The organism is Afipia sp. GW822-FHT03D08 (assembly GCF_058801645.1).
The window spans coordinates 2,079,420-2,136,008 of record NZ_JBXANK010000001.1 but is presented as its reverse complement, the minus strand read 5'-3'; the positions used below and the strand labels follow the sequence as shown (position 1 = coordinate 2,136,008).

Sequence of the window (56,589 nt, the reverse complement as noted above, 5' to 3'; positions counted from 1 at the left end):
TTATCTTTTCATTCCTAAATCATAGCAGCGCAGATAAGACCAATTATTCTTCCGGTCCATATGAAAAACGGACAATAGGAACTCCGCAAGGCTCTTCTATTTCTCTGACGTTATCGAATCTTGCAAACCATCCGCTCGATTGCGAACTTGAGGCGATCAATGGGCAATTCGCTCGTTATGCTGATGATACAGTGGTTGTTTTGTATTCGTACGAAGATGCGACGAGGGCATACGATGTTTTTACATCTCATTGTCGCAATAGCGGGCTGAGAATTAACGGGGGAAAATCTCCCGGTATACGCATTCTTTCAAACGGCGGTGATGAAGAATTCAAATCGATCCCCGATCTGAAATTTTTGGGATACGGTCTTTCCATTAACGGCTTGATGATGCACTCAAGCATTGAGCGTCGACTTCATCGAACGCTTTCGCGCCTAATCAATCTCTATCTATTGCATTACATCGACAAGGTCCCGCCCGCTTCAGTTTCGAAGCGTGTCGGACCGGGTTACGACTGGGATTTGATGGGATTAATTTCAGAAACGCGGAATATTTTATATGGAGGGCTGACGGAAGGCCAGCTGTTCCAATTTGTTAGGAACGGAAAAAAGCTCTCCAGCATGAAGGGCTTCATGGGCTTTTACGCTTTACTAGACGACCCTGATGCCTTGGCGCGGCTAGATGGTTGGTTCGTTTCAACCGTTAAGCAGGCGCTTTACAAGCGTTACAAAATTTTAGGGATAAGCAAAACCTTTAGTTCCAACGAGCTAATCTTGGGTTCTTGGTATAACTCAGCAAAATACTCTACTTCCAAGTTTGACCCAAAGCCTAGAATGCCTAGCTTCGTTCGAGGATGGGCAGCAGCCCGCAAGTATTATTTCGCCTATGGGCTAGATGGTGTCGAGCCACCCAAATATATTTCCTATTATTGAAGGCATTTTCATCTCGCTCACACGTACTTCTTCATCTCGCTCAAGAGGTCGCCGCGCAAATCCTCGCGGTCCATCGCGTAGGCGATGTTCGCCGCGAGGAAGCCCGACTTCGAGCCGCAGTCGTAGCTCTTGCCCTTGAACTTGAAGCCGTAGAACGGCTGTGACTTCGCAAGGCCCAGCATCGCGTCGGTGAGCTGGATTTCGCCGCCCGCGCCGCGCTCCTGCGTCTCCAGCACCTTGAAGATTTCCGGCTGCAAAATGTAACGCCCGGTGATCGAGAGATTTGACGGCGCGACCTCTTTCTTCGGTTTCTCGACCATGCCGTCGAGTTCGAACAGGTCGCCCTTGCTCTTGCCGACGCCGACCACGCCATACATGTGGACCTGGTCCATCGGCACTTCTTCGACCGCGATGATGTTGGCCTTGTCCGCGCCCGCCGCGTTGGCCGCGTCGATCATCTGCTTCAGACCGCTCGGGGTGTTCTTCACCAGCACGTCCGGCAGCAGCACGGCGAACGGCTCGTTGCCGATGATGTCGCGCGCGCACCACACCGCATGGCCGAGCCCGAGCGGCGCCTGCTGGCGGGTGAACGAGGTCGCGCCGGCCTCCGGCTGGTCGCGCTCGAGGATGTCCATTTCCTTCAGTTTGTTGCGTTCGCGCAGCGTGTCCTCAAGCTCATAGGGCCGGTCGAAGTGATCCTCGATCACGCCCTTGTTGCGGCCTGTGACGAATACGAGGTGTTCGATGCCCGCTTCCAGCGCCTCGTCAACCACATGCTGGATCAGCGGGCGGTCCACCACGGTGAGCATTTCCTTCGGCATGGCCTTGGTGGCCGGGAGGAAGCGGGTGCCAAGACCGGCGACGGGAAACACGGCTTTGCGGATTTTCATGAGGCTCTTTGAGGCAGGAGAAGCGTTGGAGGCGGGGCTGGAAAGAACTTGAAGGGTGGTAGCAGGTTTTGAAGGCTTGAAAAACTGCTGGATGGCTAAGGAGTTCCCTAAAGGTGAACGGATGAACGCTGCGTGAGTGAGTTGGGGATTTTTTGTGGCGGGCATTCGCAGGCGCCCCTCACCCGCTCGCTCTCGCTCGCGACCTCTCCCCGTAAAACGGGGAGAGGTAAGGACGCACGAAGCAGCTCCCTCTCCCTGCGAGCGGGGAGAGGGTTGGGGTGAGGGGCGAATTTGCCCGCTGGTTAGATGCCCGCGTCATCTCGCCGCCAAAAAATGCTGCGTTGTTAATCGGGTGGAAACCCTGTCCGGGCCTCCTGTATCCGGGATAGTCTTGAGCGGGTGTGGAATACGATGGCACGGATCGAGCGTGAAGAGAGCGCGTGGCGGATGGCCGCAGGCGCAGTCCTGACCATGTCGGTGATCGGCGCGGCGTCAATGCTGGCGGGTCCGGCCCATGGGCAGAGCGCGTCGGGGCGCGGCGGGTTCACCTTCCCGTGGAGCAGCGATGTCACCGGCTCGATCCAGCAGCAGCAACCATCGCAGGCGCCGCGTCAGACGCAGCCCGCGCCGCGCCGGATGGCGCAGGCCTCGGCTCCGAAGGAATGGAGCGGCGAAGACGGCGCGTCGGGTCATCCGCTGATGACGGCGGACGCCATCCGCAATTCGGCTGCGAACTTCGACCGCTGCATCGCCGGGATGTGGCCCGATGCCGCGCGCCGCGGCGTCTCGCAGGCAAGCTTCGAGCGCTTCACGGCGGACCTGTCGCCGGACCTGCGCATCATGGACCTGATGGACTCGCAGCCCGAGTTCACCAAGTCGGTGTGGGATTATCTCGACATTCTGGTTACCGATGCGCGGATCGCGAAGGGGCGCGAAGTTCTGGCGAAGAACGCGGCGACGTTTGCCGCGGTCGAAAAAGCCTATGGCGTCGACCGCTACATCATCGCGGCGATCTGGGGCATCGAGTCCAACTACGGCACGCAGGGCGGCGACCGCAGCGTCTTGAATTCCACCGCGACGCTGGCCTGCGTCGGCCGCCGTCAGGGTTATTTCAAGGACGAGTTTCTCGCGGCACTTGAGATTTTGCATCACGGTGATCTGACGCCGCAGCAGATGCGCGGCTCATGGGCCGGCGCGTTCGGCGCGACCCAGTTCATGCCGACCGCGTTCAAGAAGTTCGCGGTGGATTTCGACGGCGACGGCAAGCGCAACACCGTGGACGATATTCCGGACATCATCGCCTCGACCGCGGCGAAGTTCAAAAAGGACGGCTGGGTGCCGGGACAGACCTGGGGCTATGAAGTCGAGGTGCCGCAGGGCTTCAACTATCTGCATGCCGACCGCGCGAAGAATTATTCCATCGCGCAGTGGGAGCATCTCGGCGTGAAGCGCGCCGGCGGCAAACCGTTCCCGCGCAACACCGACAAGGCGTTTCTCCTTGCGCCGGCCGGTGCGGACGGTCCGGGATTCCTGATGCTCGGCAATTTCCGTTCGATCATGCGCTACAATCCGTCGGAGGCTTACGCGCTCGCCATCGGCCACTTCGCCGACCGGCTGCGCGGCGGCACCCCGTTCGTGCAGGAATGGCCGCGGCAGGAGCGGGTGCTGTCCCGCGACGAGCGGTTTGAGTTGCAGCAGTTGCTCGCCCAGCGCGGTTTCTATCGCGGCGAGCCGGACGGCAATCTCGGCGGCGAAACCAAAAAGGCGCTGCGCAGCTTCCAGGCCTCGATCGGGGCGCCTGCCGACGGGTTCGCCTCGTCCGGCGTGCTGGAGCGGCTGCGCGGGCGGTAACCTGCTGGTTTTGGACAGGTTTCCCGGCCAATCCAGCCGGGCCGGTCACCTTCAAGTTGACATTTTCCGGGCCCACTTGACGGATGCGGCCTGACCCCGGTTTATGGGCCCATTGCCGGAGTTTTGGGGCGTATTATTTGCCCGGATATGCAACCGCGGCCACTGCGCGAGCGACCAAGATCCATGTCGACACCGAACAGGCCGAAACCGACGTCTTTCCTGCGCGTGTTTACCGAGCGCGGACCTCTGACCGTTCTTGCGGTCGCGGGCGCCATGCTGTTCGGCATTGTTGCGCCGGCCTCGGCGCAGTTTTTCGATTTCGGCTTCGGCCGCCCGCAGCGGCCAGCTCCCCCTCCGCAGCGCGGCGGCGGCGGTTTCTTCTCGCCTTTCGGTGACAGTTTCGGCCCCGCGCCACAGGCGCCGCGCCCGGTGGATTCGTCACGTGCGCCCGCGGCCGCCAAGCGCGATGCTCCCGCAGAGCGTAACGTGCTGGTGCTCGGCGACGCCATGGCGGACTGGCTTGCCTACGGCCTTGAAGATGCGCTGTCGGAAACGCCGGACCTCGGCGTGATCCGCAAGCACAAGACCGTCTCGGGTCTGATCAAGTATCAGCCGAAGGGCGACCCGGTGGACTGGGCCGCGGCGGCGAAGGGAATTCTCGCCACCGAGAAACCCGACGTCATCGTGGTGATGCTCGGCCTGCACGATCGCATCCCCATTCGTGAGCCGGTCGTCGAGAAGAAGACCGACGCCAAGCCGGGCGACAAGGACAAGAAGAACACGAAGAAGGATTCCCGCGCCAAGCCTAACGAGGCCAAGCCTAACGAAGCCAAGCCAAACGAGGCCGAGGCGGCGAAGCCGGCCGACAAGCCCGCCAGTGATAAACCTGCTGCCGACACCGAGAACAAGACCGCGGACAACAAGCCGTCTGATACGGAGGTCGCTCCCGACGACGATGACGCGCCCCAGGTCATGGCGCCGGAGAAGTCACGCTCGGCTGGCGGCATGTACGACTTCCGCGAAGAGCGCTGGGTCGAACTCTACGCCAAGAAGATCGAGGAGATGATCGCGGTCCTGAAGTCCAAGGGCGTGCCGGTGCTGTGGGTCGGTCTGCCCGCCGTTCGCGGCCCCAAGGCCACATCGGACATGCTGTTCCTCGATGCGCTCTATCGCGACGGCGCAGGCAAGGCCGGCATCACCTATGTCGATGTCTGGGATGGCTTCGTCGATGATGCCGGGCGCTTCGCGCAACAGGGCCCGGACTTCGAGGGCCAGATCCGCCGCCTGCGTTCGGCTGACGGCGTTTTCTTCACCAAGGCCGGTGCGCGCAAGCTGGCGCATTATACCGAACGCGAAATCCGCCGTGTGCTTGCCGCCCACACCGATGGTCCGCTGGCCGTGCCGAGCGAAACCTTTGCGCCGGATTCCAATATCCGTCCCGGTGAAGCGGGCCCGCGTCCCTTGATGGGACCGGTGATGCCGCTGGTGGCCTCGCAGGTCGGCACCGACGAACTGCTTGGCGGCGTCGGCACGCGGCCGGCGTCGGTCGATGCGCTTGCCGCGCGCACGCTGGTGAAGGGCGAGCCGCTTGCCGCACCTGCAGGACGTGCGGACGATTTCTCGTGGCCGCGCCGCGAAGTCGGTGCGCTCAGCGCGCCGCCGAGCGATCCGGTGGTGGCCAGCGCGCCGTCCGACGGGACCGCCGCACCGTCGAAGCCGAAGCCCAAGAAGCAGGTCGTCGTCCAGGGACTGTTCAATCCCTCAGCACCGCCGCAGCAGCGTCAACGTTCGGGGCCGCCGCGTGACGGCTTCCGTGATGGTTTCCTTCGGCCTCCGGGCAATATCGGCTCACAGGGCTTCGGCTTCGGCGGCCTGTTCGGACGCTGGTAATCCCAACCATCACCGCATCTGGATCGCATCCGGTCGATGCAGTAGGGTCCGCGCGGCTGCTCCAGAACACTCCGTCAGGTCGAGATCGTGAACAGAAAACAACGCCGGGCTGAAGGAAAATCCGGCAAGGGCGTCACGCGCTCATCCAGCCTGCTCGAAGAAACCCTGTTCCACCAGGCCATGGCGCATCATCAGGCCGGACGGCTGCGCGAGGCCGAGGCGGACTATCGCGATGTGCTTGCTTCCAACCCCCGTCACACCGGTGCGCTCGGCTATCTCGGTCTGCTTGCGCATCAATTGGGTCACAGCGACACCGGCATCGATCTGTTGCGAAGAGCGATCGCATCGGACAAGCGCAGCGCCGAGCCGCATTACAATCTGGCGCGCGTCCTGTCCGATTGCGGACGCGACGATGAAGCGATCGTCCACAATCGCAAGGTGCTGGAGATCAGTCCGGATTTCCCCGGTGCGCACAACAACCTCGCCGCGTTGCTGCTGCTTCACGGACGTTCCAGCGAAGCTTTGACAATCGCCGCCGACGGGTTGCGGACGGACGACACCGCAGGGCTCAGGTCGACATTCGTGATGGCGCTTCGCTCGCTCGATCCTGCGGTGGTCAAACTTGATCCGAACATCATCCAGCTTCTGGTGCGCGCCTTGCGCGAGCCATGGTGCCGCCCGCGCGATCTGTCGGCTGCGGCGGGGGTGATCCTGCTTCGCAGTCCGGCGATGGCGCGCTGTGTCGAGCGGCTATCGCATGCAGGCTCCGCCCGGTTGGCCGAGCTATTTACGCGTGACGATCTCGCACTGTTGCATGGCGACGGCCTGCTGGAAGCGTTGCTCGGCACCTCGCCTGTTACGACAGTTGAAATCGAGCGGGTTCTGACAGCCGTCCGCCGCGCATTGCTGAGCGAGATTGCGTCAGGCGCGTTCGAGGCCTTTGAGGCGTGGCTGCCGCTGGCGTCGGCGCTCGGCCAACAGGGCTTCATCAACGAGTACGTCTTCGACGTCACCGAAGACGAGACGGTTCAGCTCGACCGGCTTCGCGATGAGGTTGCCGGGGCGATCACGCGCAATGAAGCGGTTGCGCCGATCAGGCTCGCGGTTCTTGCAAGCTATCTGCCGCTGCATTCGGTTCCCGGCGCCGAACAGCTTGCGGAGCGATCCTGGCCCGCTTCAGTGACCCCGCTGATTGCCCAGCAGGTTATCGATCCGCGCGACGAACAGGCGGTCCGTTCCGGGATCGAGCGGCTGACCGCGATCGAGGACGATGTCTCGGAAAAGGTTCGCGCGCAGTACGAGGAAAATCCCTATCCGCGATGGAGCAGCATCTCCGCGGAAGTCCAGCCATTGCCGGTCGATCATTATATCGGGATGCGGTTTCCCGGTGTGCCGTACAAGCCGCTCGGACATCGTGCGCTCGATGTCCTGGTCGCGGGTTGCGGCACCGGGCAACATGCGATCCAGCGCGCGCTGCAATTCAAGTCCGCCAACATCCTCGCCATCGATCTCAGTCTCAGTAGCCTCAGCTACGCGATCCGGAAGACCAAAGAATTGGGACTGGCCAATCTGCGTTATGCGCAGGCGGATATTCTGGCGCTGGGAAACGAGAAGACGTTCGACGTCGTCGATTCGAGCGGCGTGCTGCATCATCTGAAAGATCCACTGGCGGGCTGGCGCAGGCTCGCCGGTCTGGTGCGTCCTGGCGGGCTGATGCATATCGGTCTCTATAGTGCGACGGCGCGCGCCGACATCAATGCCGCGCGCGCGTATCTGGCGCAGCAGGGCAGGGACTATTCGGTCGCTGAAGTCCGCCGCCTGCGGGCGGAATTCGCCGGCCGCGCGCCGGGTGATCCGCTCCACAACATTACAGGCTTCAGCGATTTCTTCAGCATGAGCGAGTGCCGCGACCTGCTGTTCCATGTGCAGGAGCACCAGTTTTCCATTCCGCAGATCGCGGATTTTCTGCGCGAGATCGGCTTTACATTTCTTGGCTTCGAGACGCCGGCGCGGACCAGTTATTTGCGGCGCTTTCCGGACGACAGGACGGCAACCGATCTCGCCAACTGGGCGGCATTCGAAGCCGAGAACCCTTCGACCTTCGCGACGATGTATCAGTTCTGGATTCAGAAAAACTGAGCCTCTCGATACACGCCGGGTTCCTGCTTACGTTTTCACCGGTTCCCCGGATCATTTTTCGGAACACCCCGAGCCGTGGGTCGTTGGTCAGCCTCTCAACGTGAAGAGGAGGATGACATGAAGATTCGTATGGCAATGGCTGTCGCGGCAATCGCACTCACGCCGGGCATGGCGCTCGCGCAGACCGCGACGGAGCAGGGCGCGCGCGAGGGCGCGGCGACGGGTCACGCCATTGGCGGCCCGGTCGGCGGCGCCGTTGGCGGAACTGTCGGCGCGGCGGTCGGAACCGCGGTCGATATTCCGGCGGCTGTGATTTCATCGGTCACAGGGTTGCCGGGGCCGTCGGTCGTGGTGAAGGAGCGTGTGGTGGTTGGTGAGCCGCTGCCGGATTATGTCGAACTGCGTCCGGTGCCGAGCCACACCGAGTATAACTATGCGGTGGTGAATGATCGGCGTGTGATCGTCGAGCCGCGCACCCGGCGTGTCATTCGCGTCATCGAGTAACGGCGCGCTGAACAGCAGCGCCGGATGATGCGAAGCGAAAGAGCCCCGTCATCGGACGGGGCTTTTTTGTTTTGGGTGGTTAAACCGAACGCGGTCCGAACAGGATGACGGCAGCGCCGGTCAGGCAGAGCGCTGCGCCCGCGATGTCCCATCGGTCGGGCCGCACGCCTTCCGCGGCCCACAACCACAGGAGCGATGCGGCGATATAGACGCCGCCATACGCTGCATACGCGCGTCCGGCCGCATCGCTCGGCACGAGGGTGAGAAAGTAAGCGAACAGCACCAGCGATATGACGCCGGGGACCAGCCACCAGATGGATTTGTCCAGCCGCAGCCACGCCCAGAACGCAAAACAGCCCCCGATTTCGGCGAGGGCTGCTGCAACGTAGATGAGGGCGGTCATGAGACGTGATCCAGAAACGGGATGTTCGTCATCCTGAGGCTCGCCGCGATGCGGCTCGCACCTCGGGGTGACGGCGCATCCCAATTCAGCGCGGCAGCGTGGTCGATCCCATCAGGAACTGATCGATCGCGGCGGCGCACTGGCGGCCTTCGCGGATCGCCCAGACCACAAGGGACTGACCACGGCGCATGTCGCCCGAGGAGAACACCTTCGCGACCGAGGTCTGGTAGTTATTGGTCGAGGCACGCACGTTGCCGCGCGGGTCCAGTTCGACGCCGAGCTTCTTCAGCAGGCCCTCGTGCACCGGATGGACGAAGCCCATCGCCAGCAGCACCAGTTCGGCCTTGATTTCAAACTCGGTGCCCGGCACCGGCTGGAACTTGTCGTCCACGCGAACGCAATGCAGTTTCGCGACCTTGCCATCGTGGCCGGAGAACTTCTGCGTCAGCACGGCGTATTCGCGGACCGCGCCTTCGGCCTGGCTGGACGAGGTACGCATCTTCAATGGCCAGTTCGGCCAGGTCAGGCCCTTGTTCTCACGCTCCGGCGGGGCCGGCATGATTTCAAGCTGGGTGACGGAGGTCGCGCCCTGGCGGATCGAGGTGCCGATGCAGTCGGAGCCGGTATCGCCGCCGCCGATCACAACCACGTCCTTGCCGCCTGCGAGAATTTCGCGGACATCGCCGAGCGGCTCGTTGCTGACCCGTCGGTTCTGCTGCGGCAGGAAATCCATCGCGAAGTGAATGCCGTCGAGGTCGCGGCCGGGAATCGGCAGATCGCGCGAGGCTTCCGCGCCGCCGGTCAGTGCCACCGCGTCATAGACCTTCAGCAGGTCCTGCGGCTCGACAGCGCCGGCATAATTGCCGCCGACCGGCGTGTTGTAGTGGAAGGTCACGCCCTCGGCTTCCATCTGCGCCACACGGCGGTCGATGATGCCCTTTTCCATCTTGAAGTCGGGAATGCCGTAACGAAGCAGTCCGCCGGCCTTGGCGAACTTCTCGAACACGTGGACTTCATGACCCACGCGCGCCAGCTGCTGCGCGGCGGCGAGGCCTGCGGGGCCGGAGCCGACCACGGCGATCTTCTTGCCGGTCTTGGTCGCTGAGATTTCCGGCTTGACCCAGCCGCTGTCCCACGCGCGGTCAACGATGGCGCATTCGATGGTCTTGATAGTGACCGGGTTGTCGTCGATGTTCAGCGTGCACGAGGCTTCGCACGGCGCCGGGCAGATGCGCCCGGTGAATTCGGGGAAGTTGTTGGTCGAGTGCAGGTTGCGCGAGGCTTCTTCCCAGTTGCCGTTGTAGACGAGATCGTTGAAGTCCGGGATCTGGTTATTGACCGGGCAGCCGGGCGTGCCGGGCTGAACCGAGCCGGTGCCATGGCAATAGGGGATGCCGCAATTCATGCAGCGCGCGGCCTGATCGCGCGTGTCTTTCTCGCTCAGCGGAATGACGAATTCCCTGAAATCCTTCACCCGCTCCGCGACTGGCTCGTACTTGCGGTCGTGACGCTCGATCTCAAGAAAACCTGTAGGCTTACCCATGGTGACTCTGACGCCCCTGAATCTAAGTTCTCACTTCACGTCATCCCGAGGTGCGCTCTCTTGCGCGCCTCGAAGGATGACTGTTCATCCCGCCGCCCTTTGAGGCTCGCCGCGATGCGGCTTGCACCTCAGGGTGACGGGACACCAAACATTACGCCCCGATCGCGATTTTCGGCTCTTCCGGCTCGCGCGATTTCATTTCTTTCAACGCGCGGCGGTATTCGACCGGCATCACCTTGCGGAACATCGGAAGATACTTCTTCCAGTTGGCGAGGATGTGCTGCGCCCGCGCCGAGCCGGTGAGCTTGGCGTGCCGCGTGATCAGGACATGCAGCCGTTCGACGTCCTCGCCGAGCAGATTGGAGAACACGTCGACGCGGCCATGCGCCTCGAGATCGCCGGACGAATGGAAGGCGTTCTGGTTGATCATCTCCTCGGACAGCACCGGCTCGAGATCGACCATCGCCATGTTGCAGCGTTTCTCGAACGTGCCGTCTTCGTCGATGACGTAAGCCACGCCGCCGGACATGCCGGCTGCGAAGTTGCGCCCGGTCTTGCCGAGCACCACGACGATACCGCCGGTCATGTATTCGCAGCAGTGATCGCCTGCGCCTTCGACCACGGCGACCGCGCCGGAGTTGCGCACGGCGAAACGCTCGCCGGCGACGCCCTGGAAGTAGCACTCGCCCTCGATGGCGCCGTACATCACGGTGTTGCCGACGATGATCGACTCTTCCGGCACGATGCCGGAGTTCTTGGGCGGCCGGACGATGATGCGTCCGCCGGACAGACCCTTGCCGACGTAGTCGTTGCCTTCGCCTTCGAGATCGAAGGTGATGCCGCGCGCCAGCCACGCGCCGAACGCCTGTCCTGCCGTGCCCTTGAGGCTGACATGGATGGTGTCGAGCGGCAGGCCGGTGTGGCCATAGGTCTTGGCGACAACGCCGGACAGCATCGCGCCTGCGCTGCGGTCGGTGTTGTGGATTTCAGCCTCGATCTTCACCGGAGCGCCGCGGTCGATCGCCGCCTGCGCTTCCCTGATCAGGGTGCGGTCGAGCACGTTCTCCAGATGATGGTCCTGCGCCTCGGAGTGATAGATCTTCTGGTCGGGCAGGGCAGGCTGCTTGAAGAACAGCTTGGAGAAGTCGAGACCCTTGGCCTTCCAGTGCGCCACCAGGGTTGCCTGGTCGAGCATCTGGCTCTGGCCGACCATCTCCTGGAAGGTGCGGAAGCCCATGGACGCCATGATCTCGCGCACTTCCTCGGCGACGAAGAAGAAGTAGTTGATGACGTGCTCGGGCTGGCCGGTGAAGCGCTTGCGCAGCACCGGGTCCTGTGTCGCGACGCCGACCGGGCAGGTGTTGAGATGGCACTTGCGCATCATGATGCAGCCCGCCGCGATCAGCGGCGCGGTGGCGAAGCCCATTTCATCCGCGCCGAGCAGCGCACCGATCACAACGTCGCGTCCGGTGCGGAAGCCGCCGTCGACCTGAACCACGATGCGGCTGCGCAGGCGTTCGCGCACAAGAGTCTGATGGGTTTCGGCGATGCCGAGTTCCCACGGCGAGCCGGCATGCTTGATCGAGGTCAGCGGAGACGCGCCCGTGCCGCCCTCGAAGCCGGAGATGGTCACATGATCCGCGCGCGCCTTGGCAACGCCGGCGGCAACCGTGCCGACGCCGATTTCGGAGACCAGCTTGACCGAGACCGCGCCGTCAGGATTGACGTTCTTCAGATCGTAGATGAGCTGGGCCAGATCTTCGATCGAATAGATGTCGTGATGCGGCGGCGGCGAGATCAGGCCGACGCCCGGAGTCGAATGGCGCACGCGGGCGATGGTCGCGTCGACCTTGTGGCCGGGCAACTGTCCGCCTTCGCCGGGCTTCGCGCCCTGCGCCATCTTGATCTGCATCATGTCGGAGTTGACGAGATATTCCGTCGTCACGCCGAAACGTCCCGATGCGACCTGCTTGATGGCGGAGCGCATGCTGTCGCCGTTCGCCATCGGCTTGAAGCGATCCGCCTCTTCGCCGCCTTCGCCGGTGTTGGACTTGCCGCCGATGCGGTTCATCGCGATTGCCAGTGTGGTGTGGGCCTCGCGCGAGATCGAGCCGAACGACATCGCGCCGGTGGCGAAGCGCTTGACGATCTCACTGGCGGGCTCGACTTCGTCGAGCGGCACAGGCTTGCGCTTGTCCTCCTCGGCGGTCTTGAGCTTGAACAGGCCGCGCAGGGTCAGCAGCTTCTCGGACTGCTCGTTCAGCACCTTCGCATAGGCGCGATAACGCTCCTGCGAGTTGCCGCGAACCGCATGCTGAAGCAGCGACACCGTCTCGGCGTTCCAGGCATGGTCCTCGCCGCGCGAGCGGTAGGCATATTCGCCGCCGACATCGAGGGCGGTCTTGTAGATCTGCGCGTCGCCGAATGCCTCGGTATGACGGCGTGCGGTTTCCTCGGCGATCTCGGCAAGGCCGACGCCTTCGATACGGGTGTGGGTGCCGGCGAAATACTTCGCAACGAAATCCGCTTTCAGGCCGACGGCGTCGAAAATCTGCGCGCCGCAATAGGACTGATAGGTCGAGATGCCCATCTTCGACATGACCTTGAGCAGGCCCTTGCCGATCGACTTGATGTAGCGCTTGACGATTTCCTTGTCGTCGAGCTTGGCCGGCAACTGATCCTTCATCGCGATGATGGATTCGAATGCCAGATACGGATTGATCGCTTCGGCGCCGTAACCTGCAAGGCACGCGAAGTGATGCACTTCGCGCGGCTCGCCGGATTCGACCACGAGACCGACCGAAGTGCGCAGGCCGGTGCGGATCAGGTGATGATGCACGGCAGCGGTCGCCAGCAGCGACGGGATCGGAATGCGATCCGAGCCCGCAGCGCGGTCCGACAGGATGATGATGTTGACGCCTTCGCGCACCGCGGCTTCAGCACGGCCGCACAGCTCTTCCAGCACCTGCTCCATGCCCGCGGCCCCGAGGCCGGCGTGGAACGTGGTGTCGAGCGCGCGCGACTTGAAGTGATTGTCGGCGACGTCGGAGATCGAACGGATCTTTTCCAGATCCGCGTCGGTCAGGATCGGCTGGCGCACTTCGAGGCGCTTGGTCTTGGACAGGCCTTCGATGTCGAACAGGTTCGGACGCGGGCCGATGATGGAGACGAGGCTCATCACCAGCTCTTCGCGGATCGGATCGATCGGCGGGTTGGTGACCTGTGCGAAGTTCTGCTTGAAGTAGGTGAACAGCGACTTCGGCTTGCTCGACAGCGCCGAGAGCGGCGTGTCGGTGCCCATCGAGCCCGCGGCTTCTTCACCGGTCGACGCCATCGGCGTCATCAGCACGGAGAGGTCTTCCTGCGAGTAACCGAACGCCTGCTGGCGATCGAGCAGCGACAGGTTGGAGCGCGCAGCCTTGGCCGGCGCGTCCGCCATTTCCTCGAGCACGATCTGGGTGCGGTCCAGCCACTCGCGATACGGATGGCTCTTGGCAAGCTCCGCCTTGATCTCATCGTCGGGGATAAGACGGCCCTGCTCAAGGTCGACCAGCAGCATCTTGCCGGGCTGCAGGCGCCACTTGGTGATGATCTGGTCTTCGGGAATCTTCAGCACGCCCATTTCGGACGCCATCACGATGCGGTCGTCCTTGGTGACGAGATAGCGCGCCGGACGCAGGCCGTTGCGGTCGAGGGTCGCGCCGATCTGGCGGCCGTCGGTGAAGGCAATCGCGGCGGGGCCGTCCCACGGCTCCATCAGCGCTGCGTGATATTCGTAGAACGAGCGGCGCTCTTCGCTCATCAGCGGATTGCCGGCCCATGCTTCAGGCACCAGCATCATCATCGCGTGCGACAGCGAGTAGCCGCCCTGCACGAGGAATTCGAGCGCGTTGTCGAAGCAGGCGGTGTCCGACTGGCCTTCGTAGGAGATCGGCCACAGCTTCTCGATGTCCTCGCCGAACTTCTCGGAGGAGACCGAGGCCTGACGTGCGGCCATCCAGTTGACGTTGCCACGCAGCGTGTTGATTTCGCCGTTGTGCGCGACCATGCGGTAGGGATGCGCCAGCGACCATGCCGGGAAGGTGTTGGTCGAGAAACGCTGATGCACCAGCGCCAGCGCGGATTCGAAATCCGGCTCGTGCAGGTCGGGATAGTACTTGCCGAGCTGGTCGGCGAGGAACATGCCCTTGTAGACGACGGTGCGGCACGAGATCGACACCGGATAGTAGCCGGCGAGCGCGCGTTCGCGGCGCTGATAGATCGCGTTCGAGATCGCCTTGCGCAGAATGTAGAGACGGCGCTCGAAGTCCTCTTCGTCCGCGCAGTCGCCGCAGCCGATGAAGACCTGCATGCAGGTCGGTTCGGTCGGCTTCACGGTGACGCCGAGCGAGGAGTTGTCGGTCGGCACTTCGCGCCAGCCGAACAGCTTCAGTCCTTCCGACTTGATCTTGTCCTTGATGATACCCTTGATGACTTCGCGCCAGGACTTCTCGCGCGGCATGAACATCTGGCCGACGGCGTACTGGCCGGGACCGGGCAAGGTGAAGCCGGCTTCCTTTGCCTTGCGTGCGAAGAAGGCGTGCGGAATCTGCACAAGGATGCCCGCGCCGTCACCGGCGCGCGGGTCGGCGCCGACAGCGCCGCGATGTTCGAGATTGCAAAGGATGCTGATCGCGTCGGACACGATCTGATGCGACTTCTTTCCCTTGATGTTGGCAATGAAGCCGACGCCGCAGGAATCCTTTTCGAGCGCTGGATCGTAAAGACCCGCGGCTTCCGGACGCCAGTTATGCTCGCGCGGTTTCAAGGCCGGGTCCGCCATCGGCGCATCCACCTCGATCTGATTCCGCTCGAACTCTGACCCGCTCATTCTCATCCTCACGCCTCTTTGGATTTAGAGGCAGTCTATTTTTACCCATTTTGGCCGCAGCTTCGGCGTTCGCGGAACCCTTCGGGAAGTCCTCGGGGCCACCGCTCGCGCTGTCACGAGCCTCGCTTTAGAAAGTGCAGTTCGCGCGTGCCGTTTCCGGCTGCCATGCGGCCTGCTGATATTACCGGCGCTGCAAACGCCGTGCCGAGATTACCCGGAAATTGGGACAGTAGTCCTGTCCTAATGCCGAGATTGCCAAACTTTTTCCTATCATACAAGCGCGTGAGAGTCCTCCCAGTGTAGTGGTTCGCAATTCCACGGAAACCCTGATGCGCGCTCCGTTCGTGGACCTGCGAACTGAAACCACACTGGAATCAATATCGTCCAGTGTCCTTCGAATCCCCAGCCCGCTACGGCAGCGCGGCGGAAGGCGGCGAGCCGCGGATTCGGGACACTGGGATGCGCTGCGCAGGCCATGCAGCTCCCGCGAAACGCTGCTGGATTAAGGCATTGCCGCCGCCATCCGGTCCTAGCTCCGCCGAAATCGGAAATCACGTTTGCCCCAGGATTTTTGGGAATCCGGGGACGGATTGGGACCCAGAATGGGAGGCCAATGGCGATGACGTCGTTTTCAACACTACAGATGATCGGACGGGCTGCCGCAGCCAGCGCGATCTTGGGAGCCGGACTGGTTTTCGTGCCTCCGGCGTTCGCCGCCGACGATTTTCCGATCGTGGGTGACATCCATATTTCCATGCCGCGAATTCTGGAGGACGAAGACCGTCCGCTGCCGCCGCCCGTTTACGAAAGACCGCCCAGCGAGCGGCCTTCCTATGAGGAGCGGCCTTACGCCCAGCGGCCCTATGCACCACTCCCTTATGCCGCGATCCCCTCGACCCGCTATCAGCGCTCGACATTGGGAGGTCGCCCGATGTTGCCACCCGAGCAGGTCGTGACCGTCCTGCGTTCGAGTGGTTACTCCCCGCTTGGCCGGGTCACCCAGCGCGGCTGGATCTACACCATCGCGGCCATCGACCGGAACGGCGACGACGGCCGCCTGATTATCGATGCCCGCACCGGCCAGATCATGCGGTTTATTCCGGCTCAGGCCGTCGATGAGCGGATGATGGCGGTTTATGGTCCGCCCGGTCCGCCGCCTGCGACCTATGCGGGCTATGAAAACCGGCGCGGAGCCCTGCTCGACCTGCGAAACGTGCCCCGCCCGCCGAACGCCGTCCCGAGGGGTGCGCAGCGCCCCGGATCGAAGGCCGCGAGCCGGACCCCGGCGCCAGCCGGAACGGCGACCACGCCACAAACGGCAGCTCCGGCGCAGCAGGCAACGGCTCCCTCCGCGGAGCCTTCACCGGCCGCGAAGCCCGCCACAGCAGAGAACAAATCTGCGGCAGCAGCGACGGTCGGGGCGGCTGCAGCGGCCGCGCCGCAGGCGTCCACGCCGGCACCATCGACGCTGAAACTATGGCCGACGCAGGCGATGCCAGACGTTCAGTCGCTGGAGTGACCTTCCGCATCGGTGACGTCACGTCTCACCATGACGCGGCAAAGAAACGCCCCGGGGCACCGGGGCGTTTGTAGTTTGGGAGGTTCGATAAAGCCGGACGGTTAGGCCGCGGCCTGCTCGGTCACCTGCGGCGCGGGGGCCGACGTGGTGATCGGAATCTGGCGAGGCTTCTTCGCTTCGGGAATCTCGCGGACGAGATCGACGTGGAGCAGGCCGTTCTCGAGCGTGGCGTTCTTCACCTGCACGAAGTCGGCAAGCTGGAACTGGCGCTCGAAGGCGCGCGACGCGATGCCGCGATAAAGCACTTCGCTGGACTGGCTGTTCTCATTGGCGGCTTTCTCGCCCTTGATCGTCAGGGTGTTTTCCTTGGCGACGATCGAGATTTCATTCTGCGAAAAGCCGGAGACGGCGACCGAAATCCGGAAATTGTTCTCGCCGGTGCGCTCGATGTTGTAGGGCGGATAGCCCGGCGAGCTTTCGCTGGCGGACTGATCGAGGAGCGAGAAGAGGCGGTCAAAGCCGACGGTGGAACGGTAGAAGGGGGTCAGGTCAAACGTACGCATGTTAGTCCTCCAATTGAGCGACCAGCGCGTTTTTCAGGCGGGACGGACCATTGCGTGAGCAACGTCCTCAAGACCGTCTCGCTTGCACAACGCGCCACTCTTTTTCAAAGAGCAGACAACCCGCCATTGGGCCGGGTTTTCGTTCTGCGTGCAGCCTTAACTGGCCTGCACGAAACTGATATGGGAGGGGCCTTGCGGGGTTCAAGAGGGTTCCCGGCCCCTCTTTTTGCCCGCAATATCTTTTTCCGAATTTTATGATTCCTTTCGCCTGATCGGCCCCGCATGACGCTTGTTTCCATCCCCGCCAATCCCGTTCCCGACAATGTCGTCAGCGGCACCATCAAGACGCCCGATGGCGCGGAGTTGCGCTTTGCCCGCTGGCAGCCGCCGGCTGGCCGCAAGGGCACCGTCTGCGTCTTCACCGGGCGGGCCGAGAGCATCGAGAAATACTTCGAGACCGTGCGCGAACTGCGCGAGCGCGGCTTCGCGGTGGCGATGATCGACTGGCGCGGGCAGGGACATTCGTCGCGGCAGTTGCGCGATCCCCGCAAGGGCTACGTCCACAGGTTTTCCGATTTCGAGGTCGATGTCGAAACCTTCGTAAAGCAGGTGATGCTGCCGGACTGTCCGCCGCCCTACTATGCGCTTGCCCATTCGATGGGCGGCGCCGTGCTGCTGCGGGTGGCGCATGCCGGCAAGCGCTGGTTCGACCGCATCGTGCTGTCCGCGCCGATGATCGACCTGCCGGGCTATGCGACAAAATTACCGACGCGGATGTTTGTGCGCACGCTCCGCTGGCTCGGCATGGGCGGCCGCTACGTACCCGGCGGCAACGGCGAACTCACCGGCACCAACAGTTTCGTCAACAATCCGCTGACCTCGGACCCGGTACGCTATGCGCGCAACGCCGCGATCTTCGAGGAAGACCCGACGCTCGGCATCGCGTCGCCGACGGTGGCGTGGGCCGACAGCGCGTTCCGGGCGATCGTCGAATTCCGTGAGGCGAGCTATCCCTCGCAGATCAGGCTGCCGATCCTGATGATGGCCGCGAGCAGCGACACCATCGTCTCGACCGCCGCGATCGAGGAATTCGCCTATCACCTGCGCGCCGGATCGCATCTGGTGATCGCCGGCTCCAAGCATGAAATCCTTCAGGAGCAGGATCGCTACCGGCAGCAGTTCTGGGCCGCGTTCGATGCCTTTGTGCCGGGCACGCCGCTGTTCAAGTAGGCAGTTCTAGTTCGCCTTTGGCGCAACGCCTGTTGCCTGCGGCGGAGCCGCGGCCTGTGCTGCACGGCCGACACTGACACTCAAGAGTCCCTGACCCCAGATACGCTTGGCGACACGCCTGGTGTCCTCCAGCGTGACCGCATCGACGAGCGCATTGCGCTTCTCGATATAGTCGATGCCGAGGTCGTCGAGCTGATACTGCAGCAGCGCGGTGGCGAACTTCGACGAGGTGTCGAGCGCCAGCATCTGCGAGCCCTTGAGGAAGGACTTGGCTTCGTCCAGTTCGGTCTGGGTCGGGCCGTCGTTGCCCATGCGCGCGATTTCGGCGGTGATGGTGTCCAGCGTCTCCTTCGCCTTGTCGGCGCGGGTCGCGGTGGACCCTGCAAACAGCGACGACTTCTTCATCCAGATCAGGGATTCCGACACCGAATAGACCAGCCCGCGCTTCTCGCGGACTTCCTTGTAAAGCCGCGTCGACAGCGTGCCGCCGCCGAGAATGTGGTTGACGATGTAGGCGGCCATGAAATCGGGATCGTTGCGCGCGATGCCGGGTCCGCCGAAATTCACCGAGGTCTGCGGCACGTCCACGATGGCCGATGTATGCAGCGGCGGCTTGGCGGCCTGCACCTCCGGCACCGGAGTCAGGTTGCCCTTGGCGGGCAGGGAGCCGAACGTATCGTCGAGCAGCTTGCCGAGCCCCTCCGGCGTGATGTCACCGACCACGGCGATCTTGAGCGTATCTTTCGCGATCACGCGCTGCGCGTAATCCTTCAGGTCGGCGGACTGGATCGTGGGGAGACTTTCGAGCGTGCCGTTCGGCTGCCGCGCATAGGGATGGTTGCCGTAGGCCTGTTCCCAGAACTTGCGGCCCGCAATCGACACCGGATTGGTGGTTTCGCGCCGTGCACTGGACAGCATCTGCGCGCGGACACGTTCCAGCGGCTCGCTGTCGAAGCGCGCGGCTGTCAGCGCCAGCTTCAGCAGGCCGAAAGCCTCGTCGCTGTTTTCCTTGAGCATCCGCATCGAGCCGCGCAGATAGTCGCGGGTCACCGAAAAGCTCATCTCGATGGCGCGCCGTTCGAGGCGCTCGTGAAATGTCTTCGAATCGAGATCGGCGGCGCCTTCGTCGAGCATGTTGGCGGTGAAAGCGCCGATGCCGGGTTTGTCGGCGGGGTCCTGTGTCGAGCCGCCGGCGAAGGCGTATTCCATCGCGACCAGCGGCACGGTCGCGTCCTGGACGAACCAGGCCTCGATGCCGCCGGGAGACACCACGCGCTGAACCTTCGCGGCGGCGGATGCCGGCGTCATGAGAGCGGCGAACGATGACGTGGCGACGAGAAAGGCTGCGGCGAGACGGGGCAGGTGACGGCGAGTGATGATCACGAACGTTTCTCCTCGCGCTTGGCGGTCGTCGCGCTCGTATCCTTGATGAGATAGCCGGTCACGGACCGCTTTTTCTCGAGCCATGTCCGCGCAGCGTCGCGAACCTGTTCGGCCGTGACGGCGCGAATCCGATCGGGCCATGCCCGGATGTCGTCGACACTGAGGCCGACCGTGACGGCGGCGCCGTACCAGCGCGCCAGGGTGGTCTGGCTGTCCTGTGCGTAGATCGCCTGAGCGATCATCTGGGTCTTGATGCGCTCGAGTTCTTCGGCCGGCACGGGATCGGTCGCAAGCTTGGCGATTACTTCATCGATGGCCTGCTCGACCTGCGGAAATTCCACACCGGGTTTTGGCGAGGCGGAAATGCCGAACTGGGTCGGATCGACGCCCGTGCCCTGGTACCAAGCGCCTGCGCTGACCGCGAGCGGCTTGTCGACCACCAGCGCGCGATAGAGCAGCGAGTTGCTGCCGGTGCCCATCAACTGCGCCAGCACTTCCAGCGCAGCGCCCTGTGCAGGGGTTGCGGTGACGGACGACGGGACGAGATAGTAACGGCGCAGGCTTGGCTGTTCGACACGCGGATCGGCCAGCGTCACGGTGCGCGGCCCGGCGGGCTCCGGCTCCTGCGGCCTGATCCGCTGCGGCGGGATCGCCGGCTGCGGTGGAATCTTGCCATAGGCCGCCTCGATCATGGGGCGGACCTCGTCGGCGCTGACGTCGCCTGCGATGACGAGGGTGGCGTTGTTGGGCGCGTAGAAGCGTTTGTAGAACGCGAGCGCGTCCTCGCGGTTCAGCTTTTCGATCTCCTGATGCCAGCCGATCACCGGGCGGCCATAGGGATGGTTGAGATACAGCGCCGCCATGATCTGTTCGGTCAGCCGCGCATCCGGGCTGTTGCCGACGCGCATGTTGTACTCTTCGAGCACCACGTCGCGCTCGGGCAGCACGTTCTCGTCCTTGAGAACGAGGCCGGTCATGCGGTCGGCCTCGAATTCCATCATGGCCGCAAGCTTGTCGCGCGAGACGCGCTGGTAATAGGCGGTGTAGTCGTAGGAGGTGAAGGCGTTCTCGTTGCCGCCGATACGCGCCACCAACTGGGAGAATTCACCGGCCGGATGCGCGCTGGTGCCCTTGAACATCAGATGCTCGAGGAAATGCGCGAGGCCCGATTTGCCGGGCATCTCGTCGGCTGAGCCGACCTTGTACCAGATCATCTGCGTGACCACCGGCGTGCGGCGATCCGGAATGACGATGACGCTGAGGCCGTTCGAGAGTGTGAAGGTCGACGGCCGTTGCGGCGCGGTCTGCGCCGCCGCGGTGTGAATGGCGGCCGGCGCGAGCAGAAGGCCGAGCGCAGCGAGAGCCCGGACGATATGGTGGCGGGAAATCATCATCATGTTCTACCGGATCGCAGATTTATCGCCCGGAAAACATTCAAATCCGCGAGAGGCGACGCTGCGGGATCTGAAACGATCGCACCTCTGAAAAATCAATGGTGGGCGGATCGCGATCACGGGGCCGCGACCATGACGGCGCGGCCAGGAAGTTCAGCCCAAGCTCAGTCCCAGCGCTTTTCGCATTTGCCGGTAGCTGCGTCGCAGGTTTCCTTCGGAGCCTTCAACTGGCCGACGCCATAGGCGAAGTTGGGCGACGGGGTCTGGTAACCGGTCGGCGGCTGGGTGAGTTCGCTGCGCTCGGGCTCAGTGGTGAACTTCTCGGTTTCCGTCTTCGAGCTGCTGCCGAACACATTGGAGAACAGGCCGCCGCTGTAGCCGAGATCCGAGGGCATCATCATCAGCGGCGCGTTCGCATTGTTGCCGCCGGGCGCATTGTTGTCCGCCGACTTGCTGCTGCGCGGAGCACGCTTGTTGAGTTCGCTCGGCATCAGCGGCAGGCGCGCTTCTTCCGGGCTGATCGCCTTTTGCTTGGCGGCTTCGCGAGCGGCCTTGCGCTCGGCTTCATCGGGATCCTTCGGCCAGTTCGGGGCCAGCTTCCGCTTTCCGCTCTGGGGCGGAGGCAGAGCATCGACCTTGGAAGGAACCACCAGCGGCGAGCGCTCGCGGTACTCGATGGATCCGTCCTCGAGCTTCCTGCCGCCGAGGCCGCTCATCAGGTTGTCCATCAGCTTTTGTTCGAAGGTCTTGCCGTCATCTTCTTCGTCAGCGTCCTGCGCGCGAACCGGGCCGGCGCCGAGCACCAGACCGACGCCAAGCAGGATGGCGGCGAACCGCAGCGCGCGCGTCGCGCGGCGCGATGAGAGATGCAAACCTGAACCGATGCCGCCCGTCATTGCGTTCATCCTGATCCGTTGTCCAAATCCGTTATCAAACGGCGCGGCCATGTCCTCTTGGGCATGTCGCCGCAGGCCAGATTGCCGAGGGCCAGGTGGCGAGCCAACTGGCCTATAACTCACGCGTATCCCCGGTTATCAGGGCCTTTTTGCGGCGCCGGGGGTTATAAAGGAGTCATACAGGAGGGCGGCAACTCCGGCAACGATGGCCACGTCCGCAAGGTTAAACACGTACCAGTTGTAGGTTTTTCCGCCGATCTGGACGTGAAACAGCGCGAAATCGACCACCGCGCCATAGGCCAGCCGGTCGATGGCGTTGCCGATGGCCCCGCCGATGATGAGCCCGAGACCGATGACGGCGAGACGGGTGCCGGATTTCGCCATCCAGACCGCCAGCACGATCACCGCCGTGGCCTTGATCGCCAGCAGGATGGCCTGACCCCCCGGACCCGAATCCTGGAACCAGCCGTAGCTGATGCCGGTATTCCAGGCGAGCACCAGATCGAAGAACGGCGTCACGGCAACCGTGCCCCGCGGGCCGAGTTCGAACACGTTCAGCAGCCAGAGCTTCGATGCCTGATCGAGCACCAGGGCTATGACGGCGGCGATCACACCGGAGCGGAGGAGAGGGCTCACACACCGACTCCCAGCGCCTTCCACTCTCTCAGCGCTTCCGCATCGCGAGGCGAGACATCCGGATATTCGGGATCGCTCCCGACGGTGGGAAGTATCTTCCACGACCGCGCGCACTTGGTGCCAACGGCCTTTTCGACGACGACGGCCACGCCCGGGACATCGCCCAGCGTGAATGCACCCGCCGGAGCATCTTCGTTCGTGACCATGGCGTTCGACGTAATGCAGACTTCCGCGAGATCGACGTCGAACAGCGTTGCGAACACCGCCTTGTCGGACACGTAGACCAATGGCGAGGCTTCCAGCGACGACCCGATGCGCTTGGCCGCGCGCTCGACTTCCAGCGCGCCGGTGACGACGCGGCGCACCTCGCGGATGGTTTCCCACTTCTTTGCAAGGCTGTCGTCGCGGAAGCGGTCAAGGTCGTCGCGGAATGTGGTCAGATGCACCGACGGTTCGGCGTCCGGACGATACATGGTCCAGGCTTCATCGGCGGTGAAGCTGATGGCGGGCGCGAGCCACTTCAGGATCGCGTCGCACAGGATGTCCACGGTCGTCAGCGCGGCCTTGCGCTTCACCGACGACGGCGGATCGCAGTACAGCATGTCCTTGCGGATATCGAAGTAGAACGCCGACAGTTCGGTGTTCATGAAGTTCGCCAGCGTCGCGATCACCGTCTTGTAGTCGAAGTTCGCGTAGGCCGGGCGAATGATGGCATCGACCTCGGACAGGCGATGCAGCATCAGCCGCTCCAGTTCCGGCATCTCGCTGTAGGACACCGTGTCGCTGCGCTTGAAGTGATGCAGCGTGCCGAGCATCCAGCGGATGGTGTTGCGCAGCTTGCGGTAGGTTTCGATGGTGTTCTTGAGAATTTCCGGGCCGATGCGCTGATCGTCGGCATAGTCGGTCGCGCAGACCCACAGCCGCAGGATGTCGGCGCCGGACTGCGAGATCACCTTCTGCGGCTCGGTGGTGTTGCCGAGCGACTTCGACATCTTGCGGCCGTTCTCGTCGAGCGTGAAACCGTGGGTCAGCACCACGTCATAGGGCGCGCGGCCGCGGGTGCCGCAGCTTTCCAGCAGCGACGAATGAAACCAGCCGCGATGCTGGTCGCTGCCTTCGAGATACATCACGGTGTCGTTGCCGCCATCGACCTTGCGCTTGATGCCCGCGAGACCGGGGAAGTGCACCGGGTCTTCCAGCACGAAGGCGTGGGTCGAACCGGAGTCGAACCAGACGTCGCAGATGTCGTTGACCTTCTGCCATTCCTCGTTGGCATGCGAGCCGAGGAAGCGTTCGCGCGCGCCGTCTGCGTACCACGCATCCGCGCCTTCCTTCTCGAACGCGTCCGCGATGCGCTTGTTGACGGCCTCGTCCTGCAGGATCTCGGCGGAGCCGTCGCCCTTCTCGCGCACGAACACGGCGATGGGCACGCCCCAGGCGCGCTGGCGCGAGATCACCCAGTCGGGGCGCCCAGCGATCATGCCGGTGATGCGGTTCTGGCCCTGCTCGGGCACCCAGCGCGTGACGCTGATCGCCTGCAGAGCGCGGGCGCGCAGCGTGTCGCCGGGCTTCGCCTTGCCGTGGTCGGAAATATCCTTGTCCATCGCAATGAACCATTGCGGGGTGTTGCGATAAATCACCGGCTTCTTCGAGCGCCACGAATGCGGATACTGATGCTTGAGGCGCGAGCGCGCCAGCAGCATGCCGCGTTCGATTAGCGCCTTGATGACAGCCTCGTTGGCGTCGCCCTTCTCGCCCTTCTCGGTCAGAACGCGCCTGCCGGTGAAGCCCGGCGCATGTTCGGTCAGCGCGCCGTCGGCGTCGACGGTGTAGGGGATGACCGAACTGATGCCGCGCGCTTCGAGTTCGCGCGCGTTGGCGGTCCAGACGTCGAAGTCCTCGCGGCCATGGCTCGGCGCGGTATGCACGAAGCCGGTGCCGGTGTCGTCGGTGACATGATCGCCGGCCAGCAGCGGCACGGTGAACTCGTAGCCTCCGGCAAAGCCCTTGAGGGGATGGCTGCACTCGATGGCGTCGAGAATATCGGCGGAGACATCGCCGGCCTTCTCGTACGACGTCACGCGCGCCTGCTTGAACACGTCCTCGGCGAGCTTGTCGGCGAGGATCAGGAGATCGCCGGTCTTCGCCCAGTTGTCGGCGGGCGCGTCAGTGATCTTGTACAGGCCATAGGAAATCTTCGGCGAGAAGCTGATGGCGCGGTTGCCGGGCAGCGTCCACGGCGTCGTGGTCCAGATCACCACCGAGGCCTTCGCGAGGCGGCCGTGCGCGGCGTTGACCGGAAACTTCACCCACACCGCGTCCGAGGTATAATCCTCGTATTCGATTTCGGCCTCGGCCAGCGCGGTCTTCTCGACCACGCTCCACATCACCGGCTTGGAGCCGCGATACAGCGTGCCGTTGGCGGCGAACTTCATCAGTTCGCGCGCGATCTGCGCTTCGGCCGGAAAGGTCATCGTCATGTACGGATGCGACCAGTCTCCGACCACGCCGAGGCGCTTGAATTCCTCGCGCTGGATGTCGACCCACTTCTGCGCAAACGCCCGGCACTCCTGACGGAATTCGACGATCGGCACCGCGTCCTTGTTCTTGCCCTTGGCGCGGTACTCTTCCTCGATCTTCCATTCGATCGGCAGGCCGTGGCAGTCCCAGCCCGGCACGTAGTTGGAATCGAAGCCGAGCATCTGCTGGCTCTTGGTCACCACATCCTTCAGGATCTTGTTGAGCGCGTGGCCGATATGGATGTTGCCGTTGGCGTAGGGCGGGCCGTCATGCAGCACGAATTTCGCGCGGTCCTTCGCGGCCTCGCGGAGCTTGCCGTACAGGTCGATCTCGTTCCAGCGCGCCAGAATTTTGGGTTCCTGCTGGGGCAGGCCCGCACGCATCGGAAACTCGGTCTGCGGCAGATAAAGAGTGCTGGAGTAATCGTTGCCGTCGGCTTTGGGGGCAACGGACTTTTGGGGCTTGTCGGACATGATGCTCTGGCTTGGCTCGAATGGCGCTGGCGCGCACGTAATGTGCAGCGATGAAAATCGATCCCGGTCTTGCGCCGAGCGTGTGCTCAGACGGAAGCCGGGCCGCTAATGCCGATTATGGTGCGCTGCGCCAACATGACGTCTAGATAGCAGGCATGGGGGGCATCGGAAAGGCCCGCAAGCCGCTCAATTCTTGACAATTCCGAGCTTCGGAAACGCATCCGGGGCCGCGGCGAGCAGGGCGCGGGCCTTTGCGCTGTCGTCATCCATCTGGCGCACCAGGGCGTCGATCCCGTCGAACTTCAGTTCGTCGCGGATAAAGCCGACGAACGCGACATCGAGCTTCTGGCCGTAAAGGTCGCCCTTGAAGTCGAACAGGAAGATTTCCAGCAGCGGCGCGCCGTTGTCGAAGGTCGGACGGCGGCCGAAGGAGGCGACACCGTCGAAGCGCTTGTCGCCGATCCCGACCCGCACGGCATAGATGCCATGCTTGAGGCCGCAGTTCTTGTCGAGACGGATGTTGGCGGTGGGATAGCCCATATCGCGGCCGCGCTTCTCGCCGTGAATGACCTCGCCCGAAATGAACCACGGCGCGCCGAGCATCGCAGTCGCCTCGGTGACCTGGCCTTCAGCCAGCGCCATGCGGATCGCGCTGGAGGAGACCGGGCGATCCAGAATATCGACGTGAGCCTGGACGTGGACCTCGACACCGAGCTTCGGCATCTCGCTGGCGAGCAGCGACGGCGAGCCCGCGCGGCCCTTGCCGAAATGGAAATCGTAACCGACGGCGATGCCGCTGATTCCGAGCCGGCCGATGAGATCGTGGTTAATGAAATCCTGTGCCGTGGTGCCGGCGCGGGCGCCATCGAACGTCATCACCACTGCGCCGTCGAGGCCGGTGCCGGCGAGCAGGCGCAGCTTGGCGGCTTCATCGGTCAGCCTGAACTGCGGTGTGTTGGGGCTGAAAAAACTGCGCGGATGCGGCTCGAACGTCACCGCATATGCGGGCTTGCCGAGCTTGCGCGCCATATCGATGGCCGCAGAAATCACCACCCGATGGCCGAGATGGACGCCATCGAAGTTGCCCATTGCCACCACAGCGCCTTTTACAATTGCGCTGGTTGGAGTGGCGTCGCGAATGACGGAAAAGCTTGTCGTCATGGGTACCGGTAGGAAGACAATGAAGAAATCGGGCCGGACCTGACCCCGGCGTGCCATCGGAGTCAAGCTGCTGAATAAGGCCTTAACGGCGCAACTTAAGATAATCCCGATGTGGTCCGATTAACGGGCTGTTTAAGCCGCCGGTGCTAGGTTCGCCCCGGCTGCGGGTGGCAGAAGCTGCCCGCAAAATGTTGATAACGCACGCCGGTTGCTGCGTTCGAGGGAGAAAAACAGCGATGGCCATGGATTTGTCGATGCCGGTTCTGGTTGTGGACGACTACAACACGATGATCCGCATTATCCGCAATCTGCTCAAGCAACTCGGCTTCGAAAACATCGATGACGCCAGCGATGGCTCGGCTGCGCTCAGCAAGATGCGCGGCAAGAAGTATGGCCTTGTGATCTCCGACTGGAACATGGAGCCGATGACCGGATACGATCTGCTCAAGGAAGTGCGCGGCGATCCGAATCTCGCCACCACGCCTTTCATCATGATCACCGCTGAATCGAAGACGGAAAACGTCATCGCCGCCAAGAAGGCCGGCGTGAACAACTACATCGTCAAGCCGTTCAACGCCGCGACACTGAAGACCAAGATCGAGGCGGTGTTCCCGGATCACGCGCCGGCGTAAGCCGCGGCACCATCATTCGCAGAATTTCAATGCCCGGTGTTCGCACCGGGCATTTTGCTATCCGCCGGCTCGCCCGTCATCGCCGGATCAGAACGACGCCGCCGATCAGCATTGCGACGCCGATCAGGCGTGGCAGATCGATCGAGCGCTGCGCGAGCCCCAGCCAGCCGAAGTGGTCGAATGTCACCGATGCCAGCATCTGTCCGGTGACGAGGAGGGCGATGAACGTCGCAGCTCCCAGAGTGGGTATCAGCACGATCGCGAGCCCGATGAAGATGGCGCCGAACAGGCCGCCGCTCCAGGCCCACCACGGAATCCGCGCGGCCGTCGCGATCTGCGGCACGGGATCGCGCAACACAACGGCGAGAACCACCATGCAGATGAGCCCGACGAAATAGCTCGTAAAACCGGACCACACCGCGGAGCTGAGTGCTGTCCGCAGGTTGGTGTTGAGGACCTGCTGGATCACGATACTCGCGCCGGCTGCGACCGTCAGAAAGATCGGGAAAGCCAGTTTCATCATGCTGCACCTCAGATCACGAACCGCAGGGCATCCGATCTTGCCCGTGCGGTTTCACCACGTCAGGTCGCGCATCAGCGCGAACGGCGGCTTGGCGTCGCCGAACAGCCGCCGCACCGAGAATTCGTCGGCGACATCAAGCCCTTCGAAGTCCACGGCATGAATGCCGCGGGTCAGGAACAGGCAATCCAGTCCCATTCCATTCGCGCCGTTGAGGTCGGTGCGGACGGAATCGCCGATGGCGAGCACGCGATCGAGCGGCGTCGATGCGCCGCGCTTCTCCGCGGCCAGCTCAAGCGCGCGGTCGTAAATCGGCCGGTGCGGCTTGCCGTAGAAGATCACTTCGCCGCCCATGTCGCGGTACAGTTCGGCAATGGCGCCGGCGCAATAGATCAGCCGGTCGCCGCGCTCGACCACGATGTCCGGGTTGGCGCAGACGAAGGTGAGATTGCGGGCACGCGCCTGTTCGAGCACGCCGCGATAATCCTCGGCGGTTTCGGTCTCGTCGTCAAACAGGCCGGTGCAGGTAACGTAGTCGGCGTTCTCGATGGTCGTGAACGTCACGTCGAGCCCGCGAAATACCGGATTGTCGCGCTCCGGCCCGATCTGGAAAACCGCCTGCTGGTTGTGTGACGCCACGAAGCTGCGGGTGAGATCGCCCGACGACACGATGGCGTCATAGGTGTCGTCGGAGATGTTCATCCGGCGGAGCTGACGCTGCACGGAATCCGCCGGGCGCGGCGCGTTGGTGATCATGATCACCGTGCCGCCCTGCTTGCGGAAGGTTTGCAGCGCTTCGCAGGCGGGGACAAAACCGGTGAGGCCGTCGTGAATGACGCCCCAGACGTCGCTCAGAATGACGTCGACGCCGGTGGTGAGGTCGCGCAAATGATCGGCGAATCGCAACGCGGCGGCGTCAGGCAGCTTCATGGAAAAGGATCACTTCTCTGCGGAGACTTTGGTTATTTCTGCGCCGATGCCCGGCGTGCCAGCGCGGCGTTGCCGGTTACACGAGGAGCCTCGGCTCTCGCGTCGAACTTGACGTCGGCGTTTTCTTCTTTTCGGACCTGGGCGTCAACCGTGGAAGCCGCAGGTGCGGCATGTTCCGCTGGCGCAGCTGCGCCCTCGGGCCGCAGCGGACGCGGCGGCGCGAACAGGAAGCCCTGGCCGAAGCGGACGTCGTAATCGAGCAGATCGACCACGGCCCGCTCGCCTTCGATCCGCTCCGCCACGAGATCAATCCCGAAGCGCCCGAGCAGATCAGACAGGTCGGCGGCGTGAATGTCGGCGGAGGACAGTTGCTTCTGGTCGAGCAGCATCGCCGCCGGCACCTTGATGAACTTGACGCCGCGGTCGGCGAGTTCACGCGGATCGAGCCGCAGGTCGGTGACGTTGTCGATCGAGAAGCCGTAGCCGAGCCGTTGCAGCGTTGCCAGATGCTCGCTCTCTACCGGACCGAGATGGCGGAATGTGCTCTGCTTGAATTCGAGAACCAGCGACGGCGCGAGAATGCGGTTGGCTTCGAGGAAGTCGAGGCACTGTCCGAACACCGAGGGGTTGCTCAGCGTCGTCCCCGAGACGTTGCAGAACACGCCGACGTCCTTCGAGCGCACCATCAGCCGCCGCAGCACCTGCACGCAGCGAAGCATCACGGTGTGATCGATCTGGCCCATCAGGCCGGCGGCTTCCGCTGTGCCGACGAAATCGTTTGCGGTCAGCAACTGGTCCTTGTCGTCGCGCACACGTGCGACGGCTTCGTAGTACCGCACCTTGCGCTGGGGCAGTGTTACCATCGGCTGGAGAAACAGATCGACGCGGTTGGCCTCGATGGCGTTTCTCACCGCCACGAGAAGCTGGGTATTGTTGAGGTTGGCGGATGCAGGCTGTGCGCCAGCCGTCTTGGCGGGCGCAGGCGTGCTGGCGCTGGTTGCCGGCGCCGCTGGATTTGCCTCGGCCGCCGCAATGTTCGCCGGCTCGGCAGCCTGCTGCTCGGCCAGCGTGCTGACGGCGTTTGCGAGAAGGTCGTCATGGGCGGCGACAGACGAAGCAAGTTGCTTGACCAGCGATCCCAGTTCGCTGATTTCGCTGGCGACGGTCTGCACGCGCTCCTGTCCGCTAGCGTCGATCGCCGACAGGCGGGTCTCGATGGCGCTCATGCGGCGGCCGAACTCGGCAACCTGGCGCGCGAGATCCGCGGTGCCGCGCGACAGATCTGCAATCTGGCCGCCGACATCGGTGCGATCGCGCAGGCGCATCGACACGGCGTTGTAGAGGATCAGAAATGTCAGCGCGGTCAGCGCGACGATAGCGGACTCGGAGACGCTCAGCCCTGCCAGCGAGTACAGCATCAGGCCAAGCGACGCTGCGATCAGCACCATGCAGATGGCGATGAAAATCGTCGAAATGCGGATCATGAAGCCTGCCCAACCCCGAACCGGAGCGAGCTTAGCATCAAGTTTGATTCGGCGCGAAGTTGTTGTTTTCCGATTGAATTAAGGCACGCCTCTCCCCGCTTGCGGGGAGAGGCGGATGAGGTCAGGCGACCGCGCGGATCACCTTGGCGATCTTGTCCATAATCTCGCCGACCTGGCTTTCCGAGATGATCAGGGGCGGGGTCAGGCAGAGGGTATCGCCGGCCACGCGCATCATCAGCTCGTGGTCATGGAACGCCGAGTCCAGCGCCTCGAAGCCGCGCTTGCCGGGGCCGTCCTTGTTGGGCGCGAGATCGATGCCGGCGGTGATGCCGACGGTGCGGATGTCCACCACGTTCGGCTCGTTGCGCAGCGCCATCACGGCGTCGGCCCATTTCGGTTCCATCGCCCGGGCGCGCTCGAACAGGCCCTCCTCGCGATAGATGTCGAGGGTGGCGAGACCGGCCGCGCAGGCCAGCGGATGGGCCGAGTAGGTGTAGCCGTGGAACAGCTCGATGACGTGTTCCGGGCCCTTCATGAAGGAATCATGGATCTCGTCGCGGATCAGGACGCCGCCCATCGGCACGGCGCCGTTGGTAACGCCCTTGGCGAAGGTGATCATGTCCGGCAGCACGCCGTAGCGTTCCGCCGCGAAGGCATAGCCGAGACGGCCATAGCCGGTGATAACTTCGTCGAAGATCAGCAGGATGCCGTGCTTGTCGCAGATCGCGCGGAGCTTTTGCAGATAACCCTTCGGCGTTGCCAACACGCCGGTGGAGCCAGCCATCGGCTCGACGATCACGGCGGCGATGGTGCCGGGGCCATGGATGCCGACGATGCGTTCGAGCTCATCGGCGAAATGCGCGCCATATTCCGGCTCGCCCTTGGTGAAGGCCTGCTTTTCGCGGTCATAAGTGGTCGGCAGGTGATCGACGCCGGTCAGCAACGTGCCGAACATCTTGCGGTTGTTGACCATGCCGCCGACGGAAATCCCGCCGAAGCCGACGCCGTGATAGCCGCGCTCGCGGCCGATCAGCCGGGTGCGTCCGGCCTCGCCGCGGCCGTTGTGATAGGCCAGCGCCACCTTCAGCGCGGTATCGACCGCTTCCGAACCGGAGTTGCAGAAAAACACGTGCTCGAGGCCTTTGGGCGCCAGCGCAGCGATGCGGCTGGCAAGCTCGAAGGCTTTCGGATGGCCGAACTGGAACGGCGGCGCGTAGTCGAGGGTCGCGGCCTGCTTCTGGATCGCGTCCACGATCGGATCGCGGTTATGGCCGGCATTGCTGCACCACATGCCGGCGGCGCCGTCGAGGATGCTGCGGCCGTCGGCGGTGAAGTAGTGCATGTCCTTGGCGCCGGCGAGCATGCGCGGCCGCGCCTTGAACGCCCGGTTGGCCGTGAACGGCATCCAGAAGGCGTCAAGATCGTTCGGCGTCGCGACAGTCGGGCGAGGGTGCTGAATATTCAAAGGTCGTTCCTTCCGGCAAGGAGCAAATTTTCTTCTTAGGCAGCGAGCCTATCAGTTTCCGGGGTCATTCGGAACGCATCGCGGCGCATAGTCGCCCGTAAGTGAAGGCACGGACTGCAGTCGGACAATACTACTACCATTAGTAGTGGAATGAATTAGCTTGCCCTTAAAGGTTGTATGCGCAAATGCCTGTCATGAACCAGGCCCGCACACTGCTGGAAAAATTCCGCGCCGCGCAGGACGGCGCCATCGCCGTCGAATTCGCGATGATCGCGCCGATCTTCCTGATGATGGTGTTCGGCATCATCATGTACGGCTCGTATCTGGCGGTGGTCCACGGCGTGCAGCAACTGGCTGCGGAAGCCGCACGATCCTCGGTCGCTGGACTGAGTGAAAGTGAGCGCAGCACGCTCGCGAGCAGCTACGTCACCGGCAACGTCAATACCTACCCTCTGATCGATCCGGCAAAGCTTACCGTAAACGCCGCGACGTCGGGCTCCGATGCCAACGTCTTCGTCGTCTCCGTCAATTACGACGCCTCCGGCATGTTCATCTATTCGCTCCCGGCATTCGTGCCGATGCCGTCGCCTTCCATCGTGCGCTCCGCGGCGATTCCGCGCGGAGGATATTGAACAAGAAAAGTTCAGGGAGGTTGTGATGCACAATCTGCTCCGGCGTTTCGCCGCCGACGACCGCGGCAACATCGCGATCATGGGCGCGGCAAGCCTGCTGCTCGTGATCGCCTGTGCGGCGCTCGGCGTCGATGTCGGCGCCATCTTCGCCGACAAGCGGCGGACCCAGAGCGCCACCGACCTCGCGGCGCTTGTCGCCGCGAGCGACCTTTCCAATGCGTCCCGCGCTGCTGCGGCGACAGTCGCCAAGAACAATTATCCACCGGAGTCGCTCGTGGCTGTCGAACCCGGTGTTTACACGGCGAATGCGTCCCTGACGCCGCAGCAGCGCTTCGTGGCGGCGGCCACACCTGCCAACGCGGTGCGCGTCACCATGCAGACCATGACGCCGCTGTATTTCGGCAAGGTGCTGACCGGCGACAGCCAGTGGAATCTCAAGGCGACCGCGATCGCCAGCACCACGCGGCTCGCAACCTTCGCCATCGGCTCGCGGCTGGTGTCGCTCAACGGCGGGCTGCTGAATTCGCTGCTGGGCGGCATGCTCGGCACCACGCTGTCGCTGTCGGCGATGGATTACAACGCGCTGCTGAGCGCGAAGATCGACGCATTCGATTTTCTCGGGGCATTGGCGACGCGGGTCAACCTGACCGGCGTCAGTTACGATACGCTGCTGAACAGCAACCTGAAGGTGACCGACATCGTCGCAGCGCTGCAAACTGCCGCGGCCGGCAACAGCGGTGCGATCGCAGCGCTCTCCAGCCTGTCGTCGGCGATCTCAAGCCTCACCACCCGCATCACGCCGAAGTCGCTGATCAGCGTCGGACCGTATTCCAATCTCACCGTCGGGCAGAAGCCGAAGGTTGGCGCGAGCGTGTCGGCGCTGGATCTGCTTTCGGCCATGGCGGCGCTGGCCAACGGCACCAACCAGATCGCGGCGAATGTGAACCTGTCGCTGCCGGGCATCGCGGGTGTCACATTGCAGGCCACCGTCGGCGAGCGGCCGGTGGGAACAAGCTGGATCACCGTGGGGTCGCTGGGCGCGAGCGTGCACACGGCGCAGACGCGCGTGCTGCTGAAGATCCAGCTTGTCGGTTCGGGCGCGGTGTCGGTGGTCAACCTTCCGGTCTATGTCGAGATCGCGGCGGGCACCGCGACACTCAATGCCATTTCGTGCGGGTATCCCAACGTCAGCACCTCGACGGTGACGCTCGGCGTCTCGCCCGGCATCGTCGACGCGTGGATCGGCGATGTGACCTCCGCGATGATGACGAATTTCTCCACCGCGCCGAACCCGCCCGCGGTCAACATCGTCAACCTTGGCGCGATCCAGGTGACGGGCCGGGCGCATGCGACCATGGCGAATACCTCGCCGACCAGCGTGACATTCAGCTACGCCGACATTCAGGCGCAGACCAAGAAGACCGTGAACACGACGTCGTTCACCTCGTCGCTGACGTCGAGCCTTCTGGGCGATCTGCAACTCGGCGTGCAGCTCGGACCGCTCGGCCTGCCGATCCCCGGCATCGGCGCGCTGGTTGCCGGCATCATCGGCGGCGCGACTGGCTCGATCGATACGCTGCTCAATTCGGTGTTGCAGACGCTGGGCGTGGGTCTTGGCCAGGCCGACGTCTGGGTCACCGGCGTGCGCTGCGACGGCGCCGTGCTGGTGAATTAGCTGATCCCCCTCTCCCCGTTCTTACGGGAAGGACAACACAATGAAATGTCGTGGCCGGGCTTGACCCGGCCATCCATCTTTCTTGAGTGATGGATACGCGGGTCAAGCCCGCGTATGACGGCCTCGTAGACTTGCCGCTTGATGCTTCGGCTGATAGTCCACAACACGCAAATAATGCCAGTTGTGCTGCATAGGCCGCTTCGTTCCATGTCCGACAAAAAGCCCAAAAAGCCCCAGAAACTGCGCGCGCGCCTGCCGCGCGGCCTTGTGGATCGCACCCCCGCCGAAATCGCCGCCACGCGGCAGATGGTGGAGACAATCCGCGAGGTCTATGAGCGCTACGGGTTCGAGCCGGTGGAAACTCCGGCGATGGAATACACCGACGCGCTCGGCAAGTTCCTGCCCGATCAGGACCGGCCCAACGAGGGCGTGTTCTCGTTTCAGGACGATGATGAGCAGTGGATCTCGCTGCGCTACGACCTGACCGCGCCGCTGGCGCGCTATGTGGCAGAAAATTTCGACATGCTTCCGAAGCCCTATCGCTCCTATCGCAACGGCTATGTCTACCGCAACGAGAAGCCGGGCCCCGGCCGCTTCCGCCAGTTCATGCAGTTCGATGCCGATACGGTCGGAAGCGCTTCCCCTGCTGCCGACGCCGAGATGTGCATGATGGCGGCGGACACCATGGAGGCGCTCGGCATTCCGCGCGGCTCCTATGTGGTGAAGGTCAACAACCGCAAGGTGCTTGATGGCGTGATGGAAAGCATCGGGCTTGGCGGCGATGAGAATGGGGGCCGCAGGCTCACGGTTCTTCGCGCGATCGACAAGCTGGATAAGTTTCCGGTTGAGGAAGTCCGCAAGCTCCTCGGGACAGGGCGATGGGATGGTGGGGAAGAAGGTAAGGGCGATTTTACCAAAGGCGCGGAACTAGAGCCGCCGGCAATTGATCTGCTCGTCCACTTCATCGAATCGACAGCCGGACTATCGCGAACGAATACAACAGAGGCGGGCGCAGACGCTCAGTGGTTAGTAATCCACGCAATTCTGGGTGAGATTCGCGATCTTGCGGGGAAGGATGTAGACGGAAAGAGAAATGCGAGCGCCGAAGCCGGTTATGAAGAACTAACGACGATTGCAGAACTCGTGCACACAGCCGGTTATTCCGACCGCATCAAGATCGACCCTTCTGTCGTGCGCGGCCTCGAATATTACACCGGGCCTGTCTATGAAGTTGAACTGCTGCTCGATACCAAGGATGAGAAGGGCCGCCCGGTGCGCTTCGGCTCCGTCGGCGGCGGCGGGCGCTACGACGGGCTTGTGTCGCGCTTTCGCGGTGAGCCGGTTCCGGCGACCGGTTTCTCCATCGGCGTGTCGCGGTTGCAGGCGGCGCTGACGTTGCTCGGCAAGATCGACACCACGCCGGAGTTCGGTCCGGTGGTCGTGGTGGTGATGGACCGTAACGAGATCGCGCAGTATCAAAAGTTCGTCGCCACGTTGCGCAATGCGGGAATTCGCGCCGAACTCTATCTCGGCAATCCGAAGAACAATCTCGGCGTGCAGTTCAAATATGCCGACCGGCGCAACTCGCCTTGTGTCGTCATTCAGGGCGGCGACGAGAAGGCGAAGGGCGAGGTTCAGATCAAGGATCTGATTATCGGCGCTGAGCTCGCCGGAGACACCGGCAATCGCGACGATTATTTGCAGAAGCAGACGCAAGCGCAGATCGCCTGCAAGGAAAGCGAGCTTGTCGAAAAAGTGCGCGAAGTTCTCGCGCGCCACAATGTGCCTTGGGCCAACGAATAAAAAACAATAACGGTCAGGCATGCAGTTCGACACCAAGGTTGCCCTCGTCATCCGCTCCGATCTGGAAACCTGGCAGAAGCTGAATGTCGCGGCGTTCCTCGCCAGCGGCATCGCGGCGGCGTTTCCTGAATGTGTCGGCGAGCCTTACGGAGACAGGTCCGGCACGCGCTATCATGCGCTGATCGGTCAGCCGATCCTGATCTATGGCGCGGACCGGCCGGCGCTGTCGCGTGCGCTCGAACGAGCGCTGGCGCGCGATGTGAAGCCCGCCGTCTATACCGAGGACATGTTCAAGACCACGCATGACGAAGCCAACCGCGCCGCGGTGCAGGCGGTCATTCGCGCCGACCTCAATCTGGTCGGGCTGGCGTTCCGCGCCGAGCGCAAGGTGGTTGACAAGATCGTCGATGGATTGAAGTTTCACGCCTGACAATTTCTGTCGCAAAGAAAAAGGGAAACGAACATGCCAGAGGTAACCGTGAACATGGCCGCGGGCCGAACCGATGAACAGAAGAAGGGCATGATGCTCGACATCACCCAGGCTCTGGTGAAGAACCTCGGCGTGGATGCGGAGGCCGTGACGGTGCAGATCAACGAAGCGCCGTTGACCCACAAGATGAAGGGCGGCAAGACCTTCCTCGAGCGCAAGGCGGCAGCGAAGTAGCCCAAACATGAACGTGCTTGAAAAAGTCGCCGTCGGCATTACCGGCGAAACGGTCGTCACCGTGACGCATGACATGACGGTGCAGCATTTCCTCGCGACCATGCCGCCGGTCTACGCGACCCCGGTCATGATCCTGCACATGGAGGAGGCCTGCACCGCCTCCATCGCCGGCCTGCTGCCGGAAGGCTATGTCAGCGTCGGCATGGAGGTGAACGTCCGGCATCTGGCGGCGACGCCGGTCGGACGCACCGTGCGCGTGTCGTCGCGTGTCCGGCAGATCGATCCGAAGAGCGTCCTGTTCGACGTGGAAGCGTGGGACGGTTCCCGCAAGATCGGCGACGGCACCCATCGGCGCGGTGTGATCAATGTCGCGGCTTTCGAAAGGCGGTTCGGCGTCAACTGATCCGGCGCATGCGGCTCTCCGAATCTTGAGCATTTCTGATTGTTCTGAAGCCTTGAACGGGGCTAGGTTTCCGGCGGTTCGCCCCAACGGAGACGTCCGATGAGACTCGTATTGATTGCCGCCGCGGCTGTGATGCTGCTCGCCGGACAGGCCCATGCGCAGGGCAGGAGCCGCCCCGATACGAGCGGCGGAACTCAGGCCAAGGGCGAGGATCCGCAGAAGCGGATGGCGCGCGAAGAAGCCGCCGCCAAGGCCGCGATGAAGAACGTTCCGGATTCGAAAGAGAAGTACGATCCCTGGAAGATCGGGAAGTAACGAAATCCACACACCCTCGGTCGTCATCCCCGCGAAAGCGGGGATCCATAACCACCGAGCCATCCGATGAGACGCAGACGGCAGCGTCTCTTATAAAATTTGACGACAGGGAGTATGGGTCCCCGGTTTCGCGGGGACGACGTGTTTAGAGAAGGCCTGACGCAATCACTGCTTCGGCCGCATCGCCCTCATGTCCCTGATGTTCATCTTCATGCCGCCGGGCATCAGGATGTCGCCGGGCTTCTGATCCGCCTTGCAGGCGCCGATCCATTTCGCTTCGAGGACGTTGGTGGTCTCGGCCGGCATGCCCGCCGGACCGCCGCTGTTCTTCGATGTGGTCGTCACCGTGTAGGCCGAGTTGAAGTCGCCGTTGAACTCGGTGTGCGAGACGGACGTCATGTTGCCGATCTTGCAGGTCGAATCGACGACCAGGCCGGTCGCGGTTTTCGCCATCTCGTGCCGGGAGCACATCTCCTTGGCCATCGGGCCGAAGGTCGCCGCCATCTCTTTCTCGGTGGTGGCGTCGGTGCATTGCTGCATGGTCTGGGCGCCGGCCTTGTCCAGCTTCAGTTCCCAGAGCCCTGGCTTGCGGCTCGGCATTTCAACGGGGTCGGCCAGCGCCGGAAGAGCGGTGAGTCCGCCGCCCACAATCGCCAGTGCCATGACACGAAAGAGCGGAAGCACTCGCATCATGGGCGGTCTCCTGAACGGAGCTTAGTAGCCGACGCGCAGCGGCCGGCTGAGATGACCCGGATGGACCCAGACGCAGGAGAAGGAAATGTAGCCGCCGTACTGGGCATCGACGCCGGTCAGCTTCACCGACTTGCCGTAGCTGGCGCAGTGATTGAGGGCCATCGCCTTGACGTCCGCGCCTTCCTTGTAGAGCGAGTAGGCGATGATGCCGCCGGTGTCGTTGCCCTTGAAAGGCGGCACCGTGTCGATGTCGAACCAGGCGGCGCTGGCTTGTGCGCTCATGAGCGCTCCGAAGACCGTCGCCAGAATCGCCTTGCCTGTTATCCGCATCGTCGTCTCCCATGGAATCTCGTCCACACCATAAGGCGGCCGGGCTGTCATGGAAAGAATGCCCGTGCGGTTCGGCAGGGGTTGGCGGCCAAGTGTTGCCGCGCTGCACTTGACCGGCTGATGGCTTCGCGGCACCTTCCGGCACAACATCATCCCGGATTCCGGCGGACCGCTCCCATGCGCGACCTTTTCTCGACACTTCGCAAACTGACTGTTGCCCTGGCGCTTGGCACCGTAGCTGGCCTGATGACGCTCAGCCCGGCGGCGGAGGCTGCCAATGTGCTGGAGCGGAATTTCTGGCTCTCCGGCCCGCGTTACGACGGCGCCATGCGTCCCTGCAACGAGGTGCTCGGCACCATTACCCAGCAGTTCGCCGAAAAAGAGGGCAAGTTCTGGAATTCCGCCCTCGAAATCACCGGTTTTGCCAATGTTCATGAGGTTGCCTTCCGGGCCTGGGCGAATGACAGCATTCCACGCCGTTTCTGCACCGCCAGCGCCATGCTGAACGACGGCCGCGCGCGGCAGGTGCACTTCTCGGTCATCGAGGACGGCGGCTTCGCCGGATTCGACTCAGGTGTCGAATGGTGCGTGGTCGGCCTCGACCGCAACTGGGCTTACAACCCGTCCTGCAAGGCCGCGCGTCCGTAAGCCTCGCGAATCATCTGATCGCCAGTCGCCTCGTCCGCTCAGTGGACGGGGCGATTTTGTTCTTGAAATGTTCTTTTGGCCTGACTAGGCTTGAGCAGGGGTTATCCGCACATCCGATCTGCCCGGAGGATGCGGATATAGTTGGGGGGCGTTGCCATGTTCGGTTTCAGGTCCGGTTCGTCGGCTGCTGCTTTTTCATCTGGTTTTTGTCTTCGTTCGTATCGCTGGCTGATCGCTCCGCTGCTCGGCCTTGCGATGGCCGGCATGGCGGCGGGTTCGGCATCGGCGCAGGACAAGCGCCAGAACGCACCCGGCGAATTCGATTTCTATGTGCTGTCGCTGTCGTGGTCGCCGTCGTTCTGCCAGGCTGCGCACGAACGCGGCAATTCCGGACGTGCCATCCAGGCCCAGTGCGCCGGCCGTCCGTTTTCCTTCGTCGTGCACGGGCTGTGGCCGCAATACGATCGCGGCTTTCCGAACTACTGCCAGCGGCCCTCGCCGCGGCTGGATCGCAACGTCATGACCTCGATGCTCGACCTGATGCCGGCGCCGGGCCTGATCTACAACGAATGGGACAAGCACGGCACCTGTTCGGGGCTGGGCGCGCGCGCCTATTTCGAAACCATCCGCAAGGCCCGCGCGGCGGTGAAGATTCCCGCCGATTATCTCGAATTGTCTGACACCAAACTGGTGACGCCCGGCGAAATCGAGGACGCCTTCATCAAGGCCAATCCCGGTCTGTCGAGTTCGGCGATTGCCGTGCAGTGCGACAGCAAACGCCTCAGCGAAGTGCGCATCTGCATGAGCAAGGATTTGCAGTTCCGCGCCTGCGAGGAAATCGACCGCCGGTCCTGCCGCCGCGACAAGGTCGCGATGCCGCCCGTGCGCGGGGGATAGTTTCTGCCCCGTCACCCTGAGTTGCCAAAGCGTAGCGGAGGCCTCGAAGGGCGACCGCAGTAGTCATCCTTCGAGCGCAAGGGCTCGGACCTCAGGATGACGGATTCACTCACGCAACTCGTTACTTTCATCGCGCGATGTCGTAACTGTCGCGCCATGAACTACCGTCACGCATTCCACGCCGGAAACTTCGCCGATGTCATCAAGCACATCGTGCTGGCGCGCATCCTCACCTATCTGCACGAGAAGCCCGCCGCGTTTCGTGTGATCGACACCCATGCCGGCGCCGGGCTGTACGACCTGACGGGCAGCGAAGCCGAGCGCGGCGGCGAATGGCGCACGGGCATCGCGCGGCTGATGCAGGCGCGGTTGTCCGAACCGGTGATGGCGCTGGTCGCGCCCTATCTCGACATCGTCCGCGCGTTCAATCCGCAGCGCGATCTCACCGCCTATCCGGGATCGCCGCTGATCGCGCGCGCGCTGCTGCGGCCGCAGGACAGGCTGGTCGCCTGCGAACTGGAGCCCAATGCGCGCAAGCAACTGATCAGCGCATTGCGCCGTGACGAGCAGGCGCGCGTGGTCGATCTCGACGGCTGGACCGGGTTGCCGGCATTCGTGCCGCCGAACGAGCGGCGCGGGCTGGTGCTGATCGATCCGCCGTTCGAGAGCCGCGACGAGTTCAAGCGGCTGGCCGACGGCTTCAGCGCAGCTCACGCGAAATGGCCGACCGGCATCTACATGCTCTGGTATCCGGTGAAAGAACGCCGCGCCACCGACACACTGGCCGAACATGTGGCGCGCGTGGCGAACGCTGGAAGCAGTGACGCCAGATGCCTGCGTGTCGAATTCAGCGTCGCGCCGCAGACACCCGACTCCGGATTGGTGTCTGCTGGACTGTTGATCGTGAATCCGCCGTGGACTCTGGCCGGGGAATTGAAGGCAATTTTGCACGAACTCGAAAAGCCGTTGGGACTGGGCGGGGCTGGCCGCTTCCGGATCGAGGCCGTGCGGGCCTGATGCACTGCACGCGTGAGGTTGGCGCGTGCCTGGAATTTGTCTGCACGATTTACCCAAATGCGTCATGGCCAATTTGGCGGGAACCGTATTATGCTACAGTCGTGAAGGTCGGCTTTTACGTTCCGCGCCCGCGAATGGCCGCGGCGGAATGACGAGAGGCCCTCGGGTGTTTCCGGTTTTGGGAGGCGCCCTTCAAGGCCGCCGCTTTCCGGCAGTGAATGCCGGGCCTAGCCGGTGCGCGTTGCGCACCGGAGGTGCAATGCGGGGAGGGGTTTCCCGATGGCCATGATGGGTGTCGTCAAGTTTTTCAATGCCGAGCGTGGATACGGCTTCATCAAGCCGGATGACGGCGGACGCGATGTGTTCGTGCACATCACCGCAGTCGAGCGTGCGGGTCTGAAGGACCTGATCGAAGGACAGCGTATCACTTTTGAAGTCGAGCCCGATAAAAAGGGCAAGGGACCGAAGGCGGTCAATCTCGTGATTTCGCCCTGAGCATGTCGCAGGCGTCATGGCCGAAACAAAAATCCCGGGCGCAAGGCCCGGGATGATGGATCGCGGATTTGGTCCGGATCAGAAGCGGTAGTTGACGCCGACGCGGACGGTGCTGAACTGATAGCCGTTCGACATGCCCGTCATCAGGAAGTTCTTGTCGCTCAGATCGACATAGAGATATTCGACCTTAGCCGACCAGTTCTGGTTCAGCGCGAATTCAGCGCCCGCGCCGATGGTCCAGCCTGCCGAGGTGTTGGATTCCGAGAGGCCACCCGGCAACTGCGCCTTCAGCGCGCCGAACGCGAGACCGCCGGTGCCGTAGAGCAGGATGCTGTTGAAGGCGTAGCCCACGCGGCCGCGCACGGTGCCGAACCAGGGGTTCGAGAATTTCCACGGCGCGAACGTATCGTCGGCCGAGCTGAGTTGAAGATCGGCCTCGATGCCGGCGACCCACGCGCCGTTCTGCCAGTTGTAACCGGCCTGAAGTCCACCGAGGACGCCTGACGGCTTCGCGCCGTTGTTGGACACATCGCCCCAGCCGTAGCCGAGATTGCCGCCGATGTACGGTCCGATCCAGCTATTGGCGAGCGGCTGGGCGACCGTATAGGGCTGCGCATAGGGGCGGCGGCCATAGATGTCGGCGGCTTGCGCGGACGCGGTCACGCATGTTGCGGCGGCGATGATCGCGCCAAAAATTTTCTTGCTCATCTTAACTCTCCTCACGCGCGCGCCGGCGTGGCCGTTGTTGGGTCTTTCGAGGCATTGCGGATCCGTGTGGTTACGGAATTCCACCTTTTTTCTGCGTAAAATTTATCGAGAGTTTTACGTTAAGCGGTCGTTAAGGCCGCCCGCCACCGCATTCACATCCTTAAGAAAGTGTTACAAGCGGGGCAGTGCCGCCGCCGAATCCGGTTCCCTGATGCGGCCGTGCCTGCTGGATGAAATCGCTCCTCGTTCCTAAATTCTGATCATGATTCACGACACCTCCGACCCGACGCAGCCGCCGGATCAACCGGGGCCGGACGCGCCTCCGCAGGAGCCTTCCGCGCGGAACCTGCGCGGACAGGATCTGGACCCGGCCTCGATTCCCGCCGAGGAAGACGAGGAAGCGCGCCTGCCGGAACCGATCGACGATTCCGCGGACGTCGCCAGCGAAGGCACGCTCGCCATCGGCCGCGCGGCGATCGAGCGCGCGGTGAAACTCGCCCCGACCTCGCCCGGCGTCTACCGCATGCTCAACGCGGCCAACGACGTGCTCTATGTCGGCAAGGCCAAGAGCGTGAAGAAGCGGCTCGCATCCTATGCGCGGCCGACCGGTCAGGTGGCGCGCATTGCGCGCATGATCGCGATGACCGCCAATGTGGAAATGATCTCCACCGCGACCGAGACCGAAGCGCTGCTGCTGGAAGCCAATCTCATCAAGCAACTGCGCCCGCGCTTCAACGTGCAACTGCGCGACGACAAGTCTTTTCCCTATATCCTGATCACCGGCGATCACTGGGCGCCGCAGATCGTCAAGCATCGCGGCGCGCAGACCCGGCCCGGCCGTTACTTCGGCCCGTTCGCGTCGGTCGGTGCGGTCAACCGCACCATCACGGCGCTTCAGCGCGCATTTCTGGTGCGCTCGTGCACCGATTCATTTTTCGAGAGCCGGACGCGGCCCTGCCTGCTGTATCAGATCAAGCGCTGCTCGGGGCCCTGCACGGGCGAGATCGATTTTCCCGGCTACACCGAACTGGTGCGCGAGGCGAATGAGTTTCTCTCCGGCCGCTCGCGGCTGGTGAAGCAGGAACTCGCGGGCGAGATGGAGAAGGCCGCGCACGAACTCGAGTTCGAGCGTGCCGCGCTCTACCGGGATCGTCTTGCCGCGCTCTCCGCGATCCAGTCGCAGCAGGGCATCAACCCGCGCACGGTGGAAGAGGCGGACGTGTTCGCCATCCATCAGGAAGGCGGCTATTCGTGCGTTGAGGTGTTCTTCTTCCGCACCGGGCAGAACTGGGGCAACCGCGCCTATTTCCCACGCGCCGACAAGTCGATCGAGGCTGGCGAGGTGCTCGGCTCGTTCCTGGCGCAATTCTATGACGACAAGCCGCCGCCGAAGCTGATCCTGCTCTCGCATCGTGTCGACGATCAGGATCTGCTGGCGGAGGCGCTGAGCGTCAAGGCGGGGTCCAAGGTCGAGGTCTCGACGCCGCAGCGGGGCGAGAAGAAGGAGCTTGTCGCGCATGCGCTGACCAATGCGCGCGAGGCGCTCGGCCGCAAGCTCGCGGACACCGCGACCCAGACGCGGTTGCTCGAGGGCCTTTCGACGGCGCTCGGTCTGCCGCGCGTGCCGAAACGGATCGAGGTTTACGACAACAGCCACATCCAGGGCACCAACGCGGTCGGTGCGATGATTGTCGCGGGGCCGGAAGGCTTCCTGAAGAACCAGTACCGCAAGTTCAACATCAAGTCGGAAGGCTTAGCTCCGGGCGACGACTACGGCATGATGCGCGAGGTGCTGCAGCGCCGCTTCAAGCGCCTGATCAATGACGCAGCCGAAGGAAAAAAGCCGAGTGACGACGCCGTGCCGCAATGGCCCGATCTTGTGATCATCGACGGCGGCCAGGGCCAGCTCAATGCCGCGCGCGAAATTTTCACCGGACTGAACCTGACCGACGTTTCGCTGATCGCGGTGGCCAAGGGACCGGACCGCGACGCGGGGCGTGAAACCCTGTTCATGCCGGACCGTCCATCGATCAAGCTCGAGCCGCGCGATCCGGTACTGTACTTCATCCAGCGGCTGCGCGACGAGGCGCATCGCTTTGTCATCGGCTCGCACCGCAAGCTGCGCAAGAAGGACATCCGCGAAGCCGGATTGCAGGAAATTCCCGGCATCGGCCCGTCACGTAAACGTGCCCTGCTGCATCATTTCGGGACCCTGAAGGAAATCGAGCGGGCCTCGGTGGCCGATCTCGGCAAGGTTCCGGGCGTGAGCGCTGAAAGTGCACGTAAAATCTTCGATTTCTTCCATCCCGGCAGCGGCTGAACCTCCCGCCGTTGCCCGCATTTAGAGTTGGGCGAAATGCGCCCGCCGGGCTGTTGACGCGGCCACTTTCGCAGTATTGGTAAGGTCATGACCAGTGTCGTCGCCCCGAAGCCAGCAAAGCGCTCGCTGTCTTTGCCCAATATCCTGACTTACTCCCGGATCGCCGCCATCCCGGTGGTGATCGGCTGCATGTATGCGCAGTCCATCATGGGCGCGCCGCTGTGGCTGCGCTGGGTGGCGCTGTTCGTGTTTATCGCCGCGGGCGTCACCGATTTTCTCGACGGCTACTACGCGCGGATGTGGGACCAGCAGTCTTCGCTGGGCAAGATGCTCGACCCGATCGCCGACAAGCTGCTGGTAGCGTCTTGCCTCTTGATGCTGGCGGCGGACGAAACCATTCGCGGCTGGTCGCTGTGGGCGGCCATCGTGATCCTGTGCCGTGAGATTCTGGTGTCGGGTCTGCGCGAATATCTCGCCGTCATCCGGATCAGCGTACCTGTGTCACAATTGGCGAAGTGGAAGACCACGGTGCAACTCGTGGCCATCGGGTTTCTGATAGCAGGCGAGGCGGGCGAAATGATCCTGCCGCCGACCGTGCTGATCGGCATCACGCTGTTGTGGATTTCGGCCATTCTCACGATCTACACCGGATGGGATTACCTCCGCGCGGGTATCCATCATCTGACCGAGGAAGACCGGTGAAGGTTCTATATTTCGCATGGGTGCGCGAACGCGTCGGCAAGGCCGAGGAAACGCTGGAGCCGCCGGCGAGCGTGCGCACTGTTTCCGATCTGATGCAGTGGCTGGTGGCGCGCGGCGAGGAATATGCCAACGCTTTCGCTTCGCCGAAGACCATACGCGCCGCCATCGACCACACCCACGTGAAGCCTGACACCGCGATCGCCGGTGCTCGCGAGATCGCGTTTTTCCCGCCGATGACCGGCGGTTAACCTCCCCATGACGACGCCCGTCACAATCCGGATTCAGTCCGCCGATTTCGACATCGCCGCGGAAATCGCGGCACTGACCCGGGGCAACACCGACATCGGCGCGGTGGTGAGTTTCTCCGGCATCTGCCGCGGCGGTGAGGGCGCTCAGGCGATCGCCGCGATGACGCTGGAGCACTATCCCGGCATGGCGGAGGCCGAGATCGGACGGCATGTGTCCGAGGCGATTGCGCGCTGGCCGCTGACCGGCGTCACCGTGATCCATCGTTATGGCCGTGTCGTGCCCGGTGACAACATCGTGCTGGTGCTGACCGCGTCGGTGCATCGCGAGGCGGCGTTTCAGGCCGCGGAATTTCTGATGGATTATCTCAAGACCAATGCGCCGTTCTGGAAATCCGAGGAACGCGCGGACAGCAAGGTGTGGGTCGATGCGCAGGCTCATGACGACAATGCAGCAGCGCGGTGGAAGAAGTAATGGCGAAGAAAGCGAAAAAATCCCCGACAGCGAAGGCACCCGCGAAGAAGGCCTCCGCAAAGCGCGGCGCGGCGCGCACGGCAACGAAGAAGCTTTTGAAGCCAGCATCGCCGAAGGTGCTGCCCGGCGAACTGCTGACGCTGCTCGACCTGATGCGCTACGGTGTCAGCCGCTTTGTCGAGGCCGGACTGGTGTTCGCCCACGGCACCACCGATCCGGTGGCGGAAGCGGCGTTTATCGTGTGCGAGACGCTGCATCTGCATCCCGATCAGTTCGAGATGTTCGCGAATGCGCGGGTCACGTCGCATGAGGCCGCGAAGCTTCTTGCGCTGATCGACAAGCGCATCACCACGCGGAAGCCCTCGGCGTATCTCGTCAACAAGATCTACATGCGCGGTCTGCCGTTCTATGTCGACGAGCGGGTGATTGTGCCGCGCTCTTTCATCGGCGAACTGCTGGATTCGCATTTCGGCGGCGACCTTGAGGAAGAGGGCGGCTCGCTGATCGACGATCCGGGCAATATCACACGGGTGCTCGATCTGTGCACCGGTTCGGGGTGCCTTGCTATTCTGGCGTGTCAGAGTTTCCCCAATGCCACCGTCGATGCAGTGGACATTTCACCGGATGCGCTGGCGGTCGCTGCGCGCAATGTCGCCGATTACGGTCTTGAGGATCGGATTTCGCTTTACGAAGGCGATCTGTTCGACGCCATCGGCGATGCGCGCTACGACCTCATCATCACCAATCCGCCATACGTCGATGCCGAAGGCATGGCGGGCCTGCCGCGCGAATGCCTGCATGAACCGTCCATCGCGTTCGATGGCGGCGACGACGGCCTCGACCTCGTGCGCAGGATTCTGGACGAGGCGAAGGACCATCTGAATCCGGACGGCGGTCTGCTGTGCGAAATCGGCCGTGGCCGCGACCTGCTCGGCGATGCCTATCCCAACCTGCCGCTGCTGTGGCTCGACACCGAAGACTCTGACGGCGAGGTGTTCTGGATTCCGGCTGAGGCACTGTAATCGTTATTGTCATGCCCGGACTTGTTCCGGGCATCCACGTCTTTTGAAGTTGCTGTCTTGAAGACGTAGATGGCCGGGACGAGCCCGGCCATTACGATTTATTGTGCTCAATTCACGCGAGAGCGTCTGATTACTCCAGGCTTGCTACAGGACCTTTCTGATCCAGTTGTGCGGGTCGGCCGCGCGGCCGTACTGGATGTCCACCAGTTGCTTGCGCAGCCCCATCGCGACCGGGCCTGCAGCGCCGCCGTTGATGGTGAATTCGCCGCTCGTGGATCTCACCTTGCCGATCGGCGAGATCACCGCCGCGGTGCCGCAGGCAAAGGCTTCTTTCAGTTTCCCGCTCGCAGCATCGGCGCGCCACTGGTCGATCGTGTAGGGTTCCTCGCGCACGGTCTTGCCCGCCGCCTTTGCCAAAGCGATGATCGAGTCCCGCGTGATGCCGGGCAGGATCGTGCCGAGCGGCGGCGTCAGCAGCGAACCATCGTCGAACACGAAGAAGACGTTCATGCCGCCGAGTTCTTCGATATAGCGGCGCTCGATCGCATCGAGGAACACCACCTGATCGCAGCCGTTCTGCATCGCTTCGGCCTGCGCGCGCAGGCTCGCAGCGTAGTTGCCGCCGCATTTGACGGCGCCGGTGCCGCCGATCGCGGCGCGTGTGTAGTTCTCCGACACCCAGATCGACACCGGGGCCGGGCCGCCCTTGAAGTAGGAGCCGACCGGGGAGGCGATCACCGCGAAGACGTATTCCGCCGATGGTTTCACGCCGAGGAACACCTCGGTCGCGATCATGAAGGGCCGCAGATAGAGGCTGCCTTCGCCGCCAGGAATCCACTCGCGGTCCATGCGCACGAGTTGCTCCACGGCTTCGATGAACACATGCTCCGGCAGTGGAGCCATCGCCATCCGATCGGCCGAATCCCGGAAGCGCCGCGCATTGGCGTCGGGACGGAACAGGTTCACCCCGCCGTCGTCGCGCTTGTAGGCCTTGAGGCCCTCGAAGATTTCCTGGGCGTAGTGCAGGACTGCCGTGGCCGGATCGAGCAGGAAGCTCGCGCGGGATTCGACGCGAGCATCGTGCCACCCCTGCGCCTGCTTGTAGTGAACCACCGCCATGTGATCGGTGAAGACCCGGCCGAAGCCGAGATCCGCGAGCTTGGCGATGCGCTCCTGATCCGGCGTCGGAGTTGGCGTCGGCCGCGTTTCAAAATCGATGAGAACGGTGCCATCGATTTTCTCGAACGAAACTCCCGAAATGCCCATTGGGTCTTCTCCCGGCTTGAATTCAGTCCACGCGGCGGCGGGCTGGTCGATTTGAGGTCTGGCACCGGCCCGCCGGCCCGAGGGCCGGTTTCCGCTTTGGCGGAAGGCGCGAAGTCCAGTATGTTTGCCGAAATGCCGCTCGACAATCGCACGTAGAAAGAAATTGCGTCCTTGGACCCGTCGTCGCTGCATGTTCTGTGCGAACTTAAGGATCAAGGATAACCGACGAAACGAACTAATATTTCGTCGTCCTTGCGATTTTTGTAACATTGAGACCTATATACGTCAATATGGCTGACATAAAATTTATGAAGGCAGGAGCGCATTCGACTGACGCCGCCACCGGCCCCACGACGCCGGGGGCCACCCCTTTGCGCTGGGACATCATCGAACTGCTGTTCTTCGCCTACCGGGACTTTGTCGGAGACGCCGATCATGTTCTGGAGGAGTTCGGTTTCGGCCGGGCCCACCACCGCGTGGTCCATTTCGTGACCCGCTATCCGGGTCTGAAGGTGGCCGATCTGCTCGACGTGCTGCGGATCACCAAGCAGTCGCTCGGACGTGTCCTGAAGCAACTCCTCGACGAGGGCTATATCGTTCAGAAGGCTGGCGACAATGACCGGCGGCAGCGTCTTCTTTTCGCCACGGCGAAGGGCGAGGCCCTTGTAGCGAAACTGGCCGGATTGCAGACGGCGCGCATCACCCGCGCGCTCGACTCGATCGGGCCGGAGAACGCCGACAGCGTGCGGCGGTTTTTGCTGGGCATGATCGACCACACCGATCCCGACAAGGTGCTGGAGGAAATTCTCCGGAGCAGCCGCAAGACGGTGAAGGATTCAAGGTGACAGAAACCTCGATACGGGAGCGAGCAGGCCGCCAGATGGCCGACGATGCGCCGCATCTGCTGCTGGTCGATGACGACCGCCGTATCCGCGATCTGCTGTCGCGCTTTCTCTCCGGCGAAGGCTATCGCGTAACCACGGCCATGAGCGCCGCCGACGCGCGCGCCAAGCTGACCGGCCTGCATTTCGATCTCCTGATCCTGGACGTGATGATGCCGGGCGAAACCGGCTTCGATCTCGCGCGCTCGATCCGCACATCGTCGGCAGTGCCGATCATCATGCTCACCGCGCGGCATGAAGCCGAGAGCCGCATCGAAGGTTTGCAGATCGGGGCCGACGACTACGTGGCGAAGCCGTTCGAGCCGCGCGAGCTGGTGCTGCGCATCGCCAACATTCTCAAGCGCGCTGCGCCGGTGGTGGCGCCTGCGATCGAGTCCGTCGCGTTCGGGCCCTACGTCTATCATCTCGAGCGGGGCGAATTGCGCGACGGCGAGAAGATCATCCATCTCACCGACCGCGAACGCGACATGCTGCGTATTCTCAGCGCGACGCCGGGCGAGACCGTGCCGCGCGGCGCACTGACCGGCGGCGACGGCTCGGTCAACGAGCGCGCGGTGGACGTTCAGATCAACCGCCTGCGGCGCAAGATCGAGCGCGATCCGGCCAATCCGCTGTTCCTGCAGGCGGTGCGCGGCATCGGCTATCGTCTCGTGGCGTCGCCGTGACCGGACCGGGCGCATTGTTATGAGTACGCTCGACACAGGTCTCACGTTCATTCGTACCGCGTCGCGTCGCGTGTCACGCGCCAGCGAATGGCTGGGCCAATGGTTCAAGGAGCTGATGCCGAAGGGGCTATATGCCCGCGCCCTGCTCATCATCATCGTGCCGATGGTGATCCTCCAATCGGTGGTCGCCTTCGTGTTCATGGAGCGGCACTGGAACACGGTGACCCGCCGGCTGTCCGCCGCCGTGGTGCAGGACATCTCCGCGCTGATCGACGTTTACAGGTCCTATCCGCAGGACAAGGACCGCACCCAGATCAAGCGCATCGCGCAGCAGCGGCTTGGCCTTGTGGTGGACTTCCTGCCGGTCAATGACATGCCGGCGCCGGGGCCGAAGCCGTTCTTCTCGCTGCTGGATCAAACGTTGTCGGTGCAGCTCAGCCGCCAGATCGCGCGCCCGTTCTGGATCGACACCGTCGGCCGCTCGTCGCTGGTGGAAATCCGCATCAAGCTCGACGACACGGTAATGCGAATTTTCGCCCAGCGCAGCGCGGCCTATGCGTCGAACTCGGAGATCTTCATCTTCTGGATGGTGGGCACGTCATCGATCCTGCTGATCGTGGCGGTGCTGTTCCTGCGCAACCAGATCAAGCCGATCCTGCGGCTGGCGGATGCCGCGGAGAGTTTCGGCAAGGGCCGCGAGGTGCCGGATTTCCGTCCGCGCGGCGCGCGCGAGGTTCGCCGCGCAGCGCTCGCTTTCATGGAAATGAAATCCCGCGTCGAGCGCAGCATCGAGCAGCGCACCGCGATGCTGGCCGGCGTTAGCCACGATCTGCGCACCATCCTGACCCGCTTCAAGCTTGAGATGGCGCTGATCGGCGACAGCCCGGAAGTCGAGGGCATGCGCAAGGACGTCGATGAGATGAGCGGCATGCTGGAGGCGTATCTGGCCTTCGCGCGCGGCGACAGCGGCGAGCAGGCGCAGCCGACCGACATGGAGCAGGCGCTCGAAGAATTGCGCAGCGACGCCGAGCGCCATGGTCACGCGGCGACGGTTGTGTTCCACGGCATGCCGGTGGTGATCGTGAAGCCCGCGGCCTTCAAGCGCTGTATCGCGAACCTGGTGTCGAATGCAGGGCGTCACGCCAATGCCATTGCGATCACCGGCCATCGCGATCATCGCTATCTGACGGTGACGGTGGATGACGACGGTCCGGGCATTCCGGTCGAGATGCGGGAGGAAGTTTTCAAGCCGTTCCTGCGGCTCGACGATGCGCGCAATCAGGACGAGGGCGGCACGGGCCTCGGTCTTGCGATTGCCCGCGACATCGCGCGCTCCCATGGCGGCGACATCACGCTCGGCGACAGCCCGATGGGCGGTCTGCGGGCGACGGTGCGCGTGCCGGTCTGATTACTTCGCCAGTTCCTTTGAGCGCTTCGTCGCAGCCGCAATCGCTTTCGTCAGCAGCGGCTGAAAGCCGTTCGCGCCCATCAGCACTTCCAGTGCGGCTGCCGTGGTGCCCCCCGGCGAGGTGACGTTCTTGCGCAGGGTCGCGCTGTCGAGATCCGACAGGCGGAGCAGTTCGCCGGAGCCTGAGACGGTTGCCCGCGCCAGCGTTGTCGCCAGTGCTTCGGGCAATCCGGCGGCGACGCCGGCGCGTGCGAGTTCTTCGGCAAGCAGGAACACATACGCCGGACCCGAGCCGGATACGGCGGTCACCGCATCCATCAGCGCTTCGTCGTCGACCCATTCGACGCCGCCGGTGGCGCGCAGCAACGCATCGGCGATAGCGCGCTGATCCGGCGCAACGCCGTCCGCCGGCACCGCGACTGTGATGCCGCGTCCGATCGCGGCCGGTGTGTTGGGCATGGCGCGGATCACCTTGCCGCCGCAAACCTCGGTGAGGGCCGCGATGGTGGTTCCCGCCATGATCGAGACCACGAGGGTCGATGAGCCCACCAGCGGCTTCAACTGCGGTCCGGCCTCGCGAAACATCTGCGGTTTCACCGCGAGTACAAGCACTTCAGCGGTGCCGATGTCCTTCGTCTCGGGATTCAGCCGCACGCCGCGCGCGACGAAATCGCGGGTGTCGTCCGACGGGAATGGCTCGATGATGGTCACGCGTCTGGCGTCGAGTCCTCCGTCCAGCCAGCCGGACAGCATCGCGCCGCCCATCTTGCCCGCACCCGCGAGCACGAGTGAGCCTGTGAAGTTTTTCAGCGCGTCGGAGGAAGTTGATGTTGCCATGACTCAATCCACTCGGGCCGTCCCCGCGAAAGCGGGGACCCATAACCACAGAGTTCTATTGAATGAGCGGGGGCGCAACAAGCTGTCGCAGCGTGCGCGGATCGAAAGATAGGTCCCCGCTTTCGCGGGGACGACATCTCGGGTGTGTTGCGCGCCCTGGATGAAGTGAAGCCTTACGCCTCGCCTGCGGTATCGAACATCGCGGCGCTCATGGCCTCCGCGGCGGTCTTGCCGGCCCAGACCACGAATTGCAGCGCCGGATAGTAGCGCTCGCAGGCATGCAGCGCCCCTTCGAGCATCAGTTCGCACTGCGCGGGCGTGGCGGTCATGCCGCCCGGCAGGATCAGCGCCTGCCGGTACATGATCGATCCGGTGGTGAGCCAGACATCGAAATGGCCGATCCACAATTGCTCGTTGATCGCGGCGATCAGGCGCTGCACTTCGCTGCGCCGCGCCTCGGGAATTTTCATATCGAATGTGCAGGCCAGATGCAGCGCGTCGATGTCGCCCATCCAGGTGAAGGACAACTGGTAGTCGGTCCACTGTCCCTGCGTGAGGATGGTGATTTCGTCGTGACCCGAGCGTTCGAACGACCAGTCGTTGGAGGATGCGATCTCCTCGACGACCGAAAGCGGGCTGCTTTGCGAATCCGTTATGATGTCCAGATGGGACATGCTGCCTTCACCCTCTGCTGGTGTGGGATGTGAAACGCCTGAACGAAACGCAAAGAACGAGCGAGAACTGTCGCTGCAAGTTCTCCGTTTACGATCATGACGACCCGGCTTTCGGATCGTGCGCCGCAACGGCAACCTTGTGACAAGATTGATCGGTGATTTGCGCAAGACGCGCAACGCCGCCACGAATCCCGTCCACAGGCAAAGGGTTAATTTCCTGTCTCTTCAACAGGTAAGCGTGACATGCGGTGATGAAATGCATCGTCGCGCCAATTCATGAGTCCGCGCATGAACTTACGCGCGGCTGACTCGTGTTTCAAATCCGACGGGTGTGAGAACAAAACGGAATCGGATTCGCGCGGCACGAGTCGCGCAGACTCATTGCGCGTGCAGGGCGAGAAAAAATATTTTTGAAAATGGGCCGTTCAGTCGAACAGGCTCGACACCGACTCTTCGGATGCGGTGCGGCCGATGGCTTCGGCGATCAGGGTGGCGACCGAGAGCACGCGGATGTTCGGAGCCTTACGCACCGCTTCAGTGGGCTGGATCGAGTCGGTGATCACCAGTTCCTTGAGCCGGGATGAGGTGACGCGCGCGACCGCACCTCCCGACAGAACGCCATGGGTGAGATAGGCCGAGACTTCCTTGGCGCCGTATTTGAGCAACGCGTCGGCGGCATTCACCAGCGTGCCGCCGGAATCGACGATGTCGTCGATCAGGATACAGTTGTAGCCGGCGACATCGCCGATCACGTTCATGACTTCGGATTCGCCGGCGCGTTCGCGGCGCTTGTCGACGATGGCCAGCGGCGCGTTGATCCGCTTGGCGAGGCCGCGTGCGCGTGCCACGCCGCCGACGTCCGGCGACACGACCATGACGTTGGCGAGGTCGAACTTCTCCTTGATGTCGCGCACCATCAGCGGCGAGGCATAAAGGTTGTCGGTCGGGATATCGAAGAAGCCCTGGATCTGGCCGGCATGGAGATCGAGCGTCATGACCCGGTCCGCACCGGCATGGGTGATCATGTTGGCCACCAGCTTGGCCGAAATCGGGGTGCGGCCGCCGGCTTTGCGGTCCTGCCGCGCGTAGCCGAAATAAGGGATCACGGCGGTGATGCGGCGCGCGGAAGCGCGGCGCAGCGCATCTGTGATGATGAGCAATTCCATCAGGTGGTCGTTGGTCGGAAACGACGTCGACTGGATAATGAAGACGTCGGAGCCGCGGACGTTTTCCTGAATCTCGACGAAGATTTCCATGTCGGCGAAGCGGCGCACGCTGGCCTTGGTCAGCGGCACGCCCAGCACGGAGGAAATCTCGGCAGCCAATTCGGGGTTCGAATTGCCGGCTACCAGCTTGATGGAGCCATTCTTCGCTGAAATTGCAGCCTCTCCTCGCGATGTGGGGGAAACGCTTTTCAACATATCGCTGCCTATGAAACGGAACCGGAGCCTGACGTCTTCGCAGGCGCGCGTGATAACAAGGAGATGACGAGGCTGGCAATACAAAGCCTCGGTTTTTCCTGCAAAAACCGGCTCAGAACTGCGTCCGCATCCCTAATGGGCGCTGAACGCCAGCGTCTGCATTCGTCCGGGGCCTGATTCAGGCCGATTCTCGTCGGTCTGCGCGATGGCAGGACCGGAGGTTCGGGGCGCGGCCGGGGCAGGGTCCTGCGCCGGGGCGGTCCCGCTGATCAACCCATTGAGGCCGTTCAGGCCGGCGAGCGCGATTCGGCGCATCAACTGGTCATCTGCCATGGCCCAGGCGTCGCGGCCGCCCTTGCCGGCGGGTTCCTCGCCGCTGAGGCGGACGGCGCGTTCCTGATCCCGGTCGTAGACATCCCAGACCCAGGCGATGGTGGTCCTCCCGCGCCGGACCTGCGCAGACAGATAGCTGCGGACCCGGTAGGAGGCCTGCGCTTCGCGGGACACGATGGTGAAGCTGCGGGCGGTGGATTCGGTTTCGAGGGCTCGAACCAGCCGGTCGAAAACCTGCGGCGGCGGGCCGTCCACGGATTCAAAGGCGACGGTGGGGCCGAACGACGAGGTGGTGGCAACCGGGCCCGAGCCGTTGGTGGTGCAGGCGGCAGTCAGGCTCAGCAGGACCAGCAACAGGGGCGCCCGCGCAACCCGCAGCGCTGCCCAAGTGATTGTTCGCCCGGTGAAATCCATGCCCGCCCCGATGTCTCGCCGGCGGGTTTTGCCCTGCCCGGCGAGGTTCGGTCCAGCGATATCGTTAATGAGCGTTAACGTCTAGGGCAGGCTGCGGGCAGGGTTTGCAAGCGGCGACCAGGGCCGCCGGTATTTGAGCCAAATCCGAGCTTTTAGCCGTCCAGCACGATGGCGTGGATGTTGCGGCCGTAGTCCGGTTCCTTGCGGTGCGTGGTGCGGCGGTAGCTGAAGAAGCGCTCGTCCGCATAGGTGTCGATGCCGACATCGTCGATCATCAGGATGCCCGCACGCTCCAGCCGCTGGCGGATATAGCCGGCGAGATCGAACATCGCGTGGCCAGCGCGTGTTGACGGCACGAAGAAGCGCGCGTTGTCGGGCGCGCCTTCTGAAAAGCGTGCAACGAATTCCGCACCGACCTCGTAGCTCTGCTGCCGGATCAGCGGGCCGATCGCGGCGATGATGTTTGCGCGCGATGCGCCGAGGCCTTCCATCGCGGCAATCGTATTTTCAAGCACGCCGCCGATGGCGCCCTTCCAGCCGGAATGCGCGGCGCCGATCACGCGTGTCTGCGGATCGACAAAGAGAATAGGTCCGCAGTCGGCGGCGGTGACGCCGAGCGCCAGTCCCGGCACTTTCGTCACCATCGCATCGGCGTGCGGGCGCGATGCCGTGTCCCACGGCGTGGTGGCGACCGCGACATCCGGCGAGTGAATCTGGAATACGGTGAGGAATTGCGGCGGCGCGACGCCGAGATGCTCGGCCATGCGCCGGCGGTTTTCGATGACATGCGCCGGATCGTCATGCGAGCCGATGCCGCCGTTGAGGCTCTCATAGATGCCTGCCGAGACGCCGCCCTCGCGCGAAAAGAATGCGTGGCGCAGACCCGGCACAGCCGACAACAGCGACGACGTAAATGTCATGATTTCGTGTCCTGCTCGGACAGCGCTGCGAGCGTTGCGATGGCGGGGTGCGAAATGCCGAGCACCTTGAACAGCGAGCCCATTCCTTCCGGGCTCGGGCCGGTGAGGCGGGCCAATCCTGCGGTAATCAGCTTCTGGCCGTCTTCGGTCGCATTCTTCATCAACGCCTGCGCGCGGGTCTCGATGCCCAGGCTCTTGAGGAATACGCCTTGCTCGACCGGGCCGTGGGCGCGCGCGCCGACATCCTCGGCGGCACGGGCGAGCGCCTGAAAATCCACATGTGCGGTGAGGTCCGCAAGGCCGGCGTTGCGCAGCGGGTTGGTGTAGTTGTGCCGCGCGACTGCCTGGAAGGTATCGCCCGCATCGCTGCGCAGATGGCCGTAGTCCATGATCAGCGCCGCGCCGCCCTGATCGCGGAGCCGGCGCGCGATGGTCATGATCTCGTTGTCGGGCCGCCATTCGAAGATCGCGCCATTGGGCGCGGCACGCACCAGCGGAGGCAGCAGCACCTCGAAGCGCGGGATCGGGTCCTTGGCGATGCCGTAGGCGAGAACGTCGTCATCGATCTCGATAACGCGCTCGTGCCATCCGGTTTCCTGTTTGACCGCCTGATGGATCGGCAGCGCATCGAAGAACTCGTTGGCCAGAATGATCGCGGGTCCGTCCGGGATGTCCTCGATCCGGTCGTACCACTCGACATAAGCTGCATCGGCAAGCTTCTCGCGCTGCTTGTCGCGCAGCCGCTCGCTGGCCTCGACCAGATGCACGGTGATCGCATCATGGAACGCCGGCAGAATCCGCACCGCGCGCAGCGCGTCCGCCATCATGGTGCCGCGGCCGGGTCCGAGTTCGATGAACTTGACCTCCTGCGGCATGC

At 63.2% G+C, this 56,589-nt stretch carries 53 protein-coding genes (2 of these 53 running past the window's edge); 27 read left to right on the top strand and 26 right to left on the bottom strand.

Features of this window, described 5'->3' with window-relative positions:
- Window positions 1-932, top strand: the 3' portion of a protein-coding gene (locus AC1RM7_RS10540; RefSeq protein WP_492837858.1) for a reverse transcriptase domain-containing protein. Its footprint begins 580 nt before the window's first position; only the last 932 of its 1,512 coding nucleotides appear in the window; its start codon lies beyond the left edge, outside the window; the stop codon is at window positions 930-932.
- A gap of 17 nt (window positions 933-949) precedes the next feature.
- Here AC1RM7_RS10540 and galU read toward each other — a convergent pair whose 3' ends face one another.
- A complete protein-coding gene (gene galU / locus AC1RM7_RS10535; RefSeq protein ID WP_024919950.1) occupies window positions 950-1,822 on the bottom strand; it encodes a UTP--glucose-1-phosphate uridylyltransferase GalU in 873 nt (290 codons plus the stop codon).
- A gap of 411 nt (window positions 1,823-2,233) precedes the next feature.
- On the opposite strand from galU, the gene AC1RM7_RS10530 reads away from it, so the two are divergent.
- From AC1RM7_RS10530 to AC1RM7_RS10515, 4 genes are all read left to right on the top strand, one after another.
- On the top strand, window positions 2,234-3,673 hold the full coding sequence (locus AC1RM7_RS10530) for a lytic murein transglycosylase (RefSeq protein ID WP_024919951.1): 1,440 nt from the start codon (window positions 2,234-2,236) through the stop codon (window positions 3,671-3,673).
- 183 nt (window positions 3,674-3,856) lie between these two features.
- Entirely contained in the window at window positions 3,857-5,563 is a 1,707-nt protein-coding gene (locus AC1RM7_RS10525) for an SGNH/GDSL hydrolase family protein (RefSeq protein ID WP_492837861.1), read from the top strand.
- A gap of 87 nt (window positions 5,564-5,650) precedes the next feature.
- On the top strand, window positions 5,651-7,702 hold the full coding sequence (locus tag AC1RM7_RS10520; protein WP_492837863.1) for a class I SAM-dependent methyltransferase: 2,052 nt from the start codon (window positions 5,651-5,653) through the stop codon (window positions 7,700-7,702).
- Between the two features lie 117 nt (window positions 7,703-7,819).
- Window positions 7,820-8,206 carry a DUF1236 domain-containing protein gene (locus tag AC1RM7_RS10515; protein WP_024919954.1) on the top strand — a complete coding sequence of 129 codons (387 nt, stop codon included), beginning with the start codon at window positions 7,820-7,822 and terminating at the stop codon, window positions 8,204-8,206.
- Between the two features lie 79 nt (window positions 8,207-8,285).
- Here AC1RM7_RS10515 and AC1RM7_RS10510 read toward each other — a convergent pair whose 3' ends face one another.
- From AC1RM7_RS10510 to gltB, 3 genes are all read right to left on the bottom strand, one after another.
- On the bottom strand, window positions 8,286-8,609 hold the full coding sequence (locus AC1RM7_RS10510) for a YnfA family protein (protein ID WP_024919955.1): 324 nt from the start codon (window positions 8,607-8,609) through the stop codon (window positions 8,286-8,288).
- Window positions 8,610-8,694: 85 nt separating this feature from the next.
- Window positions 8,695-10,152, bottom strand: a complete 1,458-nt coding sequence (locus AC1RM7_RS10505; RefSeq protein ID WP_006022054.1) for a glutamate synthase subunit beta — start codon at window positions 10,150-10,152, stop codon at window positions 8,695-8,697.
- A gap of 151 nt (window positions 10,153-10,303) precedes the next feature.
- A complete protein-coding gene (gene gltB / locus AC1RM7_RS10500; RefSeq protein ID WP_024919956.1) occupies window positions 10,304-15,022 on the bottom strand; it encodes a glutamate synthase large subunit in 4,719 nt (1,572 codons plus the stop codon).
- A gap of 619 nt (window positions 15,023-15,641) precedes the next feature.
- Between gltB and AC1RM7_RS10495 the strand changes: the two genes are divergently transcribed.
- Complete coding sequence (locus tag AC1RM7_RS10495; RefSeq protein WP_024919957.1) at window positions 15,642-16,541, top strand: hypothetical protein; 900 nt, start codon at window positions 15,642-15,644, stop codon at window positions 16,539-16,541.
- A gap of 101 nt (window positions 16,542-16,642) precedes the next feature.
- On the opposite strand, the gene AC1RM7_RS10490 is transcribed toward AC1RM7_RS10495, so the two are convergent.
- Window positions 16,643-17,104, bottom strand: a complete 462-nt coding sequence (locus AC1RM7_RS10490; protein WP_006022051.1) for an Hsp20 family protein — start codon at window positions 17,102-17,104, stop codon at window positions 16,643-16,645.
- A 282-nt stretch (window positions 17,105-17,386) separates the two neighbouring features.
- Here AC1RM7_RS10490 and AC1RM7_RS10485 point away from each other — a divergent pair, with 282 nt between their 5' ends.
- Complete coding sequence (locus AC1RM7_RS10485) at window positions 17,387-18,334, top strand: alpha/beta fold hydrolase (RefSeq protein WP_006022050.1); 948 nt, start codon at window positions 17,387-17,389, stop codon at window positions 18,332-18,334.
- A 6-nt stretch (window positions 18,335-18,340) separates the two neighbouring features.
- Here the strand turns inward: AC1RM7_RS10485 and AC1RM7_RS10480 are convergent, their stop codons facing one another.
- From AC1RM7_RS10480 to AC1RM7_RS10455, 6 genes are all read right to left on the bottom strand, one after another.
- Window positions 18,341-19,717 (bottom strand): M16 family metallopeptidase, encoded by a 1,377-nt coding sequence (locus tag AC1RM7_RS10480; protein WP_024919958.1) that lies wholly within the window; start codon window positions 19,715-19,717, stop codon window positions 18,341-18,343.
- The gene (locus AC1RM7_RS10475) at window positions 19,714-21,114 is read right to left on the bottom strand and encodes a M16 family metallopeptidase (protein ID WP_081758678.1); all 1,401 of its coding nucleotides are present in this window, start codon (window positions 21,112-21,114) and stop codon (window positions 19,714-19,716) included. The genes AC1RM7_RS10480 and AC1RM7_RS10475 overlap by 4 nt, the downstream gene beginning before the upstream one ends.
- Window positions 21,115-21,275: 161 nt before the next feature.
- On the bottom strand, window positions 21,276-22,007 hold the full coding sequence (locus tag AC1RM7_RS10470) for a hypothetical protein (protein WP_006022047.1): 732 nt from the start codon (window positions 22,005-22,007) through the stop codon (window positions 21,276-21,278).
- Between the two features lie 138 nt (window positions 22,008-22,145).
- Complete coding sequence (lspA, locus tag AC1RM7_RS10465; protein WP_024919960.1) at window positions 22,146-22,643, bottom strand: signal peptidase II; 498 nt, start codon at window positions 22,641-22,643, stop codon at window positions 22,146-22,148.
- Window positions 22,640-25,636, bottom strand: coding sequence for an isoleucine--tRNA ligase (ileS, locus tag AC1RM7_RS10460; protein WP_024919961.1), 2,997 nt, complete (start codon window positions 25,634-25,636; stop codon window positions 22,640-22,642). Before ileS ends, lspA begins: the two co-directional genes overlap by 4 nt.
- Before the next feature lie 186 nt (window positions 25,637-25,822).
- The gene (locus tag AC1RM7_RS10455; RefSeq protein WP_024919962.1) at window positions 25,823-26,797 is read right to left on the bottom strand and encodes a bifunctional riboflavin kinase/FAD synthetase; all 975 of its coding nucleotides are present in this window, start codon (window positions 26,795-26,797) and stop codon (window positions 25,823-25,825) included.
- A gap of 236 nt (window positions 26,798-27,033) precedes the next feature.
- Here AC1RM7_RS10455 and AC1RM7_RS10450 point away from each other — a divergent pair, with 236 nt between their 5' ends.
- Window positions 27,034-27,429: a response regulator gene (locus tag AC1RM7_RS10450; RefSeq protein ID WP_006022043.1), complete on the top strand. Its 396-nt coding sequence runs from the start codon at window positions 27,034-27,036 to the stop codon at window positions 27,427-27,429.
- A 76-nt stretch (window positions 27,430-27,505) separates the two neighbouring features.
- Here AC1RM7_RS10450 and AC1RM7_RS10445 read toward each other — a convergent pair whose 3' ends face one another.
- The 4 genes from AC1RM7_RS10445 to aptA form a co-directional block, all read right to left on the bottom strand.
- The gene (locus AC1RM7_RS10445) at window positions 27,506-27,952 is read right to left on the bottom strand and encodes a DMT family transporter (protein ID WP_024919963.1); all 447 of its coding nucleotides are present in this window, start codon (window positions 27,950-27,952) and stop codon (window positions 27,506-27,508) included.
- 51 nt (window positions 27,953-28,003) lie between these two features.
- Window positions 28,004-28,879, bottom strand: coding sequence for a TIGR01459 family HAD-type hydrolase (locus tag AC1RM7_RS10440; protein ID WP_024919964.1), 876 nt, complete (start codon window positions 28,877-28,879; stop codon window positions 28,004-28,006).
- 32 nt (window positions 28,880-28,911) lie between these two features.
- Entirely contained in the window at window positions 28,912-30,363 is a 1,452-nt protein-coding gene (locus tag AC1RM7_RS10435) for an EAL domain-containing protein (RefSeq protein WP_024919965.1), read from the bottom strand.
- 121 nt (window positions 30,364-30,484) lie between these two features.
- Window positions 30,485-31,828 (bottom strand): omega-aminotransferase AptA, encoded by a 1,344-nt coding sequence (gene aptA / locus AC1RM7_RS10430; RefSeq protein WP_024919966.1) that lies wholly within the window; start codon window positions 31,826-31,828, stop codon window positions 30,485-30,487.
- A gap of 185 nt (window positions 31,829-32,013) precedes the next feature.
- Between aptA and AC1RM7_RS10425 the strand changes: the two genes are divergently transcribed.
- The 7 genes from AC1RM7_RS10425 to AC1RM7_RS10395 all read left to right on the top strand — a co-directional run bounded on the left by AC1RM7_RS10425 (window position 32,014) and on the right by AC1RM7_RS10395 (window position 37,320).
- On the top strand, window positions 32,014-32,460 hold the full coding sequence (locus AC1RM7_RS10425; RefSeq protein ID WP_192824425.1) for a TadE/TadG family type IV pilus assembly protein: 447 nt from the start codon (window positions 32,014-32,016) through the stop codon (window positions 32,458-32,460).
- 25 nt (window positions 32,461-32,485) lie between these two features.
- Window positions 32,486-34,135, top strand: a complete 1,650-nt coding sequence (locus AC1RM7_RS10420) for a TadG family pilus assembly protein (protein WP_024919968.1) — start codon at window positions 32,486-32,488, stop codon at window positions 34,133-34,135.
- Window positions 34,136-34,342: 207 nt separating this feature from the next.
- Complete coding sequence (gene hisS / locus AC1RM7_RS10415; protein ID WP_024919969.1) at window positions 34,343-35,938, top strand: histidine--tRNA ligase; 1,596 nt, start codon at window positions 34,343-34,345, stop codon at window positions 35,936-35,938.
- Between the two features lie 19 nt (window positions 35,939-35,957).
- Window positions 35,958-36,368 carry a DUF2000 family protein gene (locus AC1RM7_RS10410; protein WP_024919970.1) on the top strand — a complete coding sequence of 137 codons (411 nt, stop codon included), beginning with the start codon at window positions 35,958-35,960 and terminating at the stop codon, window positions 36,366-36,368.
- A gap of 6 nt (window positions 36,369-36,374) precedes the next feature.
- A complete protein-coding gene (locus AC1RM7_RS10405; protein ID WP_275451135.1) occupies window positions 36,375-36,602 on the top strand; it encodes a tautomerase family protein in 228 nt (75 codons plus the stop codon).
- Between the two features lie 7 nt (window positions 36,603-36,609).
- On the top strand, window positions 36,610-37,005 hold the full coding sequence (locus AC1RM7_RS10400) for a thioesterase family protein (RefSeq protein WP_024919971.1): 396 nt from the start codon (window positions 36,610-36,612) through the stop codon (window positions 37,003-37,005).
- 99 nt (window positions 37,006-37,104) lie between these two features.
- Complete coding sequence (locus tag AC1RM7_RS10395; RefSeq protein ID WP_006022032.1) at window positions 37,105-37,320, top strand: hypothetical protein; 216 nt, start codon at window positions 37,105-37,107, stop codon at window positions 37,318-37,320.
- 165 nt (window positions 37,321-37,485) lie between these two features.
- On the opposite strand, the gene AC1RM7_RS10390 is transcribed toward AC1RM7_RS10395, so the two are convergent.
- The gene (locus tag AC1RM7_RS10390; protein ID WP_024919972.1) at window positions 37,486-38,013 is read right to left on the bottom strand and encodes a DUF3617 domain-containing protein; all 528 of its coding nucleotides are present in this window, start codon (window positions 38,011-38,013) and stop codon (window positions 37,486-37,488) included.
- A 21-nt stretch (window positions 38,014-38,034) separates the two neighbouring features.
- Window positions 38,035-38,343 (bottom strand): hypothetical protein, encoded by a 309-nt coding sequence (locus AC1RM7_RS10385; RefSeq protein ID WP_006022030.1) that lies wholly within the window; start codon window positions 38,341-38,343, stop codon window positions 38,035-38,037.
- Between the two features lie 177 nt (window positions 38,344-38,520).
- Between AC1RM7_RS10385 and AC1RM7_RS10380 the strand changes: the two genes are divergently transcribed.
- From AC1RM7_RS10380 to AC1RM7_RS10365, 4 genes are all read left to right on the top strand, one after another.
- The gene (locus AC1RM7_RS10380; protein ID WP_006022029.1) at window positions 38,521-38,991 is read left to right on the top strand and encodes a hypothetical protein; all 471 of its coding nucleotides are present in this window, start codon (window positions 38,521-38,523) and stop codon (window positions 38,989-38,991) included.
- A gap of 156 nt (window positions 38,992-39,147) precedes the next feature.
- The gene (locus AC1RM7_RS10375) at window positions 39,148-39,888 is read left to right on the top strand and encodes a ribonuclease T2 family protein (protein WP_024919973.1); all 741 of its coding nucleotides are present in this window, start codon (window positions 39,148-39,150) and stop codon (window positions 39,886-39,888) included.
- Between the two features lie 156 nt (window positions 39,889-40,044).
- Entirely contained in the window at window positions 40,045-40,905 is an 861-nt protein-coding gene (locus AC1RM7_RS10370; RefSeq protein WP_006022027.1) for a 23S rRNA (adenine(2030)-N(6))-methyltransferase RlmJ, read from the top strand.
- Window positions 40,906-41,184: 279 nt separating this feature from the next.
- Window positions 41,185-41,400: a cold-shock protein gene (locus AC1RM7_RS10365; protein WP_006022026.1), complete on the top strand. Its 216-nt coding sequence runs from the start codon at window positions 41,185-41,187 to the stop codon at window positions 41,398-41,400.
- Between the two features lie 78 nt (window positions 41,401-41,478).
- Here the strand turns inward: AC1RM7_RS10365 and AC1RM7_RS10360 are convergent, their stop codons facing one another.
- Window positions 41,479-42,108: an outer membrane protein gene (locus AC1RM7_RS10360; RefSeq protein WP_006022025.1), complete on the bottom strand. Its 630-nt coding sequence runs from the start codon at window positions 42,106-42,108 to the stop codon at window positions 41,479-41,481.
- A 262-nt stretch (window positions 42,109-42,370) separates the two neighbouring features.
- Between AC1RM7_RS10360 and uvrC the strand changes: the two genes are divergently transcribed.
- The 5 genes from uvrC to prmB all read left to right on the top strand — a co-directional run bounded on the left by uvrC (window position 42,371) and on the right by prmB (window position 46,872).
- Entirely contained in the window at window positions 42,371-44,428 is a 2,058-nt protein-coding gene (gene uvrC / locus AC1RM7_RS10355; RefSeq protein ID WP_024919974.1) for an excinuclease ABC subunit UvrC, read from the top strand.
- An 87-nt stretch (window positions 44,429-44,515) separates the two neighbouring features.
- The gene (pgsA, locus tag AC1RM7_RS10350) at window positions 44,516-45,130 is read left to right on the top strand and encodes a CDP-diacylglycerol--glycerol-3-phosphate 3-phosphatidyltransferase (protein ID WP_006022023.1); all 615 of its coding nucleotides are present in this window, start codon (window positions 44,516-44,518) and stop codon (window positions 45,128-45,130) included.
- The gene (moaD, locus tag AC1RM7_RS10345; protein WP_006022022.1) at window positions 45,127-45,378 is read left to right on the top strand and encodes a molybdopterin converting factor subunit 1; all 252 of its coding nucleotides are present in this window, start codon (window positions 45,127-45,129) and stop codon (window positions 45,376-45,378) included. Before pgsA ends, moaD begins: the two co-directional genes overlap by 4 nt.
- Window positions 45,379-45,385: 7 nt before the next feature.
- Complete coding sequence (locus tag AC1RM7_RS10340; RefSeq protein ID WP_024919975.1) at window positions 45,386-45,850, top strand: molybdenum cofactor biosynthesis protein MoaE; 465 nt, start codon at window positions 45,386-45,388, stop codon at window positions 45,848-45,850.
- Complete coding sequence (prmB, locus tag AC1RM7_RS10335) at window positions 45,850-46,872, top strand: 50S ribosomal protein L3 N(5)-glutamine methyltransferase (RefSeq protein WP_024919976.1); 1,023 nt, start codon at window positions 45,850-45,852, stop codon at window positions 46,870-46,872. The genes AC1RM7_RS10340 and prmB overlap by 1 nt, the downstream gene beginning before the upstream one ends.
- A 144-nt stretch (window positions 46,873-47,016) precedes the next feature.
- Here prmB and AC1RM7_RS10330 read toward each other — a convergent pair whose 3' ends face one another.
- A complete protein-coding gene (locus AC1RM7_RS10330) occupies window positions 47,017-48,138 on the bottom strand; it encodes a branched-chain amino acid aminotransferase (protein ID WP_006022018.1) in 1,122 nt (373 codons plus the stop codon).
- A gap of 308 nt (window positions 48,139-48,446) precedes the next feature.
- Between AC1RM7_RS10330 and AC1RM7_RS10325 the strand changes: the two genes are divergently transcribed.
- Genes AC1RM7_RS10325 through AC1RM7_RS10315 form a run of 3 tightly spaced genes read left to right on the top strand, consistent with a single transcriptional unit; the run spans window position 48,447 to window position 51,113 of the window.
- Window positions 48,447-48,983 (top strand): MarR family winged helix-turn-helix transcriptional regulator, encoded by a 537-nt coding sequence (locus AC1RM7_RS10325; RefSeq protein ID WP_024919977.1) that lies wholly within the window; start codon window positions 48,447-48,449, stop codon window positions 48,981-48,983.
- A 35-nt stretch (window positions 48,984-49,018) separates the two neighbouring features.
- On the top strand, window positions 49,019-49,705 hold the full coding sequence (locus tag AC1RM7_RS10320; protein WP_006022015.1) for a response regulator: 687 nt from the start codon (window positions 49,019-49,021) through the stop codon (window positions 49,703-49,705).
- Window positions 49,706-49,724: 19 nt separating this feature from the next.
- Window positions 49,725-51,113: an ATP-binding protein gene (locus AC1RM7_RS10315; protein ID WP_006022014.1), complete on the top strand. Its 1,389-nt coding sequence runs from the start codon at window positions 49,725-49,727 to the stop codon at window positions 51,111-51,113.
- Here the strand turns inward: AC1RM7_RS10315 and proC are convergent, their stop codons facing one another.
- The 7 genes from proC to AC1RM7_RS10280 form a co-directional block, all read right to left on the bottom strand.
- Window positions 51,114-51,950, bottom strand: coding sequence for a pyrroline-5-carboxylate reductase (proC, locus tag AC1RM7_RS10310; RefSeq protein WP_024919979.1), 837 nt, complete (start codon window positions 51,948-51,950; stop codon window positions 51,114-51,116).
- 173 nt (window positions 51,951-52,123) lie between these two features.
- A complete protein-coding gene (locus AC1RM7_RS10305; protein WP_024919980.1) occupies window positions 52,124-52,624 on the bottom strand; it encodes a type III secretion system chaperone family protein in 501 nt (166 codons plus the stop codon).
- Window positions 52,625-52,718: 94 nt separating this feature from the next.
- Entirely contained in the window at window positions 52,719-52,886 is a 168-nt protein-coding gene (locus AC1RM7_RS10300) for a hypothetical protein (RefSeq protein ID WP_492943887.1), read from the bottom strand.
- Between the two features lie 163 nt (window positions 52,887-53,049).
- The gene (locus AC1RM7_RS10295) at window positions 53,050-54,003 is read right to left on the bottom strand and encodes a ribose-phosphate pyrophosphokinase (RefSeq protein ID WP_024919981.1); all 954 of its coding nucleotides are present in this window, start codon (window positions 54,001-54,003) and stop codon (window positions 53,050-53,052) included.
- 174 nt (window positions 54,004-54,177) lie between these two features.
- Window positions 54,178-54,792, bottom strand: a complete 615-nt coding sequence (locus tag AC1RM7_RS10290) for a hypothetical protein (RefSeq protein WP_492837877.1) — start codon at window positions 54,790-54,792, stop codon at window positions 54,178-54,180.
- A gap of 152 nt (window positions 54,793-54,944) precedes the next feature.
- Window positions 54,945-55,712, bottom strand: coding sequence for a peptidoglycan editing factor PgeF (gene pgeF / locus AC1RM7_RS10285; RefSeq protein WP_024919983.1), 768 nt, complete (start codon window positions 55,710-55,712; stop codon window positions 54,945-54,947).
- Window positions 55,709-56,589 carry the 3' portion of a class I SAM-dependent methyltransferase gene (locus AC1RM7_RS10280; protein WP_024919984.1) on the bottom strand. Its footprint extends 229 nt past the window's final position, so 881 of the gene's 1,110 nt are visible here — the last part of the coding sequence; the start codon falls outside the window, past its right edge — the gene reads right to left on this strand; the stop codon is at window positions 55,709-55,711. Before AC1RM7_RS10280 ends, pgeF begins: the two co-directional genes overlap by 4 nt.

Excerpts from the sequence above, each read along its gene's own strand:
- galU (WP_024919950.1), bottom strand. The coding sequence starts at position 1,822 with ATGAAAATCCGCAAAGCCGTGTTTCCCGTCGCCGGTCTTGGCACCCGC.
- AC1RM7_RS10530 (WP_024919951.1), top strand. The coding sequence starts at position 2,234 with ATGGCACGGATCGAGCGTGAAGAGAGCGCGTGGCGGATGGCCGCAGGC.
- AC1RM7_RS10525 (WP_492837861.1), top strand. The coding sequence starts at position 3,857 with ATGTCGACACCGAACAGGCCGAAACCGACGTCTTTCCTGCGCGTGTTT.
- AC1RM7_RS10515 (WP_024919954.1), top strand. The coding sequence starts at position 7,820 with ATGAAGATTCGTATGGCAATGGCTGTCGCGGCAATCGCACTCACGCCG.
- AC1RM7_RS10510 (WP_024919955.1), bottom strand. The coding sequence starts at position 8,609 with ATGACCGCCCTCATCTACGTTGCAGCAGCCCTCGCCGAAATCGGGGGC.
- AC1RM7_RS10505 (WP_006022054.1), bottom strand. The coding sequence starts at position 10,152 with ATGGGTAAGCCTACAGGTTTTCTTGAGATCGAGCGTCACGACCGCAAG.
- gltB (WP_024919956.1), bottom strand. The coding sequence starts at position 15,022 with ATGAGCGGGTCAGAGTTCGAGCGGAATCAGATCGAGGTGGATGCGCCG.
- AC1RM7_RS10495 (WP_024919957.1), top strand. The coding sequence starts at position 15,642 with ATGACGTCGTTTTCAACACTACAGATGATCGGACGGGCTGCCGCAGCC.
- AC1RM7_RS10490 (WP_006022051.1), bottom strand. The coding sequence starts at position 17,104 with ATGCGTACGTTTGACCTGACCCCCTTCTACCGTTCCACCGTCGGCTTT.
- AC1RM7_RS10485 (WP_006022050.1), top strand. The coding sequence starts at position 17,387 with ATGACGCTTGTTTCCATCCCCGCCAATCCCGTTCCCGACAATGTCGTC.
- AC1RM7_RS10475 (WP_081758678.1), bottom strand. The coding sequence starts at position 21,114 with ATGATGATGATTTCCCGCCACCATATCGTCCGGGCTCTCGCTGCGCTC.
- AC1RM7_RS10470 (WP_006022047.1), bottom strand. The coding sequence starts at position 22,007 with ATGACGGGCGGCATCGGTTCAGGTTTGCATCTCTCATCGCGCCGCGCG.
- ileS (WP_024919961.1), bottom strand. The coding sequence starts at position 25,636 with ATGTCCGACAAGCCCCAAAAGTCCGTTGCCCCCAAAGCCGACGGCAAC.
- AC1RM7_RS10455 (WP_024919962.1), bottom strand. The coding sequence starts at position 26,797 with ATGACGACAAGCTTTTCCGTCATTCGCGACGCCACTCCAACCAGCGCA.
- AC1RM7_RS10450 (WP_006022043.1), top strand. The coding sequence starts at position 27,034 with ATGGCCATGGATTTGTCGATGCCGGTTCTGGTTGTGGACGACTACAAC.
- AC1RM7_RS10445 (WP_024919963.1), bottom strand. The coding sequence starts at position 27,952 with ATGATGAAACTGGCTTTCCCGATCTTTCTGACGGTCGCAGCCGGCGCG.
- AC1RM7_RS10440 (WP_024919964.1), bottom strand. The coding sequence starts at position 28,879 with ATGAAGCTGCCTGACGCCGCCGCGTTGCGATTCGCCGATCATTTGCGC.
- AC1RM7_RS10435 (WP_024919965.1), bottom strand. The coding sequence starts at position 30,363 with ATGATCCGCATTTCGACGATTTTCATCGCCATCTGCATGGTGCTGATC.
- AC1RM7_RS10425 (WP_192824425.1), top strand. The coding sequence starts at position 32,014 with ATGCCTGTCATGAACCAGGCCCGCACACTGCTGGAAAAATTCCGCGCC.
- AC1RM7_RS10420 (WP_024919968.1), top strand. The coding sequence starts at position 32,486 with ATGCACAATCTGCTCCGGCGTTTCGCCGCCGACGACCGCGGCAACATC.
- hisS (WP_024919969.1), top strand. The coding sequence starts at position 34,343 with ATGTCCGACAAAAAGCCCAAAAAGCCCCAGAAACTGCGCGCGCGCCTG.
- AC1RM7_RS10410 (WP_024919970.1), top strand. The coding sequence starts at position 35,958 with ATGCAGTTCGACACCAAGGTTGCCCTCGTCATCCGCTCCGATCTGGAA.
- AC1RM7_RS10400 (WP_024919971.1), top strand. The coding sequence starts at position 36,610 with ATGAACGTGCTTGAAAAAGTCGCCGTCGGCATTACCGGCGAAACGGTC.
- AC1RM7_RS10395 (WP_006022032.1), top strand. The coding sequence starts at position 37,105 with ATGAGACTCGTATTGATTGCCGCCGCGGCTGTGATGCTGCTCGCCGGA.
- AC1RM7_RS10390 (WP_024919972.1), bottom strand. The coding sequence starts at position 38,013 with ATGATGCGAGTGCTTCCGCTCTTTCGTGTCATGGCACTGGCGATTGTG.
- AC1RM7_RS10385 (WP_006022030.1), bottom strand. The coding sequence starts at position 38,343 with ATGCGGATAACAGGCAAGGCGATTCTGGCGACGGTCTTCGGAGCGCTC.
- AC1RM7_RS10380 (WP_006022029.1), top strand. The coding sequence starts at position 38,521 with ATGCGCGACCTTTTCTCGACACTTCGCAAACTGACTGTTGCCCTGGCG.
- AC1RM7_RS10375 (WP_024919973.1), top strand. The coding sequence starts at position 39,148 with ATGTTCGGTTTCAGGTCCGGTTCGTCGGCTGCTGCTTTTTCATCTGGT.
- AC1RM7_RS10370 (WP_006022027.1), top strand. The coding sequence starts at position 40,045 with ATGAACTACCGTCACGCATTCCACGCCGGAAACTTCGCCGATGTCATC.
- AC1RM7_RS10365 (WP_006022026.1), top strand. The coding sequence starts at position 41,185 with ATGGCCATGATGGGTGTCGTCAAGTTTTTCAATGCCGAGCGTGGATAC.
- AC1RM7_RS10360 (WP_006022025.1), bottom strand. The coding sequence starts at position 42,108 with ATGAGCAAGAAAATTTTTGGCGCGATCATCGCCGCCGCAACATGCGTG.
- uvrC (WP_024919974.1), top strand. The coding sequence starts at position 42,371 with ATGATTCACGACACCTCCGACCCGACGCAGCCGCCGGATCAACCGGGG.
- pgsA (WP_006022023.1), top strand. The coding sequence starts at position 44,516 with ATGACCAGTGTCGTCGCCCCGAAGCCAGCAAAGCGCTCGCTGTCTTTG.
- AC1RM7_RS10340 (WP_024919975.1), top strand. The coding sequence starts at position 45,386 with ATGACGACGCCCGTCACAATCCGGATTCAGTCCGCCGATTTCGACATC.
- prmB (WP_024919976.1), top strand. The coding sequence starts at position 45,850 with ATGGCGAAGAAAGCGAAAAAATCCCCGACAGCGAAGGCACCCGCGAAG.
- AC1RM7_RS10330 (WP_006022018.1), bottom strand. The coding sequence starts at position 48,138 with ATGGGCATTTCGGGAGTTTCGTTCGAGAAAATCGATGGCACCGTTCTC.
- AC1RM7_RS10325 (WP_024919977.1), top strand. The coding sequence starts at position 48,447 with ATGAAGGCAGGAGCGCATTCGACTGACGCCGCCACCGGCCCCACGACG.
- AC1RM7_RS10320 (WP_006022015.1), top strand. The coding sequence starts at position 49,019 with ATGGCCGACGATGCGCCGCATCTGCTGCTGGTCGATGACGACCGCCGT.
- AC1RM7_RS10315 (WP_006022014.1), top strand. The coding sequence starts at position 49,725 with ATGAGTACGCTCGACACAGGTCTCACGTTCATTCGTACCGCGTCGCGT.
- proC (WP_024919979.1), bottom strand. The coding sequence starts at position 51,950 with ATGGCAACATCAACTTCCTCCGACGCGCTGAAAAACTTCACAGGCTCA.
- AC1RM7_RS10305 (WP_024919980.1), bottom strand. The coding sequence starts at position 52,624 with ATGTCCCATCTGGACATCATAACGGATTCGCAAAGCAGCCCGCTTTCG.
- AC1RM7_RS10300 (WP_492943887.1), bottom strand. The coding sequence starts at position 52,886 with ATGCATTTCATCACCGCATGTCACGCTTACCTGTTGAAGAGACAGGAA.
- AC1RM7_RS10290 (WP_492837877.1), bottom strand. The coding sequence starts at position 54,792 with ATGGATTTCACCGGGCGAACAATCACTTGGGCAGCGCTGCGGGTTGCG.
- pgeF (WP_024919983.1), bottom strand. The coding sequence starts at position 55,712 with ATGACATTTACGTCGTCGCTGTTGTCGGCTGTGCCGGGTCTGCGCCAC.